This is a genomic window from Citrobacter sp. Marseille-Q5395, from assembly GCF_947057495.1.
Classification (GTDB): domain Bacteria; phylum Pseudomonadota; class Gammaproteobacteria; order Enterobacterales; family Enterobacteriaceae; genus Citrobacter; species Citrobacter murliniae.
Genome location: NZ_CAMSEL010000005.1, coordinates 401,981 through 444,854, shown reverse-complemented (window position 1 = coordinate 444,854; position 42,874 = coordinate 401,981). Strand labels below are relative to the sequence as shown.

General features: G+C 50.6%; 38 protein-coding genes (1 of these 38 only partly in view). 29 read left to right on the top strand and 9 right to left on the bottom strand.

Going from position 1 to position 42,874, the window contains the following annotated elements:
* Positions 1-462 precede the first annotated feature (462 nt).
* Both OH663_RS08280 and mdtD read left to right on the top strand, forming a co-directional pair.
* Positions 463-1,167: a FadR/GntR family transcriptional regulator gene (locus OH663_RS08280; protein WP_045449039.1), complete on the top strand. Its 705-nt coding sequence runs from the start codon at positions 463-465 to the stop codon at positions 1,165-1,167.
* 3 nt (positions 1,168-1,170) lie between these two features.
* Entirely contained in the window at positions 1,171-2,598 is a 1,428-nt protein-coding gene (gene mdtD / locus OH663_RS08275) for a multidrug transporter subunit MdtD (RefSeq protein WP_200011111.1), read from the top strand.
* On the opposite strand, the gene rbsR is transcribed toward mdtD, so the two are convergent.
* From rbsR to kup, 7 genes are all read right to left on the bottom strand, one after another.
* Entirely contained in the window at positions 2,564-3,556 is a 993-nt protein-coding gene (rbsR, locus tag OH663_RS08270; RefSeq protein WP_136345351.1) for a ribose operon transcriptional repressor RbsR, read from the bottom strand. The two genes, mdtD and rbsR, sit on opposite strands and share 35 nt — an antisense overlap.
* Before the next feature lie 3 nt (positions 3,557-3,559).
* Positions 3,560-4,486 carry a ribokinase gene (gene rbsK / locus OH663_RS08265; protein WP_048223241.1) on the bottom strand — a complete coding sequence of 309 codons (927 nt, stop codon included), beginning with the start codon at positions 4,484-4,486 and terminating at the stop codon, positions 3,560-3,562.
* A 137-nt stretch (positions 4,487-4,623) separates the two neighbouring features.
* Positions 4,624-5,514: a ribose ABC transporter substrate-binding protein RbsB gene (gene rbsB / locus OH663_RS08260; protein ID WP_003023760.1), complete on the bottom strand. Its 891-nt coding sequence runs from the start codon at positions 5,512-5,514 to the stop codon at positions 4,624-4,626.
* Positions 5,515-5,538: 24 nt separating this feature from the next.
* Positions 5,539-6,504: a ribose ABC transporter permease gene (gene rbsC / locus OH663_RS08255; RefSeq protein WP_045449027.1), complete on the bottom strand. Its 966-nt coding sequence runs from the start codon at positions 6,502-6,504 to the stop codon at positions 5,539-5,541.
* A gap of 5 nt (positions 6,505-6,509) precedes the next feature.
* Positions 6,510-8,015 carry a ribose ABC transporter ATP-binding protein RbsA gene (gene rbsA, locus OH663_RS08250; protein ID WP_045449026.1) on the bottom strand — a complete coding sequence of 502 codons (1,506 nt, stop codon included), beginning with the start codon at positions 8,013-8,015 and terminating at the stop codon, positions 6,510-6,512.
* Positions 8,016-8,022: 7 nt separating this feature from the next.
* Positions 8,023-8,442 (bottom strand): D-ribose pyranase, encoded by a 420-nt coding sequence (gene rbsD, locus OH663_RS08245; protein WP_045449025.1) that lies wholly within the window; start codon positions 8,440-8,442, stop codon positions 8,023-8,025.
* Between the two features lie 193 nt (positions 8,443-8,635).
* A complete protein-coding gene (kup, locus tag OH663_RS08240) occupies positions 8,636-10,504 on the bottom strand; it encodes a low affinity potassium transporter Kup (RefSeq protein ID WP_048223237.1) in 1,869 nt (622 codons plus the stop codon).
* 341 nt (positions 10,505-10,845) lie between these two features.
* Between kup and ravA the strand changes: the two genes are divergently transcribed.
* Positions 10,846-12,342, top strand: coding sequence for an ATPase RavA (gene ravA, locus OH663_RS08235; protein ID WP_048223234.1), 1,497 nt, complete (start codon positions 10,846-10,848; stop codon positions 12,340-12,342).
* Positions 12,336-13,787, top strand: coding sequence for an ATPase RavA stimulator ViaA (gene viaA / locus OH663_RS08230; RefSeq protein WP_045449017.1), 1,452 nt, complete (start codon positions 12,336-12,338; stop codon positions 13,785-13,787). The genes ravA and viaA overlap by 7 nt, the downstream gene beginning before the upstream one ends.
* 3 nt (positions 13,788-13,790) lie before the next feature.
* On the opposite strand, the gene asnA is transcribed toward viaA, so the two are convergent.
* Positions 13,791-14,783: an aspartate--ammonia ligase gene (gene asnA, locus OH663_RS08225; protein WP_045449015.1), complete on the bottom strand. Its 993-nt coding sequence runs from the start codon at positions 14,781-14,783 to the stop codon at positions 13,791-13,793.
* A gap of 151 nt (positions 14,784-14,934) precedes the next feature.
* On the opposite strand from asnA, the gene asnC reads away from it, so the two are divergent.
* The 20 genes from asnC (at position 14,935) to phoU (ending at position 35,704) form a co-directional block, all read left to right on the top strand.
* Positions 14,935-15,393: a transcriptional regulator AsnC gene (gene asnC / locus OH663_RS08220; RefSeq protein ID WP_045449013.1), complete on the top strand. Its 459-nt coding sequence runs from the start codon at positions 14,935-14,937 to the stop codon at positions 15,391-15,393.
* Positions 15,394-15,481: 88 nt separating this feature from the next.
* Positions 15,482-15,931, top strand: a complete 450-nt coding sequence (gene mioC / locus OH663_RS08215) for an FMN-binding protein MioC (protein WP_045449011.1) — start codon at positions 15,482-15,484, stop codon at positions 15,929-15,931.
* A 372-nt stretch (positions 15,932-16,303) separates the two neighbouring features.
* Positions 16,304-18,193, top strand: coding sequence for a tRNA uridine-5-carboxymethylaminomethyl(34) synthesis enzyme MnmG (mnmG, locus tag OH663_RS08210; protein ID WP_045449009.1), 1,890 nt, complete (start codon positions 16,304-16,306; stop codon positions 18,191-18,193).
* 99 nt (positions 18,194-18,292) lie between these two features.
* Entirely contained in the window at positions 18,293-18,916 is a 624-nt protein-coding gene (gene rsmG, locus OH663_RS08205) for a 16S rRNA (guanine(527)-N(7))-methyltransferase RsmG (RefSeq protein WP_045449007.1), read from the top strand.
* Between the two features lie 615 nt (positions 18,917-19,531).
* On the top strand, positions 19,532-19,912 hold the full coding sequence (atpI, locus tag OH663_RS08200; protein WP_045449005.1) for a F0F1 ATP synthase subunit I: 381 nt from the start codon (positions 19,532-19,534) through the stop codon (positions 19,910-19,912).
* A 7-nt stretch (positions 19,913-19,919) separates the two neighbouring features.
* Positions 19,920-20,735 carry a F0F1 ATP synthase subunit A gene (gene atpB, locus OH663_RS08195; RefSeq protein WP_045449004.1) on the top strand — a complete coding sequence of 272 codons (816 nt, stop codon included), beginning with the start codon at positions 19,920-19,922 and terminating at the stop codon, positions 20,733-20,735.
* 46 nt (positions 20,736-20,781) lie between these two features.
* A complete protein-coding gene (gene atpE, locus OH663_RS08190) occupies positions 20,782-21,021 on the top strand; it encodes a F0F1 ATP synthase subunit C (RefSeq protein WP_000429386.1) in 240 nt (79 codons plus the stop codon).
* Positions 21,022-21,080: 59 nt separating this feature from the next.
* Entirely contained in the window at positions 21,081-21,551 is a 471-nt protein-coding gene (gene atpF, locus OH663_RS08185; RefSeq protein WP_003023796.1) for a F0F1 ATP synthase subunit B, read from the top strand.
* 14 nt (positions 21,552-21,565) lie between these two features.
* Positions 21,566-22,099: a F0F1 ATP synthase subunit delta gene (gene atpH / locus OH663_RS08180; RefSeq protein ID WP_045449001.1), complete on the top strand. Its 534-nt coding sequence runs from the start codon at positions 21,566-21,568 to the stop codon at positions 22,097-22,099.
* Positions 22,100-22,111: 12 nt separating this feature from the next.
* Positions 22,112-23,653, top strand: coding sequence for a F0F1 ATP synthase subunit alpha (gene atpA / locus OH663_RS08175; protein WP_003827026.1), 1,542 nt, complete (start codon positions 22,112-22,114; stop codon positions 23,651-23,653).
* Positions 23,654-23,703: 50 nt separating this feature from the next.
* Entirely contained in the window at positions 23,704-24,567 is an 864-nt protein-coding gene (atpG, locus tag OH663_RS08170; protein WP_005121458.1) for a F0F1 ATP synthase subunit gamma, read from the top strand.
* Positions 24,568-24,593: 26 nt separating this feature from the next.
* Positions 24,594-25,976: a F0F1 ATP synthase subunit beta gene (gene atpD, locus OH663_RS08165; RefSeq protein WP_045448998.1), complete on the top strand. Its 1,383-nt coding sequence runs from the start codon at positions 24,594-24,596 to the stop codon at positions 25,974-25,976.
* A 20-nt stretch (positions 25,977-25,996) separates the two neighbouring features.
* A complete protein-coding gene (locus tag OH663_RS08160; RefSeq protein WP_005121460.1) occupies positions 25,997-26,416 on the top strand; it encodes a F0F1 ATP synthase subunit epsilon in 420 nt (139 codons plus the stop codon).
* 714 nt (positions 26,417-27,130) lie between these two features.
* A complete protein-coding gene (glmU, locus tag OH663_RS08155) occupies positions 27,131-28,501 on the top strand; it encodes a bifunctional UDP-N-acetylglucosamine diphosphorylase/glucosamine-1-phosphate N-acetyltransferase GlmU (RefSeq protein WP_200011112.1) in 1,371 nt (456 codons plus the stop codon).
* 322 nt (positions 28,502-28,823) lie between these two features.
* On the top strand, positions 28,824-30,653 hold the full coding sequence (gene glmS / locus OH663_RS08150; protein ID WP_200011113.1) for a glutamine--fructose-6-phosphate transaminase (isomerizing): 1,830 nt from the start codon (positions 28,824-28,826) through the stop codon (positions 30,651-30,653).
* 327 nt (positions 30,654-30,980) lie between these two features.
* Complete coding sequence (gene pstS / locus OH663_RS08145; protein WP_045449847.1) at positions 30,981-32,021, top strand: phosphate ABC transporter substrate-binding protein PstS; 1,041 nt, start codon at positions 30,981-30,983, stop codon at positions 32,019-32,021.
* A gap of 145 nt (positions 32,022-32,166) precedes the next feature.
* Positions 32,167-33,126, top strand: coding sequence for a phosphate ABC transporter permease PstC (gene pstC / locus OH663_RS08140; protein WP_045448992.1), 960 nt, complete (start codon positions 32,167-32,169; stop codon positions 33,124-33,126).
* The gene (gene pstA, locus OH663_RS08135; RefSeq protein ID WP_045448990.1) at positions 33,126-34,016 is read left to right on the top strand and encodes a phosphate ABC transporter permease PstA; all 891 of its coding nucleotides are present in this window, start codon (positions 33,126-33,128) and stop codon (positions 34,014-34,016) included. Before pstC ends, pstA begins: the two co-directional genes overlap by 1 nt.
* Before the next feature lie 51 nt (positions 34,017-34,067).
* Positions 34,068-34,841 carry a phosphate ABC transporter ATP-binding protein PstB gene (pstB, locus tag OH663_RS08130; RefSeq protein WP_045448988.1) on the top strand — a complete coding sequence of 258 codons (774 nt, stop codon included), beginning with the start codon at positions 34,068-34,070 and terminating at the stop codon, positions 34,839-34,841.
* Positions 34,842-34,978: 137 nt separating this feature from the next.
* Positions 34,979-35,704, top strand: a complete 726-nt coding sequence (phoU, locus tag OH663_RS08125) for a phosphate signaling complex protein PhoU (protein ID WP_003023824.1) — start codon at positions 34,979-34,981, stop codon at positions 35,702-35,704.
* Between the two features lie 103 nt (positions 35,705-35,807).
* Here the strand turns inward: phoU and yieH are convergent, their stop codons facing one another.
* The gene (gene yieH, locus OH663_RS08120; protein ID WP_045448986.1) at positions 35,808-36,473 is read right to left on the bottom strand and encodes a 6-phosphogluconate phosphatase; all 666 of its coding nucleotides are present in this window, start codon (positions 36,471-36,473) and stop codon (positions 35,808-35,810) included.
* Positions 36,474-36,640: 167 nt separating this feature from the next.
* Here yieH and adeP point away from each other — a divergent pair, with 167 nt between their 5' ends.
* From adeP to phsC, 5 genes are all read left to right on the top strand, one after another.
* Positions 36,641-37,978, top strand: coding sequence for an adenine permease AdeP (gene adeP, locus OH663_RS08115; protein WP_045448984.1), 1,338 nt, complete (start codon positions 36,641-36,643; stop codon positions 37,976-37,978).
* 408 nt (positions 37,979-38,386) lie between these two features.
* Complete coding sequence (locus OH663_RS08110; protein WP_200011115.1) at positions 38,387-40,090, top strand: HAL/PAL/TAL family ammonia-lyase; 1,704 nt, start codon at positions 38,387-38,389, stop codon at positions 40,088-40,090.
* Positions 40,087-41,667 (top strand): flavocytochrome c, encoded by a 1,581-nt coding sequence (locus tag OH663_RS08105; protein ID WP_233617295.1) that lies wholly within the window; start codon positions 40,087-40,089, stop codon positions 41,665-41,667. Before OH663_RS08110 ends, OH663_RS08105 begins: the two co-directional genes overlap by 4 nt.
* 1 nt (position 41,668) lies before the next feature.
* Positions 41,669-42,085 (top strand): cytochrome c3 family protein, encoded by a 417-nt coding sequence (locus tag OH663_RS08100; protein WP_052369300.1) that lies wholly within the window; start codon positions 41,669-41,671, stop codon positions 42,083-42,085.
* A gap of 8 nt (positions 42,086-42,093) precedes the next feature.
* On the top strand, positions 42,094-42,874 hold the 5' portion of the coding sequence (gene phsC / locus OH663_RS08095) for a thiosulfate reductase cytochrome B subunit (protein ID WP_200011117.1). Its footprint extends 827 nt past the window's final position; only the first 781 of its 1,608 coding nucleotides appear in the window; its start codon is at positions 42,094-42,096; its stop codon lies beyond the right edge, outside the window.

Below are 42,874 nucleotides of genomic sequence, written 5' to 3'. Positions count from 1 at the left end.
GAATTAAACTTCGTAATGAATTACGTGTTCACTCAGAGACTTGGTATTCATTTTTCGTCTTGCGACGTTAAGAATCCGTATCATTGAGTGCCCACACAGATTGTCTGATAAATTGTTAAAGAGCAGTGCCGCTTCGCTTTTTCTCAGCGGCGCGGGGTGTGCATATTACGCCATCCCGCTTCAGAGTCAAGCATTTATTTTTGCTTTTCTCCGCGGAGTTCTCAGTGGAACCCCGCTGACCCGGCGGCCTGTAGTCCGTTGTTCCGTGTCAGTGGAGGCGCATTATAGGGAGTTATTTCAGGCTGACAAGGGGAAATTTAAAATAACTTTCTGAGTGCGTGTTTTTTCACCAAAACCGTCATTAACATGCCATAAAATAAGCAATTTGCCGTTTTTGCAACCGCAATCACACTTCCTGATGGCATACTAATGAATAAGAGAAAGACTTAAGGAAGAACATTCATGCCTTTAAATGCCCAACAGTTAGCTGCACAGAAGAACCTTTCCTATGTTCTGGCTGAAAAGCTGGCTCAACGAATATTAAAAGGTCAGTACGCACCGGGTGCAATCCTACCAGGCGAAATTGAGCTGGGTGACCAGTTTGGCGTGAGTCGCACGGCGGTAAGAGAGGCGGTAAAAACATTAACGGCAAAAGGTATGGTATTACCACGCCCCCGGATTGGCACACGAGTGATGCCGCAGGCAAACTGGAATTTCCTCGACCAGGAGCTGCTTACCTGGTGGATGACGGAAGATAATTTCCCTCAGGTCATCAAACATTTTCTGGTGATGCGCATTAGCCTGGAGCCCCAGGCCTGTTTACTAGCTGCAACCATAGGTACGGCAGAACAGAAGGCACATCTGAATACATTAATGGAAGAGATGGTCGAGCTGAAAAGAAACTTTAAGCGTGAACGCTGGATTGAAGTTGATATCGCCTGGCATGAGCACATCTATGAGATGAGTGCGAATCCATTCCTGATATCCTTTGCATCGTTGTTCCATTCTGTCTACCAGACCTATTTTACCTCTATTACCTATAACGATGTGGTAAAGCTGGATTTGCATCAGGCCATTGTCGATGCAATAGAGGATAGTGATGGCGATCGCGCCTTCACTGCCTGTCAGGCATTACTGATAGCGCCGAACGAACTCCCGGATAAATAATCTATGGCAGAAAAGAAATCGCGCAGTATGGCCGGGTTGCCATGGATAGCAGCCATGGCCTTTTTTATGCAGGCATTAGACGCCACCATCCTCAATACCGCCTTACCCGCAATAGCACAAAGCCTGAACCGCTCCCCACTTGCCATGCAGTCTGCCATTATCAGTTATACCCTGACTGTTGCGATGTTGATCCCAGTGAGTGGATGGCTGGCAGACCGCTTCGGCACCCGGCGCGTATTTATGATCGCCGTTAGTCTCTTTACCCTGGGTTCACTTGCCTGTGCGCTATCTGGTTCATTAACCGAACTGGTGATATTTCGTGTTATACAAGGCATTGGTGGCGCAATGATGATGCCTGTTGCCCGCCTGGCACTGCTTCGTGCCTATCCACGTAGTGAACTTCTTCCCGTCCTTAACTTCGTGACCATGCCTGGACTTGTGGGGCCGATTTTAGGTCCAGTACTGGGTGGCGTGCTGGTCACGTGGGCCAGTTGGCACTGGATCTTCCTGATTAATATTCCCATTGGCATAGCAGGTATCTTTTATGCCCGCAAATATATGCCTAACTTCACCACGCCGCGCCGCGGTTTTGATATGACCGGTTTCCTTCTCTTTGGCCTGAGTCTGGTGCTGTTTTCCAGCGGCGTTGAGCTGTTCGGTGAGAAGCTGGTCGCCAGCTGGATTGCCCTAAGTATTATTCTCGGCAGCATTTTGTTACTGCTCGCCTACATTCGCCACGCGCGCCGTCATCCGACACCGCTAATATCGCTGCCAATCTTTAAGACGCGAACCTTTTCCGTCGGTATCGCGGGAAACCTGGCGACTCGTCTGGGTACAGGATGCGTTCCCTTCTTAATGCCGCTGATGTTGCAGGTAGGATTTGGTTATCCGGCGCTGATTGCCGGTTGCATGATGGCGCCGACGGCGCTGGGATCAATTCTGGCTAAATCGATGGTGACGCAGGTACTGCGTCGCCTTGGCTACAGAACTACACTGGTCGGCATTACGGTGTTTATCGGCCTGATGATTGCGCAGTTCTCATTGCAATCCCCAGCAATGCCAGTATGGATGCTGATCCTGCCATTGTTCATTTTAGGCATGGCGATGTCCACCCAGTTTACCTCGATGAATACGATTACCCTCGCGGACCTGACCGATGATAATGCCAGTAGCGGAAACAGCGTGTTAGCCGTCACTCAGCAATTGTCGATCAGTTTAGGAGTGGCAATCAGCGCCGCCGTGCTGCGTATATATGAAGACATTGAAGGAACCAATACGGTCGAACAGTTCCACTATACCTTTATTACCATGGGCGCTATCACGGTGGTTTCGGCGCTGATGTTTATGCTGCTAAAAACCAAAGATGGTCGCAATTTAATCAAAGACCGGCATAAGCCTAAGCCGAGCCCCGCGCCATCAGAACAGGAGTAAGCTGCAATCGCTGTTGCTGCAATGCGGGCTGTGCCATACGGTGGATCAACACATCTATGGCCAGTTCGCCCAATTCATCTTTCGGTTGATGAATCGTCGTAAGCGGCGGCGTCATATAGCGAGCCAGCTCAATATCATCATAACCCACCACCGCCATATCCTGCGGGATACGCAATCCTGATTGATACAGGGCCTGATACGCACCGACTGCCATCGCATCATTTCCCGTGAAAACAGCCTGCGGTCGTTGTTTATGCGACAGCAGCGTTTGCATGGCTGAAAATCCACCGCCAAACTCGAAATCGCCGGTAATCTCATAACCTTCCGGGATAGCTAATCCTGCTCGCTGCATTGCTGCCCGATACCCTTCCAGACGCAAACGCGCCGGTGTTTTATCCAGAGGTCCAGTAATACAGGCAATGCGTGTAAACCCTTTTTCGATAAGATGCTGCGTGGCTAAATCCCCGCCCAACAAGGAATTATCCTGAATCAGGTCACTTTCACCATCAAAGGGGGACCAGTCCATCATCACAGTAGGAATAGAAGGATAACGCTGCATGATCTCTCTGGATGGCTGATGTGTTTCCGTGCAGAGCAGCAGTAAACCGTCCACCCGCTTTTGCATCAACGTTTCCAGATTACGATTCATACGCTGTTCATCACCTTCGGTATTGCACAACACCAGACTGTAGCCCCGCTCAAAACAGCTGCGTTCAACACCGCGAACCAGTTCAGAATAAAAGGGATTGGTACTGGCAGTGATTAACATGCCTATGGTGTGGGTCTGATTTAACTTGAGGCTACGCGCCAGCGCGGAAGGCGCGTAGTTAAGCTCTTTAATCGCAGCGTCAACTTTATCGGTGATAGCCTCACTGACAAAGCGATCTTTATTGATGACGTGAGAAACCGTCGACGTGGAAACGCCCGCAAGGCGGGCAACGTCCTTCATTGTAGCCAAGCGTTACCTCTGCTGTAAAAACGCCTCTATTTCTTCGCGCCACGGAACGGAAGGCTGTGCGCCTTTACGCGTTACCGCAATCGCCGCAGCCGCATGCGCAAAGCGAATCGCTTCTGGCAACGGAGTCTCTTCCAGTAAGGCTGTGATTAACGCGCCGTTAAAAGTGTCTCCGGCCGCGATGGTATCTACGGCATCCACTTTGAAACCGGGAACTCGACTACCTTTACCGTTCACGCTGGCCCATACACCACGACTACCTAAGGTAATCAGTACGGTGTGAATACCCTTTGCATGCAACGCCTGCGCTGCTTTAGCCGCATCATCATCATTTTCTACACGGATCCCTGTCAGCTTTTCAGCCTCGGTTTCATTTGGGGTAATGATGTCCACCAGCGCCAGCAGCTCGTCAGAAAGTTCACGCGCCGGAGCCGGGTTAAGCGCTACCGTCGTATTGTTTTGATGCGCAATCTTTGCTGCGGTCAGCACGCTTTCGATCGGCGACTCTAATTGCATCAGTAGTGCTGATGCCTGGGCAATGCGATCACGCTGAGCTTCCACCAGCGCAGGCGAAAGCGCAGCATTCGCTCCGGCATGAATACCGATGACGTTCTCACCTTCACCATTAACAAAAATCAGCGCCACGCCGGTCGATTCACCCTGAATCACGCTAATGGGAGCAATATCGATGTTATCACTGGCTAATTGCTTGCGAACACTTTCACCAATATCGTCGTCACCTGTACAGGCAATAAACGCGATATTCGCGCCACTACGACCCGCAGCAACTGCCTGATTCGCGCCTTTTCCACCAAATGCCACCTGATAATGGCTACCGGTTACGGTTTCACCAGGAGTGGGGAAGGATTTAAGGTTAAGGATGTGATCGGCATTAATACTGCCAAGAACAACGAGGTTGCCTGCGGTTTTCATGTTCGGAATTCCAAGTCAAAGTGCGCCACCGGGTTAGGGTGGCGCGTGCCCTGCTTTTCTTTTTACGCTTTCATCTTCAAATTGATGAGGATGGCGTATTTATGTCGCCATCAGGCCGCGAGCGACCTGAATCGCTATTACTGCTTGATGACCAGCTTCAGGTCAACCGGATATTTAGCCTGAACTTTCTCGCCTTTCAGTACTTTATCCGCAGTTTCAACGCCTTTCGCGCCAATCTGATCCGGTAACTGAGCGATAGTCGCAGCCAGTTTGCCATCATTTACCGCTTTTTCGCCATCTGGCGTGCCGTCAAATCCAACCACCATCACATCAGATTTACCGGCAGTTTGCAGTGCACGCAGCGCGCCAAGTGCCATTTCATCGTTCTGGGCAAATACAGCCTGCACATCAGGGTGAGCAGTCAGCAGGTTCTGCATAACGTTCAGACCTTTGGTACGGTCGAAGTCTGCCGGCTGGCTGGCCAGTACATTAAATTTGTGTGCCGCAACGGCCTGCTGGAAACCTTCGCCACGCTCACGGGCCGCAGAAGTTCCGGCAATACCCTGCAGTTCAATAACTTTCGCGCCTTCACCCGCTTTTTTCGCGATGTAATCGCCAGCAATTTTACCGCCCAGCACGTTGTCTGACGCAATGTGGCTCACAACCTCACCTTTAGACGCTACGCGGTCCAGGGTAATTACCGGGATTTTCGCCTGGTTAGCCATCTTCACGGCGTTACCGACGGCATCGGAGTCAGTCGGGTTAATAAGCAGAATTTTAGTACCGCGAACTGTTAAATCCTGAACGTTCGCCAGCTCTTTCGCCGGGTTATTCTGCGAATCCAGAATCACCAGGTTGTAGCCCAGTTTATCCGCTTCTTTTTGCGCCCCATCCTTCAGAGAGACAAAGAACGGGTTGTTGAGCGTGGAGACCACCAGCGCAATGGTATCTTTTGCCATCGCATTCGCACTCACAGTGGCGCTCAGCGCGACAGCAGAAACCAGGGTAGCCAGTTTTTTCATGTTCATATTTAAGATGTCCTGTAGTCGTTATTACTGCTTTTTGTTGTCTACCAGTACCGCCAGCAAAATCACCACAGCTTTGACGATCATCTGGTAATAGGAGGAAACACCTAACAAATTCAAACCATTATTGAGGAAGCCAAGAATTAATGCGCCGATCAGCGTCCCAACAATGCGTCCTTTACCGCCAGCCAGGCTGGTACCGCCTAATACGACCGCGGCGATAGCATCCAGCTCATAACCAGTTCCTGCCGTTGGTTGAGCAGATGAAAGACGCGCAACTTCGATGATGCCCGCCAGCGATGCCAGCAGCCCACAAAGTGAATAAACAATAATTTTGATTTTACTGACGCTGATGCCTGACAGGCGCGTCGCCGCTTCGTTACCGCCCAGCGCATAGATATAGCGACCAAGGCGAGTATGATGAAGCATGTACCACGCAGCGAGGAAGACAATCCCCATAATCCACACTGGCGTTGGGATCCCCAGAGGACGGCCAATACCAAACCAACCGAAGACATCGGCATTATCGGTAAATCCGGTATTAACGGGGCTACCGTTGGTATACACCATGGTCACACCGCGCAGCAGCAACATCATCACCAACGTAGCGATGAACGCCTGTACGCGGCCTTTCGCGACAATCACTCCGGTCACCGCACCAATAGCAGCACCTAACGCCAGAGCAGCCGCAACAGCCACCAGCGCGTTAACCTCAATCCCGACAATGGAAGCAGCAACCGCACCGGTAAGCGCCAGCAGGGAACCGACTGACAGATCGATACCCGACGTCAAGATCACCAACGTCATGCCAACAGCCATAATGGCGTTAACTGACGTTTGCTGGAGAATGTTAAACAGGTTATTTACGGTAAAAAAGTTGGGACTCATAGTGGAAACAATCGCGATCAGCACCAACAGAGCGATGAGCGACTTTTGCTCCAGAAGCCATGCTTTGGTGAAATAACGGCGACCAGAAACAGCCTGGGTAGTCATCTTTTTTACTCCTGATTCACGCGATTAAGCTTGCCTACAGCGGCAGCCATTAATACTTCCTGAGTGGCCTGCTCGCGAGTGAACTCACCGCCAAGATGCCCTTCATGCATGACGATAATTCGATCGCTCATGCCCAATACTTCTGGCATCTCCGAGGAGACCAGAATGATACTTAGCCCATCAGCCTTAAACTGATTGATAAGCTGATAAATCTCTTTCTTAGCCCCGACATCCACGCCACGCGTTGGTTCATCGAGGATCAGCACTTTTGGCCGGGTCATCAACCCGCGCGCAATCGCTACTTTCTGCTGATTGCCGCCGGAGAGCAGACCAATGGCCTGTTCCATTGATGGCGTTTTCACATTGAACAGACGGATAAAATCATCCACCGCCTGCTGCTCATCTTTATGTTTCAGGCTTCCGCCCGCGCGACTGAAATAACGCAGCGCCGTCAGCGACATGTTCTCTTTAACCGACATACCCAGCACTAAGCCATCGCGCTTACGGTCTTCAGAAATATAGACGATACCGTTAGCCAGCCCATCCTGCGGAGAACGGGTGACAACCTCATGTCCGTCAAGCGTGACGTAACCGCTGGAGCGAGGTAACGCGCCGTACAGCACTTTCATCAGTTCGGTACGCCCAGCGCCCATCAGTCCTGATACGCCAAGGATCTCTCCTTTACGCAGGGTGAATGAAACGTCATTAACCCCAGGACCGCACAGATTATCGACCTTCAGACGCACATCGCCTGGTGCTTTATCCAGACGTGGATACTGATCTTCCAGCTTTCGCCCCACCATCATTTCAATCAGCGAGTCTTCAGTAAGCGTTGCAACTTCACGTTCAGCAATAAACTGTCCATCGCGAAAAACGGTCACGTCATCGCAGATCTCGAAGATCTCTTTCATGCGGTGGGAGATATAGACAATGCCGCGCCCCTGCGACTTAAGCTCGCGGATCACGCGGAACAAAGACTCAGTTTCGGTATCGGTCAGCGCATCCGTCGGTTCATCCATAATGATGACTCTGGATTCAAAGCTCAGCACTTTGGCAATTTCTACCATCTGCTGATCGCCAATTGACAACTCCCCCACCAGCCTGTCGCTTTTAAAACGCAGATTGAGTTTGGCTAGCAGCAGGTCGGCTTCGGCGTACATCTTCTTCCAGTCAATTTTGCCAAAGCGATTTACAAACTCACGGCCAAGAAAAATGTTCTCAGCAATAGTGAGTTGTGGGATCAGGTTTAGCTCCTGGTGAATGATGCCAATCCCGGCCTCCTGAGAGGATTTAGGACCGTTAAAGGTGGTTTCTTTACCCAACCATAATAAAGAACCGGCATCACGGGTATAGATACCGGTCAGGACTTTCATCATGGTGGATTTACCCGCGCCGTTTTCTCCCACCAGCGCCATGACGCGGCCTGGGTAGACATTTAACGCGGCGCCGGATAGCGCTTTGACGCCCGGGAACGCTTTATCGATCCCTTTGAGTTGCAGTAATGCGTTCATGATGGCCTCAGAACGTGACGCCAGCACAAAGAATGATATTCGCATACGGAGAACATTCTCCGCTGCGAATTACCGCCTGACTGTCTGCGGTCTGTTTTTTGAATTGTTCATGCGTGGTGTAACGAATTTCAATGGTATTTCCCTGGTGTTGTTGCAGTTGCTCAATGTGGTTGAGCAACGTTTCGTGGAGTTGCGGATTATGTTGTTTAATTTCCGTCGCGAGAATGGCCGCCTCGACCTGCATTTCACGAGTAACCACATCCAGTACCTGCATAAAAGAAGGTACGCCCTGGGTTAATGCCATATCAATACGCGTTGTGCTGTTCGGAATGGGTAAACCTGCATCACATACTACCAGCGTATCGGTATGCCCCAGACGGGAGATCACCGATGAAATTTCAGAGTTGAGTACTGCGCCTTTCTTCATTTTCTTTCCCCACTAGCGAAACGTTTCGCTGAGAATAATTTTAGTCTGAAGGATGCACAGAAAACCACCACGACGTTACGAAAATGTGATCGCCATCGAAACGTTTCGCAAGCCGTATCATTTGACGAAAAGAAAATTGCGATGATGAAAACAAAACCCCCTCTTTCATTATGAAATAGGGGGGTCAGTTGCATTAAATCTCGACCTGAGTACCGAGTTCAATAACCCGGTTCGGCGGGATTTCAAACTGGTCTGGTGCGCGTAGCGCATTGCGTTGCAGCAGAAGATACAACTTACCGCGCAGGCGTAAATACCAAGGCCGTTTACCCACGATTAGCGACTCGTGCGACATGAAGAAAGATGTTTCCATCATCCGACAGCTAAGTCCTTCCAGACCACAGCGATGGAATACTTCTTCTACATTAGGCGTTTCACGCCAGCCATAACTGGCAACCACGCGCCAGAAGGTGGGCGACAGCTGCTCAATTTGCACCCTACGCACATTATGAACATACGGCGCATCTTCCGTTCGTAGCGTCAGCAGGATCACACGCTCATGCAGCACTTTGTTATGTTTTAAGTTATGTAGAAGCGCAAACGGGATAACATTTAGCGCTCGCGACATATACACGGCCGTTCCCGGCACACGTACCGGTGGTGATTTCTCCAGGGAAGCAATCATCGCTTCCAGAGAGTTACCGTGTTCATGCATGCGACGTAACAGACGGAAGCGTTCACTCTTCCAGGTCGTCATAATGGTGAACATCACCAGACCGAGCGAAAGTGGCAGCCAGCCGCCAGAAATCAGTTTATCGAGGTTCGCAGAGAACAGCGGAATATCGATGCACAGGAACGCCACCAGAATCAGGAAAACGAAGTATTTATTCCAGTGCCAGTTTTTACGCGCCACGGTGGTCGACAGAATAGAAGTCAGTACCATCGTTCCCGTTACCGCAATACCGTACGCGGCAGCCAAATTACTGGAATGCTCAAAGCTCACAATGACAATCACCACCGCAAAGTAGAGCATCCAGTTTACAAAAGGAATATAGATCTGACCCGATTCCATTTCGGAGGTATGGATAATGCGCATAGGTGATAAATATCCCAAACGTACGGCCTGACGTGTCAGAGAGAATACGCCGGAAATGACCGCCTGTGAGGCGATAACCGTTGCCAATGCAGCAAGGATCAACAGTGGAATTAACGCCCAGTCAGGCGCCAACAGGAAGAACGGGTTTTTGATCGCTTCAGGATGTTTTAACAGCAACGCTCCCTGACCAAAATAGTTTAGCACCAGCGAAGGCAAAACGACCGAGAACCAGGCCAGACGAATAGGCAACTTACCAAAGTGGCCCATATCGGCATACAGCGCTTCAACACCGGTGATTGACAGAACCACAGCGCCCAATGCGATGAATGACAACGTTTTGAATTCCAGGAAGAAATGCACTGCCCAGTAAGGATTCAGCGCTTGCAGTACTTCCGGGTTCGCAATAATACTGCGCACGCCTAATACGGCCAGAACCAGGAACCAAAGCAGCATAATGGGAGCAAACAGCTTACCCACCATCCCGGTACCGTGTTTTTGAATTAAAAACAGCAGGGTAAGTACGATAATGGATAGCGGGACTATCCAGGTATCAAGCTGTGGGGCTATGATTTCCAGGCCTTCAATCGCCGACATCACCGAAATGGCCGGGGTAATCACCACCTCACCATAGAAGAAGCTGCCACCAATCAACCCCATAATGACCAGCATTGACGTTGTTCGCGCCGACGTATTGCGCCCGGCCAACGACATCAACGTCAGGATCCCACCTTCACCGGCATTATCCGCACGCATGACAAACGTCAGATACTTAATAGAGACAACAAAGATCAGTAGCCAGAAAATCAGCGAGAGAAAACCAAACACGGCATCACGTTCAACACCAAAGCCGAACTGGCCGGACAAACATTCACGAAGTGTATAAAGTGGGCTGGTACCGATATCACCGTAGACAACCCCAATGGCTGCGAGAGTAATCGCAGACAATGATTGCTTATTATCAGTGCTCATAGACTAGTCTTTCGTTTATACACGTCATCCTTCAAACTACTCCGCGTTGGCAGCACTCCCCCGGTAACTTACAAATGTAAGCTCAGAAGGTTCACTCCTTTGCCGCCTTGATGCAGCCTGAATGATTTAGTGTATATATATATGAAATGTGTGCGTAGTCCCTTGGCCCACAAAAAGGCGCACAGTATGCACGATTAATCGCAAAATCGTACCCCTAAATGAGACCAGATTAATCTGGCTCAAAGAAAATTAAACGCACCTTAAGTCTATTATTGCCCTGGTGTGAAACAGCTATACTCGCTGTTCACGCAGTACATTTGGCGAAAGGACGCCACTTCATTATGGCTCACCCACATTTATTAGCGGAAAGAATTTCCCGTCTGAGCAATGCGCTGGAAAAGGGACTTTATGAACGTAGCCACGCCATCCGTCTTTGTCTGCTGGCTGCACTGAGCGGCGAGAGCGTTTTCTTATTAGGCCCTCCAGGGATCGCTAAAAGCTTAATAGCTCGCCGATTGAAGTTTGCTTTTAAAAACGCACGCGCTTTCGAATACCTGATGACGCGCTTCTCTACACCAGAAGAGGTTTTTGGTCCCCTGTCCATTCAGGCCCTGAAGGATGAAGGACGCTATGAGCGCTTAACGGCAGGCTATCTTCCTGAAGCTGAAATCGTCTTTCTGGATGAAATCTGGAAAGCAGGCCCGGCCATTCTTAATACCCTGCTTACCGCCATTAACGAACGCCATTTCCGTAACGGTGCGCACGAAGAAAAAATCCCGATGCGTCTGCTGGTGGCGGCTTCCAACGAACTGCCTGAAGCAGACAGTAGTCTGGAAGCCTTGTACGACCGTATGCTGATTCGCTTGTGGCTGGATAAGGTGCAGGACAAGGCCAACTTCCGCTCAATGCTGTTAAGCCAACAAGATGAAAGCGACAATCCGGTCCCAGCGACGTTACAGGTGACGGATGAAGAGTATTACCAGTGGCAAAAAGACATTGGTGCGATCCAGCTTCCTGATCGTGTATTCGAACTTATTTTTACGCTGCGCCAACAACTGGACGCGATACCAAACGCCCCTTACGTGTCTGACCGTCGCTGGAAGAAAGCGATCCGCTTACTCCAGGCAAGCGCCTTCTTTAGCGGACGCGATGCAGTCGCTCCTATCGATCTCATTCTGTTGAAAGATTGCCTGTGGTACGACGCACAAAGCCTGAATCTGATGCAGCAACAGCTGGAAGTTTTGATGACCGGACACGCCTGGCAACAACAGGCGATGCTGACGCGCCTTGGGGCTATTATGCAGCGTCGAATCCAGCTTCAGCAGCAGCAAAGCGATAAAACTGCCTTCACCGTCATTCGTCAGGGTGGAATGTTCAGCCGTCGTCCTCACTATGATCTTCCCCCAGAAGTCACTGCATCCGTATTGACGTTACTGCTACAAAAACCCTTAAAACTGCACGATATGGAGGTGATCCATATTTCGTTTGAACGTAGCGCCCTGGAACAGTGGCTTACGAAAGGCGGTGAGATCCGTGGAAAACTAAACGGGATCGGGTTTGCACAGACGCTAAATATGGAGGTCGACAGCGCCCAACACCTGGTGGTTCGCGACGTCAGTTTACAAGGCTCCCGTCTGGCGCTGCCTGGGTCATCTGAAGAGAGTATGCCCAGCGAGATAAAACAGCAGCTTGAAGCGCTCGACAACGAGTGGCACCAACAGCATAGCGGGTTTAGCGAACAGCAAAAATGTCTGTTTATCCATAGTGACTGGTTAGGTCGTATTGAGGCCAGCCTGCAGGAAGTTGGAGAGCAGATCCGACAGGCGCAACAATGCTAACCCTTGATACGCTAAATATCATGCTGGCAGTAAGCGAAGAAGGGATGATCGAAGAGATGATCCTCGCTCTGCTGGCCTCTCCACAACTGGCGGTATTTTTTGAAAAATTCCCCCGGTTAAAGAAAGCCATTGCTAACGATCTTCCCCGCTGGCGAGAGGCATTACGCAACCGTCTTAAAGACACTCGCGTACCGCCGGAACTGACAGAAGAGGTGATGTGTTACCAACAAAGTCAACTTCTATCCACCCCGCAGTTTATCGTCCAGTTACCGCAAATATTAACGCTGTTACACCGGCTACATTCCCCCTACGCTGGACAAGCCCAGCAACTGGTCGATAGCAATAGTACGTTTACGCCCGCGCTGCACACGCTTTTTCTACAGCGCTGGCGCTTAAGCCTGGTGATTCAAACCACAACGCTGAATCAGCAACTACTGGAAGAAGAGCGCGAACAACTGCTCAGTGAAGTACAGGAGAGGATGACTCTCAGTGGACAACTGGATCCAGTGCTGGCGGAAAATGACAATGCCGCAGGCCGTTTGTGGGATATGAGCGCAGGTCAAATCAAACGTGGCGATTATCAGCTGATTGTGAAATACGGCGATTTCCTGACACAACAACCCGAACTCCAGCGTCTGGCCGAGCAACTGGGGCGCTCCAGGGAAGCGAAATCTGTACCGCGAAAAGATGCGCCGATGGAAACATTCCGTACCCTGGTGCGGGAACCTGCAACCGTCCCCGAACAGGTTGATGGCATTCAGCAAAGTGACGATATTCTGCGCCTGTTGCCGCCAGAATTAGCCACACTCGGCATCACTGAACTGGAATATGAATTCTACCGTCGGCTGGTGGAAAAACAGCTACTGACCTACCGCCTTCATGGTGAAGCATGGCGCGAGAAAGTGACAGAGCGTCCGGTTGTACATCAGGACTTTGATGAACAGCCACGCGGGCCTTTTATTGTCTGCGTGGATACCTCAGGGTCAATGGGGGGATTTAACGAACAGTGCGCAAAAGCCTTTTGCCTGGCGCTGATGCGCGTTGCCCTCGCCGATAACCGCCGCTGCTTCATTATGCTATTTTCAACTGAAGTCGTGCGCTATGAGCTGTCCGGAGCGCAAGGCATTGAGCAAGCGATCCGTTTTCTAAGCCAGCGTTTTCGCGGCGGTACAGATATTGCCAGCTGTTTTCGCGCCATTATAGAAAGGATGCAGGGGCGAGAATGGTTTGATGCCGATGCGGTAGTTATTTCGGATTTTATCGCTCAGCGCTTGCCTGATGAGGTCGTCAATAAAGTGGGAGAGCTACAGCGGGTACACCAGCACCGTTTTCATGCGGTCGCAATGTCTGCCCATGGCAAACCCGGTATCATGCGCATTTTCGATCATATCTGGCGCTTTGATACCGGGATGCGAAGCCGCCTGCTCAGACGCTGGCAGCGTTAGTACTTACAGCAGAGAGGCAACGCTTTCACGTACCTGTGTCGGCCATACGCCGCACTGTACCTGACCAATGTGCGGCAACTGCAGCAACAGCATAGTCAGGCGTGACTGACCAATACCCCCGCCAATGGTCTGCGGCATTTCGCCACGCAACAGCGCCTGGTGCCACTCCAGACTCAGGCGATCTTCATCACCAGTCAGAGCAAGCTGGTGCTTAAGCGCATCAGCATCCACGCGGATCCCCATAGAAGAAAGTTCAAACGCATCTTCCAGCACCGGGTTCCACACCAGGATATCACCGTTCAGACCAGCGTAGCCCAGTTCGGAAGCTGAGCTCCAGTCATCATAGTCCGGCGCACGAACGTCATGGCGATGACCGTCGCTGAGCTTGCCGCCGATCCCCACCAGGAATACAGCGCCCAGCTCTTTAGCAATCGCACGCTCACGACCTTTTGCATCAAGCCCCGGATAACGGGATAACAGCTCCTGGCTGTGAACAAAGTGGATCTGCTCTGGCAGGAACGGTGCCAGACCAAATTCTTTGCTCACCGCAGCTTCAGTTGCCTTAATTCCCGCCCAAATAGCCTCTACCGTGCTTTTCAGGGTGGAGAATTGACGCTCACCGTCGCCCATTACGCGTTCCCAGTCCCACTGATCGACGTAAACAGAGTGGAGCGGAGAGAGGCGATCTTCATCGGGGCGCAGGGCTTTCATGTGCGTGTACAGCCCTTCGCCCGCGCTGAAGTCGTGTTGTCCCAGTGTTTGACGTTTCCACTTCGCCAGTGAATGAACCACTTCGAACTGGGCGTCAGGCAATGCTTTTACTTTTACCTGCACCGCTTTTTCACAGCCCGACAAGTTATCCTGCGTGCCATCTCCTACACGACTGAGGATCGGGGCCTGTACTTCGATCAGACCTAAACGCTCCTCCAGCTGACGAGAAAAATGAGATTTCACGAAGCTAATTTGACGTTGTTTGGCAATGTAAGCGGTTTTCATTATTTTTACTCCTGTGTCCTGTTGCCTATGATTAAGCAACAGAATGAGGGCAATATTCAATAATCAACAAACAAAAAGCCATGTTCGATTTTGATTCGTTAAAAATAACCGCTAAAATAGATGGAATCATTAATCTACATAAGAAAAACCTATGGAAAATTATCAGATCGACAATCTGGACCGCGGCATTCTTGACGCCCTGATGGAAAACGCCCGCACCGCATACGCAGAACTGGCCAAACAATTTGGCGTCAGCCCCGGAACGATCCATGTGCGCGTAGAGAAGATGAAGCAAGCCGGGATAATTACCGGCGCGCGTATTGATGTCAGTCCCAAGCAGTTGGGTTATGACGTCGGCTGCTTTATCGGCATCATCCTGAAAAGTGCGAAAGACTACCCGTCTGCGCTGGCCAGACTGGAAAGTCTCGATGAAGTGACGGAGGCGTATTACACCACCGGCCACTACAGTATCTTTATTAAGGTAATGTGCCGCTCCATTGACGCCTTACAGCAGGTACTTATCAACAAGATCCAAACAATTGACGAAATTCAGTCCACTGAAACCTTGATCGTCCTGCAGAACCCGATTATGCGTACAATCCGCCCATGATCGTTTTTTTTAATTCCCTGCTTTTCCACAGGTAGATCCCAGCTCACTCACAGCGTACAATAGCCCCTCTTTATCAGGATGGGCTCATATGGCGGACATTACTCTTATCAGCGGTAGTACCCTTGGTGGTGCCGAATACGTTGCGGAACATCTGGCTGAAAAGCTGGAAGATGCAGGTTTTTCAACCGAAACACTGCACGGACCGCAAGTAGAGGAGCTCCCTACCTCTGGTATTTGGTTGGTGATCAGCTCAACACACGGAGCTGGAGACATCCCGGATAACCTGCTTCCTTTCTATAAAGATCTTCAGTCTCAGAAAACAGACCTTTCTCAGGTTCGTTTCGGTGCAATTGGTATTGGCAGCCGCGAATATGACACCTTCTGTGGCGCGATCGACAAATTACAGGCTGAACTGACATCGTCTGGTGCAAAACAGATCGGCGAAACACTCAGGATCAATGTCCTTGAACACGATATTCCGGAGGATCCAGCGGAAGTTTGGCTGGGATCCTGGATTAATTTACTCAAAAATGTGTAAAGATCGTGCGATCGAGTGTGGATAACTCTGGTAGTAAGCTTGGATTAACCAGTAGTTATCCAAAGAACAACCGTTGTTCAGTTTTTGAGTTGTGTATAACCCTTCATTCTGATCCCAGCTTATACGGACCAGGATCACCGATCATTCACAGCTAATGATCCTCAACAACCTGTTGATCTTATTCAAAGGATCGCCCTTATCCACAGAAAGTCGCGATCCTAATAAGAGATCACAATAAAACAGATCTCTAAATAAAAAGATCTTCTTTTTAATACCCAGGATCCCAGGTCTTTCTCCATCGACTAAAGTTGAGTAGAATCCACGGCCCGGGCTTCAATCCATTTTCACACCGCGTTATGCGAGGCAATTACCATGTTTTATCAGGATCCTTTTGACGTCATCATCATTGGCGGGGGTCATGCAGGCACCGAGGCCGCAATGGCAGCGGCGCGGATGGGTCAGCAGACTCTGCTTTTGACACACAATATCGACACGCTGGGGCAGATGAGCTGCAACCCGGCCATTGGCGGCATTGGGAAGGGACACCTGGTAAAAGAAGTGGATGCGCTTGGTGGGCTGATGGCCAAAGCGATCGACCATGCCGGTATTCAGTTTAGGATACTAAACGCGAGCAAAGGACCTGCCGTCCGAGCGACCCGTGCTCAGGCGGATCGTGTGCTCTATCGGCAGGCTGTACGCACTGCGCTGGAGAATCAGCCAAACCTGATGATCTTCCAGCAGGCGGTTGAAGATCTGATTGTTGAAAACGATCGTGTTGTTGGTGCCGTTACTCAAATGGGTTTGAAGTTCCGTGCCAAAGCGGTGGTTCTGACCGTGGGTACCTTCCTCGATGGTAAAATACATATCGGTCTGGACAACTACAGCGGTGGCCGTGCTGGCGATCCGCCGTCTATTCCATTGTCACGTCGCTTGCGTGAACTCCCGCTGCGCGTGAGCCGCCTCAAAACCGGAACACCACCGCGCATTGATGCCCGTACTATCGATTTCAGCGTACTGGCGCAGCAGCACGGCGATAACCCAATGCCAGTTTTCTCGTTTATGGGTAGCGCCTCGCAGCATCCCAATCAGGTACCTTGCTACATCACGCATACCAACGAGAAAACCCATGACGTGATCCGAAATAACCTCGATCGTAGTCCAATGTATGCTGGTGTGATCGAAGGCATTGGTCCACGTTACTGCCCATCGATCGAAGACAAAGTAATGCGTTTTGCCGATCGTAACCAACATCAGATCTTCCTCGAACCAGAAGGACTGACTTCCAACGAAATTTACCCGAACGGCATCTCCACCAGCCTGCCATTCGATGTACAGATGCAGATTGTTCGCTCTATGCAGGGGATGGAAAACGCGAGAATCGTTCGCCCCGGCTATGCTATTGAGTATGACTTCTTCGACCCACGCGATCTGAAACCCACTCTGGAAAGCAAATTTATCCAGGGATTGTTCTTTGCCGGACAAATCAACGGCACGACAGGTTATGAAGAAGCCGCGGCACAGGGTCTGCTTGCTGGCCTGAACGCTGCCCGTCTGTCAGCTAACAAAGAAGGCTGGGCTCCTGCACGTTCTCAGGCATACCTTGGCGTATTAGTCGATGATCTTTGTACACTGGGTACCAAAGAACCGTACCGTATGTTTACCTCACGTGCGGAATATCGTTTGATGTTGCGTGAAGATAACGCCGATCTCCGTCTGACAGAAATGGGCCGCGAGCTGGGTCTGGTGGATGACGAACGCTGGGCGCGTTTCAATGAAAAACTGGAGCGCATCGAACAAGAACGTCAACGTCTTAAATCGACCTGGGTGAACCCGTTAGCTGAGTCTGCCGCTGAAGTGAACGCTCACCTTGCGACTCCTCTGTCACGTGAAGCCAGTGGTGAAGATCTTCTGCGTCGCCCGGATATGACCTACGCACAGCTGACATCTTTGTCTGCGTTCGCCCCGGGTCTTGACGATGCACAGGCCGCAGAACAGGTTGAGATTCAGGTTAAATACGAAGGGTATATTGCCCGTCAGCAGGATGAAATAGACCGGCAGCAACGTAATGAAAACACTTTGTTGCCTGCGACTCTGGACTATCGCCAGGTTTCCGGTTTATCGAATGAAGTTATTGCCAAGCTTAATGATCACAAACCTGTGTCGATTGGTCAGGCATCACGTATTTCTGGTGTGACACCTGCGGCCATCTCCATTCTGCTGGTATGGCTGAAAAAACAAGGTATGCTGCGCCGCAGCGCGTAAAGCCAATTTTGGCGGGTGCGTTTTGTTTACCCGCCCTACCGATTCGTTAGCCTGGTAAGCAAAACACCACCGGGCAAATTTTATAGACAGGTAACTGCCGTGCTCAACAAACTCTCTCGTCTGCTGGCTGATGCTGGTATTTCGCTTACCGATCACCAGAAAAATCAGTTGATTGCGTATGTCGATATGCTGCACAAATGGAACAAAGCGTACAATCTGACATCGGTGCGGGATCCCAATGAAATGCTGGTGCGCCATATTCTGGACAGCATCGTAGTCGCACCTCATTTGCAGGGGGAGCGCTTTATTGACGTTGGTACTGGCCCTGGTCTGCCGGGCATTCCGCTCTCCATAGTTCGTCCTGACGCCCATTTTACGCTGCTGGATAGCCTGGGGAAACGTGTTCGCTTCCTGCGCCAGGTGCAACATGAGCTTGCGCTTACTAACATCACCCCTGTACAGAGCCGGGTTGAAGAGTTTCCTTCTGAACCTCCATTTGATGGGGTGATAAGCCGTGCTTTTGCGTCGCTTAACGACATGGTGAGTTGGTGTCATCATTTACCCGGTCAAAACGGGCGTTTTTACGCGTTAAAGGGACAGTTGCCTGAAGATGAGATAGCCTCTCTACCTGCTGAATTTAGCGTCGAGTCTGTTGAAAAATTACGGGTTCCACAGCTGGACGGTGAACGCCATCTGGTGGTTATTAAGCCAAACAAAATTTAATATTTGTCAAAAAAAATAGAAAAAAAGCGGTGCTTCAGGTGTTAAAAATTGGAGGGTGTAGTGGGGTTAAATGTTGTTACATTTCACCTGTGCCTTACTGTTTTGCATCATAACTATAACGTACCGTTTTTTGTTAAATGCGAAACAAGTCAACTGTGAAAATATCAGTCTGCTAAAAATAGAACGTAAGAATTACCGTTTTGTGTTAATTTTTTATTATAAATGTCAATGAGTGGTTTTTTTGTTGTTAGGCGCTATTTCTAAAACAGTGACGATTTTTACGCTTAAATATCAAAAAGATGAAAAGGCATCATTTGCCACGTAAATAAATTATGCGAAGGTGAATATGTTCGATATGTGATCTGGTGCACGCTTTATCGCCAGTGTTTACGCGGTATTTGCAGTTTTGCATGATCGTTCACAGTTTGCCGAAAAGTAATAAATGAGGCCCAGAGAAAAATATTTAAACATTTATTCACTTTTTAGCTACTTATTGTTTGAAATCACGAAGGCGCACCGTATAATTTGACCGCTTTTTGATGCTTGACTCTAAGCCATAAAGAACGTTTTATACGACACGCGGCATACCTCGAAGGGAGCAGGAGTAAAAACGTGATGTCTATGTCGCTCTTGAGTCGAAACGTTGCTCGTAAGCTTTTGCTCACACAGCTTCTGGCGGTAATAGCAAGTGGATTGCTGTTTAGCCTCAAAGACCCTTTCTGGGGCATCTCCGCATTATGCGGGGGTTTGGCAGTGTTACTGCCGAATATGTTGTTTATGATATTTGCCTGGCGTCACCAGGCGCATACACCAGCAAAGGGCCGAGTTGCCTGGTCGTTCGCCTTCGGCGAAGCCTTCAAGGTGTTAGCGATGCTGGTTTTGCTGGTGGTGGCGTTGGCGGTTTTGAAGGCGGTATTCTTACCGCTGATCGTTACGTGGGTTTTGGTGCTGGTGGTTCAGATACTGGCGCCGGCTGTAATTAACAACAAAGGGTAAAGGCATCATGGCTTCAGAAAATATGACGCCGCAGGATTACATAGGACACCATCTGAACAACCTTCAGTTGGACCTGCGTACATTCTCGCTGGTGGATCCGCACAACCCCCCAGCCACCTTCTGGACGCTCAATATTGACTCCATGTTTTTCTCGGTGGTTCTGGGTCTGTTGTTCCTGCTTATGTTCCGTAGCGTTGCCAAAAAGGCGACCAGCGGCGTACCAGGTAAATTTCAGACCGCGATTGAGCTGGTAATCGGCTTTGTAAATGGTAGCGTGAAAGACATGTACCATGGCAAAAGCAAGCTGATTGCTCCGCTGGCCCTGACGATTTTCGTCTGGGTATTCCTGATGAACATGATGGACTTACTGCCTATCGACCTGCTGCCGTACATCGGTGAGCATATCTTTGGTCTGCCAGCTCTGCGTGTGGTTCCGTCTGCTGACGTGAACATCACCCTGTCTATGGCGCTGGGCGTATTTATCCTCATTCTGTTCTACAGCATCAAAATGAAAGGCATCGGTGGCTTCACGAAAGAGTTGACGCTGCAGCCGTTCAATCACTGGGCGTTCATTCCTGTCAACTTAATCCTTGAAGGGGTAAGCCTGCTGTCCAAACCAGTTTCTCTTGGTCTGCGACTGTTCGGCAACATGTACGCTGGTGAGCTGATTTTCATTCTGATTGCTGGTCTGTTGCCGTGGTGGTCACAGTGGATCCTGAATGTGCCATGGGCCATTTTCCACATACTGATTATCACGCTGCAAGCCTTCATCTTCATGGTTCTGACGATTGTCTATCTGTCGATGGCGTCTGAAGAGCATTAATTTACCAACACTACTACGTTTTAACTGAAACAAACTGGAGACTGTCATGGAAAACCTGAATATGGATCTGCTGTACATGGCTGCCGCTGTGATGATGGGTCTGGCGGCAATCGGTGCTGCGATCGGTATCGGCATCCTCGGGGGTAAATTCCTGGAAGGCGCAGCGCGTCAACCTGATCTGATTCCTCTGCTGCGTACTCAGTTCTTTATCGTTATGGGTCTGGTGGATGCTATCCCGATGATCGCTGTAGGTCTGGGTCTGTACGTGATGTTCGCTGTCGCGTAGTAAGCGTTGCTTGAATTAAAAGCAATATCAGAACGTTAACTAGATAGAGGCATTGTGCTGTGAATCTTAACGCAACAATCCTCGGCCAGGCCATCGCGTTTGTCCTGTTCGTTCTGTTCTGCATGAAGTACGTATGGCCGCCGTTAATGGCTGCCATCGAAAAACGTCAAAAAGAAATTGCTGACGGTCTTGCTTCTGCGGAACGAGCACATAAGGATCTTGACCTTGCAAAGGCCAGCGCGACCGACCAGCTGAAAAAGGCTAAAGCGGAAGCTCAGGTAATCATCGAGCAGGCGAACAAACGTCGCGCTCAGATCCTGGACGAAGCCAAAACTGAAGCAGAGCAGGAACGTACTAAAATCGTGGCACAAGCGCAGGCGGAAATTGAAGCCGAGCGTAAACGTGCTCGCGAAGAGCTGCGTAAGCAAGTTGCTATCCTGGCTGTTGCTGGCGCCGAGAAGATCATCGAACGTTCCGTGGATGAAGCTGCTAACAGCGACATCGTGGACAAACTTGTCGCTGAACTGTAAGGAGGGAGGGGCTGATGTCTGAATTTATTACGGTAGCTCGCCCCTACGCCAAAGCAGCTTTTGACTTTGCCGTTGAGCACCAAAGCGTTGACCGTTGGCAAGATATGCTGATGTTTGCCGCTGAGGTGACGAAAAACGAACAAATGGCAGAGCTTCTCTCTGGCGCGCTGGCGCCGGAAACGCTCGCTGAGTCGTTTATCGCAGTCTGCGGTGAGCAGCTGGACGAAAACGGCCAAAACCTGATTAAGGTGATGGCTGAAAATAACCGTCTGAATGCGCTCCCGGATGTTCTTGAGCAGTTTATTCACCTGCGTGCAGCCAGTGAGGCGATCTCTGAGGTAGAAGTTACTTCTGCCAATGCACTGAGTGATGAACAGCTTACGAAGATTAGTGCAGCGATGGAAAAACGTCTGTCACGCAAAGTTAAGCTGAATTGCAAAATCGATAAGTCTGTAATGGCAGGCGTAATCATCCGTGCGGGTGATATGGTCATTGATGGCAGCGTACGCGGCCGTCTTGAACGCCTTGCAGACGTCTTGCAGTCTTAAGGGGACTGGAGCATGCAACTGAATTCCACCGAAATCAGCGAACTGATCAAGCAGCGCATTGCTCAGTTCAGTGTTGTGAGCGAAGCTCACAACGAAGGTACTATTGTTTCTGTAAGTGACGGTGTTATCCGCATCCACGGCCTTGCCGACTGTATGCAGGGTGAGATGATTTCCCTGCCGGGTAACCGTTACGCAATCGCACTGAACCTGGAGCGCGACTCCGTAGGTGCAGTTGTGATGGGTCCATACGCTGACCTCGCCGAAGGCATGAAGGTTAAGTGTACGGGTCGTATTCTGGAAGTTCCGGTTGGCCGTGGCCTGCTGGGTCGTGTGGTGAACACTCTGGGTTCCCCAATCGACGGTAAAGGTCCGGTTGATAACGATGGCTTCTCGCCAATCGAAGTTATCGCTCCGGGCGTAATCGAACGTCAGTCCGTCGATCAGCCGGTACAGACCGGTTATAAATCCGTTGATGCTATGATCCCAATCGGTCGTGGTCAGCGTGAATTGATCATCGGTGACCGTCAGACCGGTAAAACCGCGATGGCAATCGATGCGATCATCAACCAGCGCGATTCCGGCATCAAATGTGTGTACGTGGCTATTGGCCAGAAAGCGTCCACTATTTCTAACGTGGTTCGTAAACTGGAAGAACACGGCGCACTGTCCAACACCATCGTTGTTGTGGCAACCGCGTCTGAATCCGCTGCACTGCAATATCTGGCGCCATATGCCGGTTGCGCAATGGGCGAATACTTCCGTGACCGCGGCGAAGATGCACTGATCGTTTATGATGACCTGTCCAAACAGGCCGTTGCTTACCGTCAGGTTTCCCTGCTGCTCCGTCGTCCGCCAGGACGTGAAGCATTCCCGGGCGACGTATTTTACCTCCACTCCCGTCTGCTGGAACGCGCATCCCGCGTTAACGCGGAATACGTTGAGAAGTTCACCAATGGTGAAGTTAAAGGTAAAACCGGCTCCCTGACCGCTCTGCCGATTATCGAAACCCAGGCGGGTGACGTTTCTGCGTTCGTTCCGACCAACGTAATTTCCATTACCGATGGTCAGATCTTCCTGGAAACCAACCTGTTTAACTCCGGTATTCGTCCGGCAGTTAACCCGGGTATCTCCGTATCTCGTGTAGGTGGCGCAGCGCAGACCAAGATCATTAAGAAACTGTCCGGTGGTATTCGTACCGCACTGGCACAGTATCGTGAACTGGCAGCGTTTTCTCAGTTCGCTTCCGACCTGGATGAAGCTACGCGTAAGCAGCTGAGCCACGGTCAGAAAGTAACTGAACTGCTGAAGCAGAAACAGTATGCCCCAATGTCTGTAGCACAGCAGGGTGTGGTGCTGTTTGCGGCTGAACGCGGTTACCTCGAAGATGTGGAACTGGCGAAAATCGGTAGTTTCGAAGCTGCTCTGCTGGCTTACGTCGACCGTGACCACGCTCCGCTGATGCAAGAGATTAACCAGTCCGGTGGCTATAACGATGAAATCGAAGGCAAGCTGAAAGCTATCCTCGATTCCTTCAAAGCAACCCAGTCCTGGTAACGTCTGGCGGTCTGTCCTAGGACGGACCGCAAGGCATTGAGGAGAAGCTCATGGCCGGCGCAAAAGAGATACGTAGTAAGATCGCAAGCGTCCAGAACACGCAGAAGATCACTAAAGCGATGGAGATGGTCGCCGCTTCCAAAATGCGTAAATCGCAGGATCGCATGGCGGCCAGCCGTCCTTATGCAGAGACCATGCGCAAAGTGATTGGTCACCTTGCGAATGGTAATCTGGAATATAAGCACCCTTACCTGGAAGAACGCGACGTTAAACGCGTGGGCTACCTGGTGGTGTCGACCGATCGTGGTCTGTGTGGCGGCTTGAACATTAACCTGTTCAAAAAACTGCTGGCAGATATGAAAACATGGTCCGATAAAGGCGTTCAGTGCGACATCGCAATGATCGGCTCTAAGGGCGTGTCTTTCTTTAACTCCGTTGGCGGTAACGTGGTTGCTCAGGTAACCGGTATGGGGGATAACCCTTCCCTGTCCGAACTGATCGGTCCGGTTAAAGTGATGCTGCAGGCCTACGATGAAGGCCGTCTGGACAGACTGTACGTTGTCAGCAACAAATTTATTAACACCATGTCTCAGGTGCCAACTCTTACCCAACTGTTGCCGTTACCGGCATCAGAAGATGAAGAGTTAAAACAAAAAGCCTGGGATTACCTGTATGAACCAGACCCGAAACCGCTGCTGGATACTCTGCTGCGTCGTTACGTTGAATCTCAGGTTTATCAGGGTGTGGTAGAAAACCTGGCCAGCGAGCAGGCCGCACGTATGGTGGCGATGAAAGCCGCGACCGACAATGGCGGCAGCCTGATTAAAGAGCTGCAGTTGGTATACAACAAAGCTCGTCAGGCCAGCATTACTCAGGAACTCACCGAAATCGTCGGTGGTGCATCCGCGGTATAACCAGGTTAATTCGTAGAGGATTCAAGATGGCTACTGGAAAAATTGTCCAGGTAATCGGCGCCGTGGTTGACGTCGAATTCCCTCAGGATGCCGTACCGCGCGTGTACGATGCTCTTGAGGTTATGAATGGTAATGAGAGCCTGGTGCTGGAAGTTCAGCAGCAGCTCGGCGGCGGTATCGTGCGTACCATCGCCATGGGTTCTTCCGACGGTCTGCGTCGTGGTCTGGAAGTTAAAGACCTCGAACACCCGATCGAAGTCCCGGTAGGTAAAGCAACCCTGGGTCGTATCATGAACGTTCTGGGTCACCCGATCGACATGAAAGGCGATATCGGTGAAGAAGAGCGTTGGGCTATCCACCGCGCAGCACCGTCCTATGAAGAGCTGTCCAGCTCTCAGGAACTGCTGGAAACCGGTATCAAAGTTATCGACCTGATGTGTCCGTTCGCGAAGGGCGGTAAAGTTGGTCTGTTCGGTGGTGCGGGTGTAGGTAAAACCGTAAACATGATGGAGCTGATCCGTAACATCGCGATCGAACACTCCGGTTACTCCGTGTTTGCAGGTGTTGGTGAGCGTACTCGTGAGGGTAACGACTTCTACCACGAAATGACCGACTCTAACGTTCTGGATAAAGTATCCCTGGTTTATGGCCAGATGAACGAGCCGCCGGGAAACCGTCTGCGCGTTGCTCTGACCGGTCTGACTATGGCTGAGAAGTTCCGTGACGAAGGTCGTGACGTTCTGTTGTTCGTTGATAACATCTATCGTTACACCCTGGCCGGTACGGAAGTATCTGCTCTGCTGGGTCGTATGCCTTCAGCGGTAGGCTACCAGCCGACCCTGGCGGAAGAGATGGGTGTTCTTCAGGAACGTATCACCTCTACTAAAACCGGTTCTATCACCTCCGTTCAGGCGGTATACGTACCTGCGGATGACTTGACTGACCCATCCCCAGCAACCACCTTTGCTCACTTGGATGCAACCGTGGTACTGAGCCGTCAGATCGCATCTCTGGGTATCTACCCGGCAGTTGACCCGCTGGATTCCACCAGCCGTCAGTTGGATCCGCTGGTTGTTGGTCAGGAACACTACGACACTGCGCGTGGCGTACAGTCCCTGCTGCAGCGTTATCAGGAACTGAAAGACATCATCGCCATCCTGGGTATGGATGAATTGTCTGAAGAAGATAAACTGGTGGTAGCACGTGCGCGTAAGATCCAGCGCTTCCTGTCCCAGCCGTTCTTCGTCGCGGAAGTATTTACCGGTTCCCCTGGTAAATATGTTTCCCTGAAAGACACCATCCGTGGCTTTAAAGGCATCATGGAAGGCGAATACGATCACCTGCCAGAGCAGGCGTTCTACATGGTTGGTTCTATCGACGAAGCCGTGGAAAAAGCCAAAAAACTTTAACGCCTTAATCGGAGGGTGATATGGCAATGACTTACCACCTGGACGTCGTCAGCGCAGAGCAACAAATGTTCTCTGGTCTGGTCGAAAAAATCCAGGTAACGGGTAGTGAAGGTGAACTGGGTATTTTCCCAGGGCATGCCCCGCTGCTCACCGCCATTAAGCCTGGTATGATCCGCATCGTTAAACAGTTCGGTCATGAAGAGTTTATCTACCTGTCCGGCGGCATTCTTGAAGTGCAGCCTGGCAATGTGACCGTACTGGCTGATACCGCGATTCGCGGGCAGGATCTCGATGAAGCGAGAGCCCTGGAAGCGAAACGTAAGGCTGAAGAGCACATTAAGAGCTCTCACGGTGACGTGGATTACGCTCAGGCATCTGCGGAACTGGCCAAAGCGATCGCGAAATTGCGCGTTATCGAGTTGACCAAAAAAGCGATGTAACACCGGCTTGAAAACACAAAAACCAGTCTGATTTCAGGCTGGTTTTTTTATGCCTGTGGTTTAAGTTATATAAGCTGAAAAGCTATTTTAATATTTATGTGATCTGTATCACGTAAATATTGATCGATTAAAAAATGAAGCGTAGACTTGTTTTTGTGATGAGTGTCACATAATTAACTCAGATAAAAACAGGATACCAACATGAAATTGATCAACAAAATCATCGCCCTTTTCAGCAACATGAACGTTTCTTTCGGCATGTTCAATCTGTAATACCCTGCCTGCAATGTGGCGCTGTGCTTAATGTGGTTTGTAAGCAAGCGCCGTCAGTCGTCTCACTCCCTGTTCTCGTACTTTTCCCCTTAAATACAGCAAGTTGTCTTATCTATTTTTGTCTGCATAGTCTGAAATCATGACTCGCAGGTATTTTGCTGCTGCCGGCTGAATTTGAGCGATAAAATCGCGTGCTATGTACTAAATTCTTTATTCATTAGGCAAAAAAATAGCAAAAACATTAACCTAAGGCTTTAATAGGTACAGACTCCTGGTTTCGGGGAGACAAAAGACGCCGATATAGATGAAAATAGTTGATTAACAGGTAGGTATTTTCTCCTATTGAACGTTTTATCTTCGGCCCATTTCACGATGAAAAAAATGTAGTAATTTCAATGTGAAACGGTATAAATTCGTTCTCAAATTTAAGTCAGGACGTGTATGTTGAATAGTGCTATGAGCGTCGTGATCCTTGCCGCTGGCAAAGGTACACGCATGTATTCCGATCTCCCTAAAGTGCTGCACACTCTCGCGGGAAAGGCGATGGTCCAGCATGTCATTGATGCTGCTAATGAATTAGGGGCAACTCATGTACACCTGGTCTATGGACACGGTGGTGATTTGCTTAAGCAGACACTGAAAGAAGGCAACCTTAACTGGGTTCTGCAGGCAGAGCAGCTGGGAACCGGCCATGCGATGCAGCAGGCAGCGCCATTCTTTGGTGATGACGAAGACATTTTAATGCTCTATGGCGATGTCCCGCTAATCTCCACTACTACGTTACAACGCTTGCGTGATGCAAAACCGCAGGGTGGCATCGGCCTATTAACGGTAAAACTGGACGACCCAACCGGTTATGGGCGCATTACGCGTGATGACGGTAAAGTCACCGGTATCGTAGAGCATAAAGATGCTACCGACGAGCAGCGTCAGATCCAGGAAATCAACACCGGTATTCTGATTGCCAACGGCGCGGACATGAAGCGCTGGCTGTCAAAATTGACTAACAACAATGCGCAGGGTGAATACTACATCACCGATATCATAGCGCTTGCCTGGCAGGAAGGTCGTGAGATCACTGCCGTTCATCCGGACAGACTCAGTGAAGTGGAAGGCGTGAATAACCGCTTACAACTATCCCGTCTGGAGCGCGTGTACCAGTCTGAACAGGCTGAAAAACTGCTGTTGGCGGGGGTTATGCTGCGCGATCCGGCTCGTTTTGATCTGCGCGGTACGCTTATTCACGGGCGCGATGTTGAAATTGATACTAACGTTATCATTGAAGGTAACGTAACGCTCGGGAACCGCGTGAAGATAGGCGCAGGGTGCATCATCAAAAACAGCGTGATTGGTGATGACTGTGAGCTTAGTCCGTACAGTGTGGTTGAAGATGCACGCCTGGACGCTGCTTGCACTATCGGACCTTTCGCGCGTCTGCGCCCGGGAGCCGAACTGCAGGAAGGCGCGCACGTAGGGAACTTCGTCGAAATGAAAAAAGCGCGTCTGGGTAAAGGCTCTAAAGCCGGTCATTTGACTTATCTGGGCGATGCGGAAATTGGCGATAATGTGAATATCGGTGCGGGTACGATCACCTGTAACTACGATGGTGCCAATAAGTTTAAAACCATTATTGGCGACGATGTTTTTGTTGGTTCAGACACTCAGCTGGTGGCTCCTGTTACCGTGGGTAAGGGCGCGACTATCGCAGCCGGAACTACCGTTACGCGAAATATCGCCGATAATGAACTGGTTTTAAGCCGCGTGCCGCAGGTCCATAAGCAGGGCTGGAAACGTCCGGTGAAAAAAAAATAATTTTAGTTTTGTAGGCCTGATAAGGCGTAGCCATCATCAGGCAGACAGAGGGATGAGGAGGTAAATATATATCTCCCTCCCAATAGCAGTAACTATAAAAATAACCCCACTCTCTACAAGGCTCGGGGAGCCCGGAATACGGGCATTGCCCAAAGTATTTCGCGCCTTAGCAAGGCGGCAAACCTGGGAATCTTCGGGAGCTTACTGAGGTAAGTGACCGGAGTGAACAAGTGCAGCCAACGCAGCAACGGCGTGAAAGACGAAGGGTAAACAGGTTGACCGACAACGACAGGCATAATGCCTAAATTCGGAATCATAAAATATGTGTGGAATTGTTGGCGCTATCGCGCAGCGTGATGTAGCTGAAATCCTTCTCGAAGGTTTACGTCGTCTGGAATATCGTGGCTATGACTCTGCCGGTCTGGCAGTTGTCGATGCTGAAGGCAACATGACCCGTCTGCGTCGTCTGGGTAAAGTACAGATGCTTACCGCTGCTGCGGAAGAGCATCCGTTGCATGGCGGCACTGGTATTGCTCATACCCGTTGGGCGACCCATGGTGAACCTTCAGAAGCGAACGCGCATCCGCATGTTTCTGAACATATTGTGGTGGTGCATAACGGCATCATCGAAAACCATGAACCACTACGCGAAATGCTGAAAGCGCGTGGTTACACCTTTGTTTCTGAAACCGACACCGAAGTGATTGCTCACCTGGTGCATTGGGAGCTGGAACAGGGCGGAACCCTACGTGAAGCTGTACTGCGGACTATACCGCAACTGCGCGGTGCATACGGCACGGTGATCATGGATACCCGTAACCCGGAAGTCCTGCTGGCGGCACGTTCTGGTAGCCCGCTGGTTATTGGCTTGGGGATGGGTGAGAATTTTATCGCTTCCGATCAGCTGGCGTTGCTGCCGGTTACCCGTCGCTTTATCTTCCTTGAAGAAGGCGATATTGCGGAAGTTACCCGCCGTTCGGTCTCTATTTTCGATAAGTCTGGCGAAGAAGTGAAACGTCAGGATATCGAATCCAGTCTGCAATATGATGCTGGCGAAAAAGGTATTTACCGCCACTACATGCAGAAAGAGATTTACGAACAGCCGAACGCGATTAAAAACACCCTTACCGGGCGTATCAGCCATGGTGAAGTGGATTTAAGCGAGCTGGGTCCGAATGCCAACGAGCTGCTGTCTCAGGTGGAGCATATCCAGATTATCGCCTGTGGTACCTCGTACAACTCAGGTATGGTATCCCGCTACTGGTTCGAGTCGCTGGCAGGTATTTCCTGTGATGTGGAAATCGCTTCCGAGTTCCGCTATCGCAAATCAGCTGTGCGTCGTAACAGCCTGATGATCACTCTTTCCCAGTCTGGTGAAACGGCGGATACCCTGGCGGGTCTGCGCTTGTCTAAAGATCTGGGCTATCTGGGATCGCTGGCTATCTGTAACGTACCGGGATCTTCTCTGGTGCGTGAATCAGACCTGGCGATAATGACCAATGCCGGGACTGAAATAGGCGTGGCTTCGACGAAAGCATTTACCACTCAGTTGACAGTTCTGTTGATGCTGGTGGCGAAACTGTCTCGTCTGAAAGGCCTGGATGCGTCAATCGAACAGGAGATCGTTCACGGTCTGCAGGCATTGCCGAGCCGCATTGAACAGATGCTGTCTCAGGACAAACGTATCGCAGCTCTGGCGGAAGATTTCTCTGACAAACATCATGCGCTGTTCCTTGGCCGTGGCGATCAGTATCCGATTGCGCTGGAAGGCGCGCTGAAGTTAAAAGAGATCTCTTATATTCACGCTGAAGCTTATGCCGCTGGCGAACTGAAACACGGCCCGCTGGCGCTGATTGATGCCGATATGCCGGTTATCGTGGTTGCACCGAACAACGAACTGTTGGAAAAACTGAAATCCAACATTGAAGAAGTTCGTGCCCGCGGCGGCCAGTTATACGTCTTCGCCGATCAGGATGCTGGGTTCACTAGCAGCGAAAACATGCACATCATTGAGATGCCGCATGTGGAAGAGGTCATTGCACCGATCTTCTACACTGTTCCGCTGCAGTTGCTGGCTTATCACGTGGCGCTGATTAAAGGCACCGATGTGGATCAGCCGCGTAACCTGGCTAAATCGGTTACTGTAGAGTAAGTCGGTTATAGTGAAAATGCCCCGCTTTTGGCGGGGCATTTTTTATTCGTTGTTCTGTTTTTAATCAACTATCCCGCTTTTTTTATGTGACAAACCGTCATCTTCAGCTACTGTTTTCAGTGTCATAAAAAGAAATTTTTTGCGAAATATTACCGTCACGTTTCATTTCAACTGATTATTTTTATTGGTTTTTTTTATTTGTTTTGTCTGATTTATTTCGTTGTCATAAAACTGTCATATTTCGTACATTTAACTGTCACCTGTTTATCCTATTTTGCTCATCGTAGCCACTTAACAATGATTTACGAAAATCGTGCAGGAGACATTATGAAAGTTATGCGTACCACTGTCGCAACTGTTGTCGCCGCGACCTTATCGATGAGTGCTTTCTCTGTATTCGCAGCAGCAAGCCTGACAGGTGCAGGTGCAACTTTTCCTGCGCCGGTGTATGCCAAATGGGCTGATACCTATCAGAAAGAGACCGGTAGCAAAGTAAACTACCAGGGTATCGGCTCCTCCGGTGGTGTAAAACAAATTACTGCAAATACCGTTGATTTCGGTGCATCTGATGCACCATTGTCTGATGAGAAACTGGCACAGGAAGGTCTTTTCCAGTTCCCAACAGTGATCGGCGGTGTGGTGCTGGCGGTGAATATCCCAGGCCTGAAATCCGGTGAGCTGGTGCTTGACGGTAAAACGCTAGGTGACATCTATCTCGGCAAAATTAAGAAGTGGGATGATGAAGCCATCACCAAACTGAACCCGGGTCTGAAACTGCCTTCTCAGAATATCGCAGTTGTTCGTCGTGCTGATGGTTCCGGTACTTCCTTCGTATTCACCAGCTATCTGGCAAAAGTGAATGAAGAGTGGAAATCTAAAATTGGTTCAGGCTCTACCGTTAACTGGCCAACCGGTCTGGGTGGTAAAGGCAACGACGGTATCGCCGCGTTCGTACAGCGTCTGCCAGGCTCTATCGGCTACGTTGAATATGCTTATGCTAAGCAGAACAACCTGGCCTATACCAAACTGGTTACTGCTGACGGCAAACCGGTAAGTCCGACCGAAGAAAGTTTCGCTAATGCGGCTAAAGGCGCTGACTGGAGCAAAACTTTTGCCCAGGATCTGACTAACCAGAAAGGTGACGAGGCGTGGCCAATCACGTCTACAACCTTCATTCTGGTTCATAAAGAGCAGAAGAAACCTGAGCAAGGCGCTGAGGTGCTGAAATTCTTTGACTGGGCATACAAAAATGGCGGCAAGCAGGCCAATGACCTGGATTACGCCAGCCTGCCGGACAGCGTGGTTGAGCAGATTCGTGCTGCATGGAAGACCAACGTGAAAGACAGCAGTGGTAAAGCGCTGTATTAACAGAATATCTTTGACGAATTGGCGGATGGCGCTACGCTTATCCGCCCTACGGTTCAGACTGTAGGCCCTATGTATAGACCGGATAAGCGTAGCGCCATCCGGTTTGGGCAACTTCGTAAAACGTGTTTAATGGAAAGAGTAATTTATGGCTGCAACCAAGCCTGCTTTTAACCCTCCGGGTAAAAAGGGTGACATGATATTCAGTGCGCTGGTAAAACTGGCTGCGCTGATTGTGCTATTGATGTTGGGTGGCATTATTGTCTCTCTGGTCATCTCCTCCTGGCCAAGCATCCAGAAATTTGGTTTCTCGTTCCTGTGGACCAAAGAATGGGATGCGCCAAACGATATTTACGGTGCGCTGGTACCAATTTACGGTACGTTGGTCACCTCTCTTATTGCACTGCTGATTGCCGTTCCGGTGAGCTTCGGCATTGCGTTGTTTCTGACGGAATTAGCGCCTGGCTGGCTGCGTCGCCCGCTGGGTATCGCTATCGAACTGCTGGCGGCGATCCCGAGTATCGTTTACGGCATGTGGGGCTTGTTTATCTTTGCTCCGCTGTTCGCAACCTACTTCCAGGAGCCAGTCGGTAACATTCTTTCCAATATCCCGTTTGTTGGTGCCCTGTTCTCCGGTCCGGCATTTGGCATTGGTATTCTGGCCGCTGGCGTGATCCTTGCCATCATGATCATCCCGTACATTGCAGCCGTTATGCGCGATGTGTTCGAACAAACGCCGGTGCTGATGAAAGAGTCAGCCTATGGTATCGGTTGCACTACCTGGGAAGTTATCTGGCGTATCGTCCTGCCGTTCACCAAAAATGGTGTGATTGGTGGCGTGATGCTGGGTCTTGGGCGCGCGTTGGGTGAAACCATGGCGGTAACCTTTATTATCGGTAACACCTACCAGCTCGACAGTGCGTCGCTGTACATGCCGGGCAACAGCATTACCTCTGCGCTGGCGAATGAGTTTGCCGAAGCGGAATCTGGCTTGCATGTTGCTGCTCTGATGGAACTGGGGCTGATCCTGTTTGTGATCACCTTCATCGTGCTGGCGGCATCTAAGTTCATGATCATGCGCCTTGCGAAAAACGAGGGGGCACGCTAATGGCTACGCTTGAAATGCAAAACACAGCCGCGCTGGCGGAATCCCGCCGTAAGATGCAGGCGCGTCGCCGTATGAAAAACCGCATCGCGCTGACGCTCTCTATGGCGACGATGGCATTCGGTCTGTTCTGGCTTATCTGGATCCTGATGTCCACGGTTACCCGTGGTATTGATGGCATGTCGCTGGCACTGTTCACCGAAATGACGCCTCCGCCAAATACCGCTGGTGGTGGTCTGGCGAACGCTCTGGCCGGTAGCGGACTGTTGATTCTGTGGGCGACCGTGTTTGGTACACCGCTCGGTATTATGGCGGGCATCTATCTGGCCGAGTACGGGCGTAAGTCCTGGCTGGCTGAGGTGATCCGTTTTATCAACGATATTCTGCTTTCTGCACCATCAATTGTTGTTGGTCTGTTTGTTTACACCATTGTGGTGGCGAAGATGGAGCACTTCTCCGGCTGGGCGGGTGTTATCGCGCTGGCACTGCTGCAGGTGCCTATCGTTATCCGCACCACCGAGAACATGCTCAAACTGGTGCCGGACAGCCTGCGTGAAGCGGCATATGCGCTGGGTACGCCGAAGTGGAAGATGATTTCTGCTATCACCCTGAAAGCGTCTGTCTCCGGCATTATTACAGGCGTTCTGCTGGCGATTGCGCGTATTGCGGGTGAAACCGCCCCGCTGTTGTTTACGTCGCTCTCCAATCAGTTCTGGAGCACCGACATGATGCAACCCATTGCCAACCTGCCGGTAACGATATTTAAGTTTGCGATGAGCCCATTTGCTGAATGGCAGCAACTGGCCTGGGCCGGGGTGTTGATTATTACCCTGTGCGTACTGTTGCTGAATATTCTGGCGCGCGTGATTTTCGCGAAGAAGAAACACGGTTAATTATTTACGGCGCGGCCAACGACGGCGGCGCTGAATGAGGAAGAGATTGAGATGAGTATGGTTAACACGACTCCGGGTAAAATTTCAGTACGTGACCTGAACTTCTACTACGGCAAATTCCATGCCCTGAAGAACATCAACCTGGATATCGCTAAAAACCAGGTAACTGCGTTTATCGGTCCGTCAGGTTGCGGTAAATCAACGTTGCTGCGTACTTTTAACAAAATGTTTGAATTGTACCCGGAGCAGCGTGCAGAAGGTGAAATCCTGCTGGATGGCGACAATATACTTACCAACACCCAGGATATCGCACTGCTTCGTGCCAAAGTGGGGATGGTGTTCCAGAAACCGACGCCGTTCCCGATGTCCATTTATGACAACATCGCATTTGGTGTACGCCTGTTTGAAAAGCTCTCCCGTGCGGATATGGATGAGCGTGTGCAGTGGGCGTTGACCAAGGCCGCATTATGGAACGAAACCAAAGATAAACTGCACCAGAGCGGGTACTCTCTCTCCGGTGGTCAGCAGCAGCGTTTATGCATTGCGCGTGGTATCGCCATTCGCCCGGAAGTACTGCTGCTGGATGAGCCATGCTCAGCGCTCGACCCGATCTCCACCGGGCGTATCGAAGAGCTGATCACCGAGCTTAAAGAGGATTACACCGTTGTTATCGTCACCCACAACATGCAGCAGGCTGCACGTTGTTCAGACCACACGGCGTTTATGTACCTGGGCGAATTGATTGAGTTCAGCAACACGGACGATCTGTTCACCAAGCCCGCGAAGAAACAAACTGAAGACTACATTACCGGCCGCTACGGTTGATATGCCCTTCAGCTTTCAAGCGATAACCGCGTTGGCTGCCTTTGCTCACCCCAGTCACGTAGTAGGCTACGCTCCCGGGGACTCGCGCAGTTGCCGCCTTGTTCTCGCTCGAAATCTTTTGGACATCTGGAGAAATGATGGACAATTTAAATCTTAATAAACATATTTCCGGCCAGTTCAATGCAGAACTGGAGAGTATTCGCACCCAGGTGATGACCATGGGCGGCATGGTAGAGCAGCAGCTTTCTGATGCGATTACCGCCATGCATAATCAGGACAGCGAGCTGGCGAAGCGCGTCATTGAAGGCGACAAGAACGTCAACATGATGGAAGTGGCGATTGATGAAGCTTGTGTGCGTATCATCGCCAAGCGTCAGCCGACGGCGAGCGACCTGCGTCTGGTAATGGCAATTATCAAAACCATCGCTGAACTGGAACGTATTGGTGATGTGGCCGACAAAATTTGCCGCACCGCGCTGGAAAAATTCTCTCAGCAGCATCAGCCGCTGCTGGTAAGCCTGGAATCACTGGGTCGCCACACCGTGCAAATGCTGCATGATGTGCTGGATGCCTTTGCGCGTATGGATCTGGACGAAGCGGTACGTATCTACCGTGAAGACAAGAAAGTTGACCAGGAATATGAAGGTATCGTGCGTCAACTGATGACTTACATGATGGAAGACCCGCGCACTATTCCAAGCGTACTTACCGCGCTGTTCTGTGCGCGCTCTATCGAGCGTATCGGTGACCGTTGCCAGAATATTTGCGAATACATCTTCTACTTCGTGAAGGGGCAGGATTTCCGTCACGTGGGCGGCGATGAGCTGGATAAGCTGCTGGCGGGTAAAGATCCGAAAGAGTAATAGTTGTGTGATCCGCAGGCCCGGTAAGCTTGCGCCTCCGGGCAGTTCGCCGGATGGCGCTAATGCTTATCCGGCCTACAATACAATAACCATTCCGACATCATTAGCGCGTCAAATTCCACCCACGAGCCTTCCACAACTCAGGTAACTGCGCCAGATCGGTAAAGGTCGTTACTTTTGGATGATCGATCGGCTTGTTGTGTGGATCGGCACAGAAGTAGAAAACCTCCATTCCCGCATCGATTCCCGACTGCGCACCTGCACTGGAATCATCCACCAGAATGCAGTTTTCTGCGTTGACGTTCATTGCTTTTGCCGCATGAAACATCAGGGCCGGATCGGGCTTCCAGCGCTGAATATCATAGCCACTGAACAATAAATCAGGGAAATGATGCAACATACCCAGCTTACCCAGAGAATGCTGCATTTTGCTGACCGGACCGTTAGACACCACGCATATGGGCACAGCCATGCTGTCCAGCAATGAATTAGCCCCTGCAATCACCTCCAGTTCGGTATCGAACAGGCGTGCGACCTCAGCGCGGTAAACGGGTTCTAAATCGGCTTTCGCCAGTTCGACACCGTGTTCTTCGTTGATAATGTCGATGATCTCGTAGAGCTTTACCCCCTTGAAGCGCTTAAAAATCTCTTCAAGATCGAGCGTAATGCCGAACGCCTGGAACATGCTGACATACGCGCGAGAACAAATTACTTCACTGTCGACAAGGGTACCGTCACAGTCAAAAAATACGGCTTCTATCTGGGACATGTCATTTCCATTTTAACAAGTTTAACGTTTACGTAATGCATAATGGGGTGACGCAATCGTTGCCGTATAAGCAAATTCAATGAAAAAAGTTGCTCATAACCCAACCCTATTGTCGCATTTTGGTATAGGATAGCGACGAATTTTCCCTCCTTGTTCGGAAATTGATAATGAGTCAACAACACACAACCCAGGCTTCTGGCCAGGGGATGCTGGAACGCGTGTTCAAGCTGCGCGAACATGGCACGACGGCGCGGACCGAAGTGATCGCCGGTTTCACTACTTTCCTGACGATGGTGTATATCGTTTTTGTTAACCCGCAAATTCTTGGCGTTGCGGGTATGGATACCAGTGCAGTCTTTGTCACCACCTGTCTGATTGCTGCATTTGGTAGCATCCTGATGGGACTGTTTGCCAACCTGCCGGTAGCGCTTGCACCTGCGATGGGGCTGAACGCATTTTTTGCCTTTGTAGTCGTCGGTGCGATGGGGTTGTCATGGCAGATTGGTATGGGCGCTATCTTCTGGGGCGCGGTTGGTCTGCTGCTGCTGACAATTTTCCGTGTGCGTTACTGGATGATCGCCAATATTCCGGTCAGCCTGCGCGTGGGGATCACCAGCGGTATCGGCCTGTTTATCGGCATGATGGGGCTGAAAAATGCCGGCGTTATCGTGGCGAATAAAGATACGCTGGTTTCTATCGGCAACCTGACTTCCCACAGCGTGCTGCTGGGCGTTCTGGGCTTCTTTATTATCGCGATTCTGGCATCACGCAACATTCATGCGGCGGTACTGGTCTCGATCATTGTTACCACTCTGTTGGGCTGGTTGCTGGGCGATGTCCACTACAACGGTATTGTATCTGCGCCGCCGAGCGTTATGTCCGTCATCGGGCATGTTGATCTGGCCGGTTCATTTAACATTGGTCTGGCGGGCGTTATTTTCTCTTTCATGCTGGTCAACCTGTTTGACTCCTCTGGTACGCTGATTGGCGTCACGGATAAAGCCGGACTGGCGGACGCAAAGGGCAAGTTCCCGCGCATGAAGCAGGCGCTGTTTGTGGATAGCGTTTCGTCTGTTACCGGTGCGTTTATCGGTACATCTTCTGTAACCGCGTATATTGAATCCTCTTCCGGGGTTTCGGTCGGCGGGCGTACTGGCCTGACAGCGGTTGTTGTTGGTCTGCTGTTCCTGCTGGTTATCTTCCTTTCGCCGTTGGCGGGAATGGTTCCGGGATATGCGGCTGCCGGTGCGCTGATTTACGTTGGCGTACTGATGACGTCCAGCCTGTCACGTGTGAAGTGGGATGACCTGACAGAAGCCGTTCCGGCGTTTATTACTGCGGTAATGATGCCGTTTAGCTTCTCCATTACCGAAGGTATTGCGCTGGGCTTTATTTCCTACTGCGTAATGAAAATCGGTACCGGGCGCTTCCGTGACCTCAGCCCGTGCGTCATTGTTGTCGCGCTGCTGTTTGTATTAAAGATTGTGTTTATTGACGCACATTGATTTACCAGCCGCTTCAGCTTCACATTATGAAGCTGAAGCGGCTCCTCTGGTTATCCTGCATTATTCCTCCCCCTGCTAATTATCTTTTTCTGAATAAAAACAGACTGTAATTGATTAAAAATAATTATGAATAATAACCAAGGCTAAATATCTGTTTGGTCATAACAAGGTAAATAGCAAAATTGCACACCCGTTTCCCAGAAATCGTCACGGTTCATCCTATGACGCAGTGGTGCTGGCCTCGGTTGCGGTTTCAATTAGTTAAACACTCTGTTAATAAATTGAAATGTTTAAATTTCATTATTTTTGAAATATCAAAAATAGCCTTGATAAATGCAGGGTGCATTTCAAGTTTCGCATGCGTTTTTTTCGTTACTGTTTCTTATCTCTATAAAAAGGAATTCAGAAATGAAAAAGACGACCACTGGGATACTTTGTGTTTCTCTGCTTTTTCCATTGTTCGCGTCGGCATCCAGCGTAACGCTGGATGGGCACTCGTTAACGCTGGATGAAGCCTGGGCTATCGCACAGGGACAAAAACAAGTCGATATTGCGTCAACCGCCATGAATCGCGTCGATAAAGCCAACAAACTATTGATGATCGCTGCGGGAAAAGGTGTCCCGGTTTATGGGCTAACCGTTGGTGTTGGTTTGAACAAAGACAAATCACTGTTTGATGCGCACGGGAAATTAACTCCGGAAGTTATCCAGGCGTCGCGTGAATTTAATATCAATGCACTGCATGCACATGCTGCAGGTGTTGGTCCTGATATGCCTGACGAACTGGTGCGTCTGGCGATGGTGATCCGTCTTAACACGATGCTGACGGGGAATACTGGCGCTCAACCGCAGGTTGCCAGGATGTACCAGCAGCTACTCAACAAACATATCACCCCTGTGATACCGTCGCGCGGTTCTGTTGGTGAAGCTGATATTACCCTCGCGTCCCATATTGGCGATGTAATGATTGGTGAATGGCGTGTGCGTGTGAACGGCACCGAGATGGCTTCCGCAAAAGCGCTACAACAAGCCGGCATCGCGAAACTCGAACCGCTCGGTAAGGACGCGCTCTCTATCCTCTCTTCAAATGCAATTTCCGCCGCGTATTCAGCCAAAGCGTTGCTGGAGTCCAGGCAGATTATCAACATTACGCCAGCGGTGTTTGGTTTGTCTCTGGAAGCGCTGGATGGCAACGTTGCACCATTCTTGTACCAAAGCTTAAGTGTGCGACCTTTCCCCGGTGTGCAGGATACCGGGGGAAGCATTCGTAATGCGCTAAGCGGATCTTATCTCTGGCAACATCAGGACGGGCGCCCTTTACAGGATCCCCTTTCATTCCGTACGACGGTATTTGTGCTGAATGAAGCGCGTCGTGAATGGAACGAAGCCTGGCAGATGCTGGAAATTCAACTAAACAGCTCCGACGATAATCCTGCGGTGATTGTGGATGCAGACCACTCGTTGGCGGAGAACAGTCAGGTTGAGCAGTACTTTGTTAGTGCGAAAGATGCTAACGGTGAAACCATAAGCGGCGCGATTTTCCCTACCTCTAATTTTGAACCCCTCCCGCTGGCGCTGGCGATTCAGAACTTGTCTTTAGCAATGGGGCATCTGGCGCATAACAGCGTTCAACGCACGTTACACCTGTCTGATGACCATTTCACCGGTCTAAGTCGCTTTCTCGCGTCTGATACCAATCAGAAAGGACACGCTTTCGGTGCTATCCAGAAACCTCAGGTAGCGTTACTGGCGGATATTCGCGATTTGGTTAACCCGGTCTCTCTCGATGGTCAACCGATGGCGGGAACCATTGAGGATACTTATACCAATAACCTGCGAGCCTCCAAACGACTGAGTCAAATTGCCGATGATATGTGCAATATCTATGGTCTGGAGCTGTTGCACGCGAGTCAGGCTATCGATTTACGCAAGCAGAAAAAACCAGATCTGAAGCTGGGCGAACTGACAGGAAAACTCTTTGCCACTTATCGTGAAAAGGTTCCGTTTGTTACCCAGGATCGGATTTTCAGTGACAACATTGCGGACTCTTCTGCGATGGTGGCGTCATTCCCTGCCAGCTCACTGGTCAGCATGAAGACAGGGAGCAAATGACGGCAATGAAAAAAAACAGCGATGTGTCGCGGCGAGCTTTTCTAACCCAAAGCACAATCCTGGCGACAGGCGGCGCACTGGCGACGCTGACGGGAACGGCATGGGCGCAGGAGAGCTGCGCCCAGGTTCAGGGTGTTCGCTACCATAAAATTTACGATGTGATTGTGGTCGGGAGTGGTTTTGCCGGTTTGGCCGCCGCACTTGAAGCGGTGCAGGCCGGTCGCAGTGTTCTGGTTATTGATAAAATGCCTGTTTTTGGCGGTAACTCGGCGATTAACGGCGGTGCGGTCGCCGTTGCCGATTCTCCCCCGCAGCGAAAAGAGGGGATCGTCGATTCACCTGAGCTGATGTACAAGGACATGCTTAAGGCCGGACGCGGCCTGAATGATAAAGAGCAGCTGAAAATTCTGGTTGAGAATACGAACGCGGCGTATGAATTCACGCTTAAACACGGCGTAAAGTACAAACCGTTTGTACAACACTTTGGCGGCCATTCAGTCCCTCGTACGCTGCAAACCGTGGAGAGTTCCGGTGCGGGGATCACCCGTCCATTGAAAGAATCCGCCGCGAAAATGGGCGTGGTTTTCCGTTCTCAATGCAAGCTGGAATCTTTCCTGCAAAACGCGCAAGGGCGTGTGATTGGTCTGACGGTTCGCGATGGCTATCAATTCCCTGACGAACAAACCGGGCAGATTCGTCATTACGGCGCACGTTATGGCGTAGTGATGTGTTCTGGTGGTTTTTCTAATGATTTGCGTTTCCGCAAACTGCAAAACCCCATGCTGGATGAGCGAGTAGACTCCACCAACCATCCTGGTGCCACGGCGGAATGCCTGGTACACATGCTGCGTATTGGCGCAACACCCGTACAGCTAGATCTAATCCAGCTAGGTCCCTGGTCATCGCCGGACGAACGAGGCTTCGGCTATGTGTCGCAGTTCAATACTATCTCCGGTTTTCCCAACGGGATCATGGTCAACCCGCGTACAGGTCACCGTTTCACAAACGAACTTGCCGATCGCAAAGAGCGTGAAGAGGGCATTCTGGCGCAGGTAGATGAAAAAGGTAATCCACTTTATCCCATCTGCTTCACGACGCTGGAAGGTGCAAAACTGGCCCAGAGTCTGGGGCATGCATTGCACTATGGCGTAGCCTGGCAGTTTGACTCGCTGGAACAACTTGCGGCTCATTTTGGTATCCCTTACGCCACGCTGCAGGATGAGGTAGATGCCTACAATGCCGCTGTTGCACGTAAAGGCGGTGATCGGATGAAGAAAGATGTCAGTCGTGCTGTGCCGCTGGAGAAGGGGCCGTTTGTCGCGGTGCGCGTGTGGCCCAAAGTGCACTATGTCATGGGCGGGGTACAAATCAGCATGCGCGCGGAGGTACTCAATGCGGCGGATAGTCAACCGATCCCTGGGTTATATGCTGCCGGAGAAGCAACCGCGGGGTCACATGGTGGTAGCCGCCTCGGTAGTTGCGCCGTTGCAGACTGTCTGGTCTTCGGTCGTATAGCCGGTCTCAGCGCCGCCTCTGCAACCGCAGCGGATGATTCATTTGATGTTGGGGGAATTTAACATGGCGAAATTTTGCATGGCCTTGTTACTGCTGTTGACTGGCAGTTTTTCTCAACTTGGTGTTGCAGCAGATAACGAAGCCGCCTTTCACCAGCAACTGAATACGATGGCTGTTAAGCCTTATCATCATTCTCTGGAAGCCACCGGGCGCGATACATCATGCCAATTGTGTCATGGCGCCAGCACGCCAGTCGCCGCTCCAAATGATAAAGCATGCCTGAGTTGTCATGGAACGCGGGATCAGATTGCGGGATTAACGCAGCCAGATCCACATAAAAAGAATGCCGAGCCTAATCCGCATGATTCGATGCATTACGGCAAAGATGTTCCCTGCACTGCCTGCCATAACGAGCACAAACCTTCGGTTATCTACTGCAACAACTGCCACCTCTTTAAATATCCGGATATGAAGCCATGAGGGATATTATGTGTGGGCTCTTAAAGAGAGGTTTGTTTTGTCTGGTTTCAGGATTGATATCGCTGTCGGGGTATTCCGCTCCGATCCCGACAGCGCAGCTCAATCAACCCTGCCAGGAATGCCATGCTGACAGTGACATTCAGGGAATATCAACCGATAAAGTGCAGGCTAATTTATTCGTCTCAATGGATAAATATCACGACAGCGTACATGGCAATGTGCCATGTATCGCTTGCCATCAGAGTCAGCCGGAAAGTGAGGGGTTTTCAGCCACCCCGCATGTGCTAAAACCCATTGGCGATAAGGTTTGTGAGAGCTGCCACGGCGTTGTGATGCGCGATACCGTGCATGCCATGCAGCAAAGCGTACATAATCAAAAGATTGCGAAAGGGCTGCTTTCCTGTACCTCCTGCCATAATGCGCACACGATGACGGCCGGGGAGATTAATCATCCAGATAAAAAACAAATCGCAGATGGTAATCTGATGTGCACCAATTGCCATTCGCGGGCAGGTGTATTTTCGCAGTTATCCGGGGGAAAGGCTTCTAAATCTCAGGATATGGCGCATTCAGCGCTACCTTATGCCACACAACACCTCAGTAGCCTGCGGTGTATTGATTGTCATGCTGATGCCACGGATACAACGTTGCACCGGATATTACCGGCCTCACAAACGATCGGATGTGAGCAGTGTCATGGTGACGGATCGCTGCTTAGTGCTCGCCACAAAACGTTTGCCCCTGATGAAAACACCATTGCTGGCAGTAAGTTGGGGAAAGGATTATTTG

Excerpts from the sequence above, each read along its gene's own strand:
- OH663_RS08280 (WP_045449039.1), top strand. The coding sequence starts at position 463 with ATGCCTTTAAATGCCCAACAGTTAGCTGCACAGAAGAACCTTTCCTAT.
- mdtD (WP_200011111.1), top strand. The coding sequence starts at position 1,171 with ATGGCAGAAAAGAAATCGCGCAGTATGGCCGGGTTGCCATGGATAGCA.
- rbsK (WP_048223241.1), bottom strand. The coding sequence starts at position 4,486 with ATGAAAACCGCAGGCAACCTCGTTGTTCTTGGCAGTATTAATGCCGAT.
- rbsB (WP_003023760.1), bottom strand. The coding sequence starts at position 5,514 with ATGAACATGAAAAAACTGGCTACCCTGGTTTCTGCTGTCGCGCTGAGC.
- rbsC (WP_045449027.1), bottom strand. The coding sequence starts at position 6,504 with ATGACTACCCAGGCTGTTTCTGGTCGCCGTTATTTCACCAAAGCATGG.
- rbsA (WP_045449026.1), bottom strand. The coding sequence starts at position 8,015 with ATGAACGCATTACTGCAACTCAAAGGGATCGATAAAGCGTTCCCGGGC.
- rbsD (WP_045449025.1), bottom strand. The coding sequence starts at position 8,442 with ATGAAGAAAGGCGCAGTACTCAACTCTGAAATTTCATCGGTGATCTCC.
- kup (WP_048223237.1), bottom strand. The coding sequence starts at position 10,504 with ATGAGCACTGATAATAAGCAATCATTGTCTGCGATTACTCTCGCAGCC.
- ravA (WP_048223234.1), top strand. The coding sequence starts at position 10,846 with ATGGCTCACCCACATTTATTAGCGGAAAGAATTTCCCGTCTGAGCAAT.
- viaA (WP_045449017.1), top strand. The coding sequence starts at position 12,336 with ATGCTAACCCTTGATACGCTAAATATCATGCTGGCAGTAAGCGAAGAA.
- asnA (WP_045449015.1), bottom strand. The coding sequence starts at position 14,783 with ATGAAAACCGCTTACATTGCCAAACAACGTCAAATTAGCTTCGTGAAA.
- asnC (WP_045449013.1), top strand. The coding sequence starts at position 14,935 with ATGGAAAATTATCAGATCGACAATCTGGACCGCGGCATTCTTGACGCC.
- mioC (WP_045449011.1), top strand. The coding sequence starts at position 15,482 with ATGGCGGACATTACTCTTATCAGCGGTAGTACCCTTGGTGGTGCCGAA.
- mnmG (WP_045449009.1), top strand. The coding sequence starts at position 16,304 with ATGTTTTATCAGGATCCTTTTGACGTCATCATCATTGGCGGGGGTCAT.
- atpI (WP_045449005.1), top strand. The coding sequence starts at position 19,532 with ATGTCTATGTCGCTCTTGAGTCGAAACGTTGCTCGTAAGCTTTTGCTC.
- atpB (WP_045449004.1), top strand. The coding sequence starts at position 19,920 with ATGGCTTCAGAAAATATGACGCCGCAGGATTACATAGGACACCATCTG.
- atpE (WP_000429386.1), top strand. The coding sequence starts at position 20,782 with ATGGAAAACCTGAATATGGATCTGCTGTACATGGCTGCCGCTGTGATG.
- atpH (WP_045449001.1), top strand. The coding sequence starts at position 21,566 with ATGTCTGAATTTATTACGGTAGCTCGCCCCTACGCCAAAGCAGCTTTT.
- atpA (WP_003827026.1), top strand. The coding sequence starts at position 22,112 with ATGCAACTGAATTCCACCGAAATCAGCGAACTGATCAAGCAGCGCATT.
- atpG (WP_005121458.1), top strand. The coding sequence starts at position 23,704 with ATGGCCGGCGCAAAAGAGATACGTAGTAAGATCGCAAGCGTCCAGAAC.
- atpD (WP_045448998.1), top strand. The coding sequence starts at position 24,594 with ATGGCTACTGGAAAAATTGTCCAGGTAATCGGCGCCGTGGTTGACGTC.
- OH663_RS08160 (WP_005121460.1), top strand. The coding sequence starts at position 25,997 with ATGGCAATGACTTACCACCTGGACGTCGTCAGCGCAGAGCAACAAATG.
- glmU (WP_200011112.1), top strand. The coding sequence starts at position 27,131 with ATGTTGAATAGTGCTATGAGCGTCGTGATCCTTGCCGCTGGCAAAGGT.
- glmS (WP_200011113.1), top strand. The coding sequence starts at position 28,824 with ATGTGTGGAATTGTTGGCGCTATCGCGCAGCGTGATGTAGCTGAAATC.
- pstS (WP_045449847.1), top strand. The coding sequence starts at position 30,981 with ATGAAAGTTATGCGTACCACTGTCGCAACTGTTGTCGCCGCGACCTTA.
- pstC (WP_045448992.1), top strand. The coding sequence starts at position 32,167 with ATGGCTGCAACCAAGCCTGCTTTTAACCCTCCGGGTAAAAAGGGTGAC.
- pstA (WP_045448990.1), top strand. The coding sequence starts at position 33,126 with ATGGCTACGCTTGAAATGCAAAACACAGCCGCGCTGGCGGAATCCCGC.
- pstB (WP_045448988.1), top strand. The coding sequence starts at position 34,068 with ATGAGTATGGTTAACACGACTCCGGGTAAAATTTCAGTACGTGACCTG.
- phoU (WP_003023824.1), top strand. The coding sequence starts at position 34,979 with ATGGACAATTTAAATCTTAATAAACATATTTCCGGCCAGTTCAATGCA.
- yieH (WP_045448986.1), bottom strand. The coding sequence starts at position 36,473 with ATGTCCCAGATAGAAGCCGTATTTTTTGACTGTGACGGTACCCTTGTC.
- adeP (WP_045448984.1), top strand. The coding sequence starts at position 36,641 with ATGAGTCAACAACACACAACCCAGGCTTCTGGCCAGGGGATGCTGGAA.
- OH663_RS08110 (WP_200011115.1), top strand. The coding sequence starts at position 38,387 with ATGAAAAAGACGACCACTGGGATACTTTGTGTTTCTCTGCTTTTTCCA.
- OH663_RS08105 (WP_233617295.1), top strand. The coding sequence starts at position 40,087 with ATGACGGCAATGAAAAAAAACAGCGATGTGTCGCGGCGAGCTTTTCTA.
- OH663_RS08100 (WP_052369300.1), top strand. The coding sequence starts at position 41,669 with ATGGCGAAATTTTGCATGGCCTTGTTACTGCTGTTGACTGGCAGTTTT.